Genomic DNA, 54357 nt, shown 5'->3' with positions numbered 1-54357 from the left:
TCGAGGTCGATCCCGTTCAGGGTCCGGCCGGCGTACGCGGATTCGGCGGCGACGGTCCCGCGGACGAGCGTCTCGACGCCCTCCGAGAGCGCGCCGCGCATCGCGTCGGGGAGGCCGATCTCCTCGGTGACGATCTTGGCGATGTCGCCCGCGGCGTCGGCTATCTTTTCGGCGGCGGAGATGACCCCGAGAACGGGGGCGAGCGTCTCCGCGTCCTTCGGGTTGCGCGCGGCGAGCATCAGGCTCATCCGGGCGCGCATCTGGAGCACGTCCATCCGGTGTTCGAGTTCGACGACCTCTTCGGCGACCGTCGGGCTCGCGTGTAGCACCGCCGAGTACGACAGGTCGATGAGCAGCTCCGACGTGTCCTTCATCTCGACGAGCAGGTCCTTGACGCTCGTCGGCTCGTAGCGGACCGTGCGCTCGTCGCCGCCGTTCATGTGCGTCCCTCTCCGGGCCCGAGTAAAAGGCTTGCTGCGGGGCCGACCCGGAGCCGCGACGGGGCGGCGGGAGCGGACCCTCGGCTCGGGGGCGTCAGGCGGCGTCGCCGGCGACGTATCCCGCGGGCTCGCCGCTGGGCTCCGAGTCACTGTCGGCCGGTTCGGAGTCCCCTCGGACCGGCACAGCGAGGTCGACGAGCGCGAGCCACTCCAGCAGTCGGGCCGCGCGGTCCCGCCACGCGGCCTCCCAGTCGGGGTCGCGAGCGCGGTCGTGTCGCGGCACGGCGTCGCGGGTGGCCGCGAAGAGGTCGGCGGCGGTCAGGGGGTCGGCGGGCGAGGCGTCCCGGAGCGCAGCGAGCGCCTCCGGGACGAGCAACACCCCGTCGCGGAGCCCGTCCCGGACGAGTTCCGGGGTCGGCTCGGCGTCGGCGCGGACGAACCCGCGCGGCGTCTCCTCGACGAGTCCGAGCGTGCGCAGGAAGGCGAGCCAGTCGTTGGCCGTCTGACGGTCCGCGAGGTCGCGGCGCCGCCGCAGCCGAGCGCAGCAGTCGTCCGTGTCGCCGGGGACGAGCGGGACCGCGCGCTGGAAGGCGCGGAGCGCGTCGAGTCCGGTCGGGGGGTCCGGGACGGGTTTGAGTCGCATCGGTGAGGCGTGGCAGTCGTCGGGTCGGGGTCGCGACGCGGCGGTCAGCGGTAGCCGAACGACTCGGCGAGCAGTTCCTCGTTCGTCTCGCCGACGGTGTAGACCGGACCGTCGACCACGTCGACGGTGACCTGCGCCGGGGCGAACACGCTCTCGGGCACGTCGTAGAAGTCCCAGTCGGCGTCCTCGAACACTTCGACGAAGGGGGTTCCGTACTCCTCGCTGGCGGTCGAGACGATCTCGTCGAACCGGTCGTCGTCGCGCGCGACTTGGAGGTGGACCTCGCCGCCGTACGCTAAGGCGTCGTTCGTCCGGCCCATCGCCTCGGTCTCGTCGCGCGTCGAGGGCGCGAGCGGCGCGGCGCCGGAGGCGTGAAGCACGTCCGTGGGCTCGTAGCCGACCTCCAGCAGGCGGAAGACGGCGAGTTCGGCGGCGCGGGCCGCGGTGGTGACGGAGCCGGCCGTCGAGCCGGTCGCGAAGGTCGGGAGGAAGACGCCCTCCGCGTCGACCTCGGCCAGTTCGGCGACCTGCTCCGCGACCTCCTCGTCAGGGAGCGTCGTGGACTCGATCGTCAGGGTGGCGAACTCCGATGAGTCGTAGTAGCCGACGCGCTCGAACTCGGTCTCGCGGCCGACGAGGGCGCGAGCCGGGCCGGAGCCGAGGCCCTCGAAGCCGCCCTCTGTCGTCAGTTCCCAGCCGGCCTTCTGCGAGCAGAGCAGCGCGACTGCGGGGTGGTCGGTCGACAGCTCGACGTACTGGCGGGGCGCGCCGGCGAGTTCGCCCATCCGGGTTCGCAGGTTCGCGAGCCCGGCGGTCTGGATCTCCGCGAGCAGCAGGCCGGCCTCGACGCCGCCGGCCGCGTCGACGCCGAAGTCGACGACGGTGGCGCCGTTGTCCAGTTCGTAGCCGACGACGTCCAGCTCGCCGGCGAAGTCGAGCGCCTCGTCGACCAGCTCGATCGCGGTCCGGTTGATACTCTCCATACGACGGCCTACTCGCTCACCGTTTAAGGGGTTTGGCTGTTCGACCGGTCACCAGAAGCCGTCGGAATCGCTCGGGCCGCCGGCCGCTCCGGGACCGCCCGGGCCGCCGGGACCGCTCGGCCGTGGATCCGGGTCGATCTCGACCAGTTCCGTCTCTGCGCGTGGGTCGATCTCCCGGCCCTCCTCGTACCGGACGAACGAGAGGTAGAACGGCTCGCCGCAGCCGTCCCCGTCGGCGTCCGGCTCGCGGGAGGGCTCGTCGCCGCCGACGTCGGTGCCGCGCACGCCGTCGTGGGGGTCCCAGTCGACGCCGTCGCTCTCGCCGCAGACGAACCGGACGCCGTCGGCGTCGACCGACTCGACATCGCCCTCGCCGCCGTCGCCCTCGTCCGCGTCGAACGGCTCGGTCGGCGCGACGTACGTCCATCCCTCCAGCGGGTACGGCGTCACCGACTTGTCCGCGAGGTACCCCTCGCGTTCGAGCGCGACGAGCGTCCCGCAGTGCGGACAGTAGTACGTGACCGGATAGCTCATGTCGGTGATTAGGGACCGAACGATAAACAGCCGTCGCCGCCGCGTCAGGTATTTGATCGATCGGCCCGTCGTGTTCGGTATCACACGGAATCCCTCCGCGGGCGACGCGGCCCCTCCTGACGACCGAGACGGATCGGACGAATCGGACGGCGCGGGCGACGCGGCCGAGGCGGACGACTCGACCGACGCGGCCGGGGCGACGAACGGCCCCGTCACGAGACGGCGGCTGCTCGGCGGGGCCGCGACCGGCGTTGCCCTCCTCGGCGGCGGCGGGCTCTACGTCGCGAACGAACTCGACGCCGGGTTCGCCGGCTACGAGGCCCCCGAGACGCAGCCGATAGTGAGCACCCGCGGGCGCCTCGACGAGAGCGACCCGACGGCGCGGTCGGGTTCGTGGGCGTTCGGCGACGCCGACGCCGTGGTGCTGTTCGTCCACGGGCTCGGCGCGGACGCCGAGTCGGCTCGCGATCAGGCGTACACCGCTCGGCTGGGACTCGCGGCGGCGACGGAGGGGTCGACCGAAGCGGACGCCCTCCCCGTGATCGGCTACTCGTGGGCGTCGGACGTCGACTGGGGACCGGCGAAGGCGACCGCCGACGAGAACGCGGCGCCGCTCGCGGACTGGCTGGTGCGGTGGGCCGACGAGGACGGACGACCGGTCCACCTGTTCGCGCACTCGCTCGGCGCCCGCGTGACGGGCGCGACGCTCGGCGAACTCGCCGACCGTGGCCGGACAGCCGTACTCGAATCGGTGTCGCTGTTCGGCGGGGCGATCCCGCACGACAGCGTCGCCGAAGGGGGGAGGTACGGGCCGGCGATCGACGCCCTCGACGCTCCCGTCTACAACTTCCACAGTCGGGAGGACCGAGTCCTCGGCTGGGTGTACCGGGCATCGGACCGGACCCGCGCGGTCGGCCACGGGGGAGTCTCGGACGCCGCGGCCACGCCACCCGACTACACCGACGTCGAGGTCACCGACCTGGTCGCGGACCACTACTCGTACTTCGAGCCGGAGACGGGCTGTCTGCCGCGAGCGGTCGGCCGGATCGGGCTCGACTGAGTCGGCGTCGGCGCGGGCGTGGTCGGCGTGGCCACGTCCGTCGCCGACCCCGGAACCCCTTTTACCGGCGCGGTCGACCCTTCAGGCATGATCGACGAGACCGTCGCCGAGATACGGGCGATGCGGACCCACAGCACGTCGGCGGTGGCCGTGAAGGCGACGCGCGCGCTGGGCGACCTGCTCGAACGGGAGTACGTCACCGTCGACGAGTTCGAGCGCGACCTCGAGCACAACGCGGGCGTGTTGCGCCGGTCGAACCCCTCCCACGCGGCGCTCCACAACGCAATGCGGGAGGTCGAGCGCTCCATCGTCGGCGAGGCGACGAGCGTCGAGAGCGCGAAACAGCTGTTGGAGGACGTGATTGCCCGCGTCACCGAAGACATCGAGACGGCGAAAGGCGAGGCGGCCGCCAACGCGGCCGAGCACATCGACGACGGCGACACGCTGCTCGTCCACGACTACTCGACGACGGTGCTGGAGGCCATCGAGAACGCGGCCCGCGACGGCGCGCACCTGACCGTCTACGTCACCGAGGCGCGCCCGCGGACCCTCGGCCGCAAGACCGCTCGCGCACTCGCCGGAATGTCGCGCGTCGACACGCGGATGGTCGTCGACAGCGCGATGGGGTACGCGCTCCGGGACTGTGACCGCGTCGTCCTCGGAATCACCTGTATCACGGGCGGCACCTACTACAACCGGATCGGCACGTTCCCCCTCGTGGTGACCGCGCACGAACTCGGCGTCCCCGTCACCGCCGTCGGCTCGGGCGCGAAGACCATCGAGGAGTTCCGGTTCGAAAACGAGTTCCGCGACGCAGTCGAGGTGATGCGCGAGCCCGTCGAGGACGTCGAGATCGAGAACCCCAGCTACGACGCGACGCCGATCGGCATGATCGACACCGTGATCACCGACGACGGCGTCCGAGACTGAGCCGCGACCGCTCGACCTCGACGGAACGTCCGTCGTTTGGTCGGCCGCGCTCGATGAAGGTGGTACTAAGCCGAAGGACCGAAATCCCGCCGGAAACCGGAGAAGCGCGCCCAAAGAGATTAGTGTATGAACCGTGTTAACGCACCTAATGACCATGTCACCGGGATCGACGGCGGTGTTCCAGATCCCCGATCAGGGGGTGACGGCGGCGGGCTGTTCGAGCGGCTGGTGCGAGGTGGCGGCGGCCGTGACGGAGCCGGGCGCGATCACGGCGGTCGCGCTCGTCGGTCTCCTCGCGCTGCTCGCGTTCACGTACGTCCGCGACGCGGAGGCGGCCTGTCGCCGCGAGCGGCGTCGCGTCCTCGACGAGCGAGACGCGTTCGAGACGTTCGCGGACCGGGTTGCCGAGATGGACACCGTCTCGGCCGCGACGGACTCGACTCCGGCCGGAGTGCCCGCGGGCGCGCTCCGCGGAATCGGCCGGGCCGAGGGCGGCGGTCATCCGGGCGGCACGTCCGGCGGCGGGGACGTCACGCTCCGCCGGGTGATGACCGCGTACGACGACACCGTGTTGTCGCTGCCACACTACCGTGAGGAGTACGACGAGACGGCGACGGAGAGCCTGGCGGCCGAACTCGGGCCGGACACGACGACCGCGCTGGCGACGGACGGCGGGCTGTCGAGCGGCGCGCAGTCGGCGCTCGTCGATCGGAGTCGCCGCGCGGCCGACGCGCGCACACGACTCGCCGAAGCCATCGAGGAGGAGATCGACGAACTGGCCGACCGCGAGACGACGCTCTCGGGGATCGACCGCAGCCGGCGCCGGCTGCTCGGCCACTTGGAGGGGATCCGGTCCGGGAACGAGGCCGACGCGGCGCTCGACGTCTGGAACCGACTGAGCGACCTCGAAGACGAGTGCGACCGGCTCGCCGCCGACCGGCAACGCTCGCTCGACGATCCGCCGATGAGCGCGGGAGCATCCATAGAAGAGACCGAAAAGGCGTTTTACGCGTATCTCTACGACCGCACCGACGGCCCGCGCTACCCGGTGCTGGCGCAGGCGGCAGAGCTCGCCGAGAGCGTCCGCGCGGACAAAGACCGCGTCGCGACGCGGATCGCCGGCGACCGCTGACGCCCCCGAACGCAGTTTTACCGGCAGGTTCGCGCAAACACGTCCGTTCCGAGAGGCGCTCTCGTCACCGTCTACGGCGAGGCGCTCTCGTCACCGTCTGCGGCGAGGCGCTCTCTGTGGAGTGACACTGAGGCGACCGTGACGATTTCCGCGACGACGGCCCGACGGGGAGAAACTCCAAACTACCGGATTGTTTATGAGGATAGGGCGGAACTGAGGGCGTATGAGTTGGCAGAAGGCGGAACGAGCGTTCACGGACGACGCGATCGCCCGAGAGACGCTCCCGCGCATGTTCGAGCGCACCGCGGAGCGACACGGGGGGCGCGTCGCCCAGCGGTACAAGGGGGGAGTCCACGACCGGTCGCTCGTCTCCGCGGGGGTCGTGCCGCCGGCGGCAGCGGGCGAGTACGCCGACCTGACGTACGACGAGATGCGCGAGATCGTCCGCAACCTCTCGGCCGGGTTCCGCGAGTTGGGCGTGGACGGCGACACGCGGCTGGCGCTGTACGCGCACACCCGCATGGAGTGGGCGCATACTGACTTCGCGGCGCTGTCGGCGGGCGCGGTCGTGACGACCGTGTACGCCTCCTCGTCGCCGAACCAGTTACGATACCTGCTGGAGGACCCGGGGGCGACCGCGGTCGTCGCCGAGAACCGAGCGATGCTCGACGACGTGCTGGCGGTGCGCGACGACCTCGAACACGAACTGGACGCGATCGTGACCTTCGACGACGTCGACGCGGCGGAAGTCGACGACGACGTGTACACCTTGGGAGAGGTCCACGAACTCGGCGCCGACGCGTTCGACGAGGCGACCTACGAGGGGTGGATCGACGCGCTCGACGTCGACGACCTCGCCAGCCTGATCTACACCTCGGGGACCACCGGGAAGCCGAAGGGCGTCCGGCTCACGCACGGCAACTTCCGCGACAACGTCTCGCAGTGTTACCGGCGGTTCGCCGACCGCCCGGACCGGGACCCGGAGGCGCCCGGCATCTCCGCGGAGACCACCACCCTATCCTTCCTCCCGCTCGCGCACGTCTTCGAGCGGATGTCCGGCCACTACATGATGTTCACGGCGGGCGCGACCGTCGCCTACGCGGAGAGCTCCGACACGCTCCGGGACGACTTCCAGCTCGTCCGACCGACGACGACCACGAGCGTCCCTCGCGTCTACGAGAAGCTCTACGACGCGATCCGCGAACAGGCGAGCGAGTCGCCGGTCAAAGAGCGGATCTTCGAGTGGGCCGTCGACGTCGGGCAGACGCACCACGAGACCGACGATCCGGGAGTCCTCCTCGACGCCAAGCGCGCGGTCGCCGACCGGCTCGTCTTCTCGTCGGTACGGGAGGCGATCGGCGGGAATTTCGACTTCTTCATCTCGGGCGGCGGCTCGCTGTCGGCCGAGCTGTGCTCGCTGTATCACGCGATGGACCTGCCGATACTGGAAGGGTACGGACTCACCGAGACCTCGCCGGTGATCAGCGTTAACCCGCCGGAGGAGCCGAAGGTGGGAACGATCGGCCCGCCGGTCGTCGACACGGAGATAGCCGTCGACGACGGCGTGGTGGGCGAGGAGGTCGCGGACGTCGACGGCGACGTGGGCGAACTTCTCGTCCGCGGCCCGCAGGTGACAGAAGGGTACTGGAACCGTCCGGACGCGACCGCGGAGGCGTTCACCGACGCGGAGGTTCTCGGCGACGACGTCGTGACGGCCGGGACGCCGCCGGACCAGCGGATCGGTCCCGGCAGTGGGGGAACGGACGAGACTGACCCGGCCGAGGAGCCGTGGTTCCGCACCGGCGACATCGTCCAGCTTCGCCCCGACGGCTACATCGCGTTCCGCGAGCGGGCGAAGCAACTGCTCGTGCTCTCGACGGGGAAGAACGTCGCCCCCGGGCCCATCGAGGACCGGTTCGCGGCCAACGAGTTCGTCGAGCAGTGCGTCGTCCTCGGGGACGGTCGGAAGTTCGTCTCCGCGCTCATCGTCCCGAACTTCGAACGGATCGAGAAGTGGGCGGAGAACCGCGGGCACGACGTCGCGGACGACCGCGCCTCGCTCTGTCGCGACGACCGCGTCCGCGAACGCATTCAAGAGGAGGTCGACCGCGTGAACGAGGAGTTCGAGTCATACGAGCGCATCAAGCGGTTCCGGCTCGTGGAAGAGGAGTTCTCCGAGGACAACGACCTGCTCACCCCGACGATGAAAAAGAAGCGTCGGAACATCCTCGACTGGTTCGCCGACGAGGTGAACCTGATCTACGAGGGCGAATAGCGCCTCTCGCGGTCGACGGAACTGACAACGGCTATACGGCGTGATTCGGTACATACTCGAACGGTGTCACCGATACCCCCTCAATACGGCTTCGCCGTTCTCGGCGGACTCTGTACCGGCCTGGGGGTCAGACACCTCGCGTTCGGCGGCGGTGGCGTGGGACGGCTCCTCGAGTCCGCGCTGATCCTCTCGCTGTCGGGAGCCGCGTTCTACACCGCTTACGACCTCCCGCGCTGGGACCTCTCCGAGTCGGGTCGGTGGCGCGCGGTGCGGATCAGCGCGCTGGCCGCCCTCTCGTTCGCCGCGCTCGCCGGGATCGTGTGGATCATCTGGCTGATCGACCACCACGCGTTCAAGCTGTCCTTCCTGCTGTCGTTCGCCGCGAGCCTCGGCGCCGCGGTCGGATCGCGGGCGAGCCTCTACGCGGTGAAATCCGAGGAGAAGCTCACCGAGGCACAGGAGCTGGCGACGCTCCTCTCGATCAACGACCGCGTGTTGCGACACAATATCCGGAACGAGCTCTCGGTCGGGCTCGGCTATCTCGACGGGATCGAGGAGACGGAAGACAGGGCGGAGATCGCAGAACGGGTGGGGATCGTTCGGAACCACCTGGAGGACCTCGTGGAGACGAGCGAACGAACGCGACGCATCGCGTCGATCTGGCGGACCGACACGCTCCACTCGATCGACCTCGTCGCGGTCGTGGAAGAGCGCGCGTCTCAGTTGACGGCGGAAGACGACGAGGCGACGATCCGGACCGAGCTTCCGGACGACTGCGTCGTTCGGGCACACCCGGCGCTCTCGCTCGCGATCGAGGAGGCACTCCGCAACGCCGTCGAGCACAACCCGGACGGCGTCGCGATCACGGTCCGCCTGTGGCGGGACGAAGACGGCGACGTTCGCGTCGACATCGCGGACACCGGACGGGGCATTCCCGAGAACGAACGCCGGACGCTCCGGAACGCCGAGGAGACCCCGCTCGAACACACCGAGGGACTCGGCCTCTGGATGATCTACTGGACCGTGACCCGGTCCGGCGGCACGGTCGAGTTCGAGGACAACGACCCGCAGGGAACAGTCGTTCGGATTCGGCTCCCGGGTCAGAGCGGTTCGAACGGACCGAGCGACGGCGAAACCGAGACGTGGAGCCCGAGCGAGACCGACGACCGGTGAACCCGGAACGGGGGGAACGGCTACGGTAGTCGCTACGCGGAGGAGACGGTCGACTCCGGGCGCTCGTCGCGCTCGGCGGAGTCGTCGTCGACCGCGTCGGGGTCGGCGGTCGCGTCCGCCGTCACCGGCTCACCGAACGCGTACACCGTGTTGTGGCCGGTCACTTCGACGCGGAGGAAGTCGCCGACCTCGATCCCGCGATCGCTCGCGCCCTGGACGATGATCTGACGGTACGCGCCGTCGCGACACTTCACCGAGTCGCCGGTTCCCTCCTCGACGACGAGCACGTCGTAGGTCTCGCCGACCATCGACTCGTACGCCTCGCCGACGACCTCCATCTTCAGCTCGGACATCGCCTTCGAGCGCTCCTTCTTCACGGTCCCGCCGAGCCCCTTCATGTCGGCGGCGTCGGTGCCGGGCCGCTTCGAGAAGCGGGTGACGTTGATCTTCTCCGGGCGGACCTCGGCGAGGAGGTCCATCGACAGCTCGTGGTCGGCGTCGTCCTCGGTGGGGAAGCCGACGATGAAGTCGGTCGAGAGCGTCCAGTGGTCGAGCCGGTCGTCGAACGTCGCGACGACCTCGCGGAACTTCTCGACGCGGTGCTGGCGGCGCATGTCGGCGAGCACGTCGTCGGAGCCGGACTGAACGGGGGCGTGGATGAAGTCGTACAGCTCCTCGTTTGCGGCGAACACGTCTGCCAGCTCCTCGTGGATGCCGTGGATCCCGCCGGGGTTCGCCATCCCGAGCCGGACGCGGAACTCGCCGTCGATGTCGCAGATCCGGTCGAGCAGTTCGGGGAGCTTCCGGTCCCCGTCGTCCCAGCCGTACACGCCGGTGTCCTGCCCGGTGACGCGGATCTCCTTGGCGCCGGCGTGGACCAAGGCCCGCGCCTTCTCGACGTTCTCCTCGACCGAGGGAGAGTCGACCCGCCCGGTGGCGAACTTGGTGATACAGTACGAGCAGTTGCTCATACAGCCGCGCGCGATGGGGAGGATGCCGACGACGCCGTCTAAGACCGGCTCGGCGTCGGGCGTGACAGTGGGACACTCGCCGTTGAGCACGTAGGTCGGCACCTCGTCCCAGTGGAGGATCTCGGCGTCGACGTCGGCCTCGGCGAACATGTCTCCCTGCGCGAGCGCCATACAGCCGGTGACGACGAGTTCGGCGGTCGTCTCCGACAGCTCCTCGGCGCGGCGGAGCATGTTCCGTTCCGTTTTCTCGACGACGGTACAGGTGTTGAGGATGGCGACGTCCGCGTCTTCGGGGCCGTCGGCCGGGCGGTGACCCCCGTCGCGGAGGGCGCGCTCGATCTCCCGGCTCTCTCCCCGGTTCGAGCTACAGCCGTACGTTTCGATGTGGTACGTCGCCATCGGAGTGCGTTTAGTACCGGTTCCGAGGGCAAAAACGCGACGGATCGGCGCGTCCCCGAGTCACAACGGAGGCCCACGGCCGGGACGGCAGACCGGAGACTGACGGGGGGACGCTGAAGGAGAAAACGTGAGTGACAGCGGTCGTCGGTGCGGACGACGGGCGTTCAGTCTTCGGCGACGGCCGCGGCGGTCGAGTCCGTCTCCGGCGCCGACGCCGACTCGGCGGGAGCTTCCGGCTCTTCGACGGCGTCGCGGTCCGCGGGCGGGACGGCCTGATAGACTGAGCGGCGGGCGTCGCGCGGACACAGCCCCTCCTCGACGAGGCCGACGTCGGTGAGCTTCTCGACCGCGAACCGGACGGTGCGGGTGGAGAGCCGAGTCTCCTCCGCGAGACCGGTCTGGTCGAACCGACCCTCCGCGTCGAGCACGTAGTAGACCAACTTGGCGCTCGGCGGGAGCGGTTCCAGCAGTTCGCGGGTGCCTTCGTCCATACGTTATCTACAGGAGAGAATCGCGCATAACCGTGGCCCGCCTGTGCGGCGTCCGCGCACGGCAACCGGGTTTTTATATATCAGTTTCCGGTGCGGAACTCGAACCGAGCGCCGGTGTCGGGGTCGCCGTCCGAGTCGTCTGCGGGTCCGCCGGCGTCGATCGACATCGACCACCCGTGTGCGGCCGCGATCTCGCGCACGATGGCGAGCCCGAAGCCGGTTCCGTCGGGAGAGCCCGAACGGCCGTACGTCGTCGCCTCGTCCGGATCGATGTCGAAGCCGGTCCCGTCGTCCGCGACGTAGAACCCGTTCGGAAGCGACCCCACGGAGACCGTGAGATCCGCCGTCGCGCCCGGCTCGTCTCGGCTACCGGCGGAGCCGTGCTCGACGCCGTCGTCGGGCGGAGCCCGACGTTCAGTGGAACCGTGTTCCACGCTATTCGTGAACAGGTTCTCCAAGAGGGTCCGGAGTCGCTCCGGGTCGGCGTCGACCGCGGACGTCGCCGCCGAGAGGTCGAGCGTCGCGTCCCCGGTGTCGACGGTGCGCCACGCGTTCTCGGCGGCCGCGTCGAGCGAGACCGACTCGATCTCGTCGACCGTCCGCCCCTGTCGCGCCAGCGCGAGAAGGTCGTCGATCAGTTGCGTCATCCGGTCGTGGGCGTCTTCGACCCGGTCCAGTTCGTCGAGGACGGCCGGGTCGTCGGTCAGCGACCGGGCGAGGTCGGTCCGGCCGGTGGCGACGTTGATCGGGTTCCGGAGGTCGTGTGAGACGAGTCCGGCGAACTTCTCCAGCCGGTCGATCTCCCGCTGGAGGGCGGCGTCGCGGTCGCGGAGCTGTTCGGTCCGTTCGGCGTGGTCGAGCGCGACCGTCACGTTCGCGGCGAGCACGCGGGCCAGTTGGAGGTCGGTGTCGTCGAAGAAGCCCGGCTCTCGCGAACCGAGGGGCATCACGCCGTGGTCGCCGAGCGGCACGACCAGGAGACCCCGGAGGTCGCCGTACCCGACCGCGGTGTCGACCGCGTCGAGGTCGTCGACGACGATCGGCTCGCCGGACTCGAACGCCTCCCAGACGCGACCGTCGGTGTCGCCGAACGCGGGCCTGTCGCCGAAGGCGGCGGTCGCCTCGTCACTTATGGCGGTCGGACGGAGGAGGTTCGCCTCGGGGTCGTACAGTCTGACGCCGCTGTTCGGGAACTCGAGGATGTCGATGGCGGCGCGGGCGGCCAGCGCGGCGATCTCCTCGCGGCTCTCGCCGCCGAACATCTCGCGGGTCGTCGCGTGGAGCTTCCGGAGCGTCCGTTCGACCCGCTTCTGCTCGTCGATGTCGGCGTAGACGGAGTAGACGACCGACTCCTCCGGCTGAACCACGGGGATGGCGTGGAGGATGAAGTTCCGGAGCCCCTCGGTCGTCCGCCGCTCGACCTCCAGTCTCGCGGGTTCGTCCTCGGCGATCAGTCGTTCGTGGTCGAACCCCGCCGCGTCGGGCGGGACGACCGCGTCGACCGTCGTCTCGTAGCTCGACTCGTCGGCGTCGTGTCCGAACGTCTCGACGAACGCGTCGTTCGTCTCGACGAGCGTTCGGTCACCGTCCTCGGCGACGGCGGTCCGCGCCATCGGGAGCGGGAGGTTGTCGAACAGCGCGGCGAGGCGGTCGCGCTCCCGCATGAGGGCGTCCTTCGCCTCGATCTGCTCGACGGCGTCGGCCGCGTGGGTGGCCAGCAGTTCCGCGAACTCGACGTCTCGCGCGTCGAACGCGGCGTAACCGTCCGAGACGGCCTGTAAGACGCCGTGAGGCCCGATCGGGACGCTGATCGCGGACCGCACGTCGTCGGCCACCGGATCGGCCACCTCGGCCCCGTCCCGCCTGTCTCCCCGAACGGACGGCCGGTTCGCGTTCGTCGGGTCCTCCATGTCGTCGGGGTCGGCGGGGTCGGCGGAGACGTTGTCGACCACCATCGTGCGTTCCTCGGCGATCGTGGTCCCCACGACGCCCTTGCCGACGTCGAACGACCGGACCTCGGCCTCGGTGACGCTCTCGGAGAGCGCCACCGGAACGACTCGATCGCCGCGGCGGCGGGCGACGACACAGCGGTCGAACGCGAGGATTTCCTCGGCCGCGTCGACGGTGCGATCGAACACGGTCGCCACGTCGGTGACCGACGCCAGCTCCGTCGCGAACTCGTGGATGGCCGTGACCTTCGCGTTCACCTCCCGGAGGTCACGCTCCGCCCGACGCCGGCCGAGCGCGTTCGCGACGCTGTTCGCGAGCATCTCGTAGCGGTCTCGACCCGCCCCCTTCTGGAGGTAGTCGGTGACGCCGGCGGTGATCGCCTCGCTCGCGATCTCCTCGCTCCCCTTCCCGGTGAACAGCACGAACGGGAGTCCGGGGTCGACCTCGCGGGCCGCGTCGAGGAACTCCAGCCCGTTCGAGCCCGGCATGTCGAAGTCGCTGACGACGCAGTCGACGCGCTCGCTCCGGACCACGTCGAGCGCCTCGTCCGGGGACACCCGCGTGACCGTCTCGATGCCGTCCACGAGTCGTTCGACGTGGGTCGCGGCGAGGTCCGCCGCGCCCGGTTCGTCGTCGACGAACAGCACCCGGCCCGGTCCGTCGCCGCTCCCTCCCGATCCGCCCGACGCGGCCGAGTCGACGTCCGTCGGCGGGTGACCGGAACCGGTGTTCATGTGGCCGATAGACTGGCCACTGGTAATTTTACCTTTCGCTCCGGCTACCGAAACTGAAAACGGGAAATCGGCGCGCGGGGAATAACGCCGGTCGACCGGCGAACGCCTACAGGAAGTCCTCGACGTGGTCGGCGACCTCCTCGGGGGTGTCGCCGACGGGGACGCCCGCGTCGTTGAGCGCGTCGATCTTCGACTGGGCGGTGCCCGTGCCGGAGCCGGAGACGATGGCGCCCGCGTGGCCCATCCGCTTGCCCGGCGGCGCCGTGCGGCCGGCGATGAAGCCGGCGACCGGCGTGTCCATGTTCTCGCCGATGAACCGCGCGGCCTGCTCTTCGTCCTCGCCGCCGATCTCGCCGCACATCACGACCGCGTCGGTGTCGGTGTCGGCCTCGAACGCCTCCAGCGCGTCGATGAACGAGGTGCCGATGATCGGGTCGCCGCCGATGCCGATGGCGGTCGACTGGCCGAGCCCGCGCTCGGTGAGGTTGTCGACGACCTGGTAGGTGAGCGTGCCCGACCGCGAGACCAGCCCGACGTTCCCCTCGGAGAAGATGTTGCCGGGGAGGATGCCGAGTTTCGCCTCGCCGGGCGTGATGATGCCCGGACAGTTGGGGCCGAGCAGGCGCGTGTCCGTCTCGCTCAGGCGCTTGTTCACCTTCGCCATGTCCTGGGTCGGGATCCCCTCGGTGATCGCCACCGCGAGGTCGAGGTCCGTGTCGAGCGCCTCGAAGACCGCGTCGCCGGCGAACGCCGGCGGCACGAAGATGACGGAGGCGTCCGCGTCCTCGGCCTCGACGGCCTCGTCGACGGTGTCGTACACCGGAACGCCGTCGACCTCCTGCCCGCCCTTGCCGGGCACCGCGCCGGCGACGACGTTGGTGCCGTACTCGATCATCTGGCCGGCGTGGAACTTGCCTTCCCCGCCGGTGATCCCCTGAACCACTACTCTGGTGTCGTCGTCGACGAAAATGCTCATTGGGTCACCTCCTCCGCGTTCTTCACCGCACGCTGGACCGCGTCCTCCAGCGTCTTCTCGACTTCCACGAGGTCCGTGTTCAGGATCTCCATTCCCTCCTCGGCGTTCGTGCCGGCGAGCCGGACGACGACCTTCTTGGGTATCTCGTCGAACTGCTCTAAGGCCGTATTGATCCCCTTGGCGACCTCGTCGCCCCGGGTGATCCCGCCGAAGATGTTGAACACGACGGCGTCGACGTTCTCGTCGGAGAACACCATGTCGAGCGCCTGCGTGACGCGCTCGGCCTTCGCGCCGCCGCCGATGTCGAGGAAGTTGGCGGGTTTGCCGCCGTAGTAGTCGACCAGATCGAGCGTCGTCATCACGAGTCCGGCGCCGTTGCCGATGATACCGACGTTACCCGACAGGCGAACGTAGTCGAAGCCGTACTCGCCGGCCTTGCGTTCGAGGTCGTCCTCGTAGGACGCCTCGGCCATCTCGGCCAGTTCGGGCTGGCGGAACAGCGCGTCCTCGTCGATGTTCATCACGGCGTCCGCGGCCACCACGTCGCGGTCGCCGGTGATCATCACGGGGTTGACCTCGATCTCCGAGGCGTCTTTCGACTCGTAGAGGTCGTACAGCGTCGAGAGGATCGACGCCACGTCGAGGGCCACGTCGCCGTCGACGCCGGCCTCGTAGACGACCTTCCGGGCCTGATACGGGTGGAGCCCGAAGGCGGGGTCGACGTGCTCGCGCGCGATGGCGTCCGGGTTCTCCTCGGCGACCTCCTCGATGTTCACGCCGCCCTCGGTCGAGACCATCAGGACGGGCTTCCCCTCGCCGCGGTCCATCGTGACGCCGACGTACAGCTCGTCGACGAAGTCGACGCCGGCCTCGACGAGCACCGAGTCGACCGTGTACCCCTTCAGGTCCATCCCGAGGATCTCCTCGGCGTACTGCTCGGCCTCCTCGCGGTCGGTCGCGATCTTGATCCCGCCGGCCTTGCCGCGGCCCCCCACGTGGACCTGCGCCTTGATCGCGGCCGGGTAGCCGATCTCGTCGACGGCGTCGAGCGCCTCGTCGACGGTCGTCGCCAGCCGGGACTCGGGGACGGGGATCCCGGCGTCGGCGAAGATAGTCTTCGCTTGATGTTCGTGTAGTTTCATCCGTGTTGGATCGGTAGCGACTGCGGCTTAAATGGTGCCGATCCGGCGCGAGCGACGGGGGCGATACCCCTTTTTGTACTCCGAACGGTTGCGGTCCGTATGGACCCAGCCGAGTTCCTCGACGGGGGAGCGGTGAGCGTGTCGGCAGAGACGTACGCGGTCTGCCGGACCGACCGAGACCACCCCGCCGCGTTCGCGACGGTCCGGGAGGCGGACGAGACGACGGTCGTCGTCGAGCAGGACGACCTCGACGCGGTCGAGGCCGGCGACGCGGAGCGCGACTGGAAGCGCCTGACCTTCGAGATGGACCTCCCCTTCGAACTCGTCGGGTTCCTCGCGGCGGTCGCGACGGCGCTCGCCGAGGCGGAGGTCTCGGTGTTCGTCGTCTCCTCGTACGCGACCGACCACGTGTTCGTCAAGGAGGGAGACCTCCCGGCCGCCGTTCGGCGACTGGAAGCGCTGGGCTGTGCGGTCAGCGACTGAGCGCGGCTGTCCGCGCCTCCGGGACAACGCTCCGGGCGGTCCGCGCCGTCGGAACTACGCTCCGACCGGGTCGGGCCGAACTACGCCGCTTCCCCCGGCACCCATTTGCCGCTCGGGCGGGTAGTGTACTCAGGAGTTCGATTCCGGTATGATGCCACCAATCGTTCGTCGATGTCCGGAGTGCGGTACCAGGGGCTGGAGCCGCCGCTTCGCGGTCGTCGGCGGCGAGGACGGCCGCCGGTCGGTCGAGTGCCCGTCCTGTGGCCACCGGTTCGAGCCGATCGACAACTCGCTTCTCAACTGACCCGGCAGCGGCCCGCCGTCGCGGTTCCCCCGGCAGCGACGACTCAGCGCCGTCGGACGCCCACGAAGTAGGCGGGGTTACTGCTCCAGCGCCGCTCGAAGGTGGTCCGGAACGCGAACGCGACCTCCCACCCGCCGGCGTTCCCGAATCGAGTCCGTATTTCGTCCGGGGTAAGGCCGTAAATTTCGCCGTTGCTCCGCCGCGCGTCGCCGAGGACGCAGTAGAGTCCGCCGGGGCGGACCACGTCGGCGAGGCCGTCGATGAACCGGTCGCGCTCGCGGTCGCCGAGGATGTGGAACATCGCGGAGTCGACGACGGTTCGGAACGAGAGGTCGGCCGCCCGGAGCCGAGAGATGTCCAGCGCGTCCCAGACGAGGAACTGCGCGGCGATACGCCGCCAGCGCGCCTTCTCGTCGGCCTGTCGTATCGCCAGCGGCGAGAGGTCGACGCCGAGGACGTCGCACCCGTGTCGGGCGAGAAACAGCGACAGCTCGCCCGTTCCGCAGCCGACGTCGAGGACCGGGCTCTCGACGAGTCCGGCGTCGAGAAGCTCCACGAAGGCGCGCTGCGGCCGACCGATGTCCCAGTTGGGGACGCCCGCGTACGCCGCGTCGTAGACGTGCGTGATCGGTCGCTCTCGCGCGGCGTTCCGGCGGCTCATCTGCCGGCCCGTCGACCGCTCGAATTCGCGGGCCCGGTGGCCGTGGGTCTCATACTACCGACCGATCCGCCCCGTGACAATCAGTGTACCGGGGGTCCGGGCGTGGCAGGCGGTCCCCGCAGGGACGGCGGCCTCGCCGCGTCCACTCGGTGACCGGTCCGCGGTCTCAGTCCTCGTCGCCGAGGATGACGCGGTGCGTCATCGCCTCGGGGTCGAGCACCTCGTCGGCCTCCTCCTCGGTGAGGTACCCCTCACTCACGGCGACCGCCTTGACGGACTTGTCCTCGGCCAGCGCCTTCTTCGCCACCTTGCTCGCCTTGTCGTAGCCGATCGCGGGGTTCAACGCGGTCGCGAGCGCCATCGACTGCTCGACGCGCGTCTCGCAGTGCTCCTCGTTGGCCTCCAGCTTGGCGACGAAGCGCTCGCCGAACGTCGCCGCGACGTTCGAGAGCAACTCGGCGGACTCGAGGAAGTTGTGCGCGATGACCGGCTTGTAGAGGTTCAAGTCGATCTCGCCGCGCGCCGCGCCCGCCGAGACCGCGGCGTCGTTGCCCACGACCTGCTTGTGGACCTGATTGACCGACTCGGCGACGACCGGGTTGATCTTGCCGGGCATGATCGAGGAGCCGGGCTGGTTCTCCGGCTGTTCGATCTCGCCGAGCCCGTTCCGCGGGCCGGAGGCGAGCAGCCGGAGGTCGTTCGCCATCTTGTTGAGGCTGCCGGCGACGGTTCGGAGCGCGCCGTGCCCCTCGGCCATCGCGTCGTGGGCCGCCTGCGCCTCGAAGTGGTTCTCGGCCTCGCGGAACTCCGTCCCGGTCTCGTCGGAGATGTACTCCGCGGCCAGCGCCGGGAAGTCGGGGTGCGTGTTGAGGCCGGTCCCGACGGCGGTGCCGCCCAAGGCGAGCTCGCGCAGGTTCGACTGGACGCGCTCGGCGCGTTCGATCCCCTTCGCGACCTGCGTCCGGTAGCCGCCGAACTCCTGTCCGAGACGGACGGGCGTCGCGTCCTGGAGGTGCGTCCGACCTGTCTTGACGACGCCGTCGAACTCTGCCTCCTTGGCCTCCAGCTCCGCGTGGAGCGTTTCGAGGGCGGGGACGAGGTCCTTCTCGACGGCTTCGAGCGAGGCGACGTGCATCGCGGTGGGGATCACGTCGTTGCTCGACTGGCCGTAGTTGACGTGGTCGTTCGGGTGGACGACGCGGTCGCCGATCTCGGCGCCGGCGATCTCGGCGGCGCGGTTGGCGATCACCTCGTTGGCGTTCATGTTCGAGGAGGTGCCCGAGCCGGTCTGGAACACGTCGACCGGGAACTGGTCGTCGTGTTCGCCGGCGATGACCTCGTCCGCGGCCGCGACGATCGCCTCCGCGGTGTCCTCGTCGAGCAGACCGAGGTCGCGGTTCGCCTGCGCGGCGCCCTTCTTCACGACCCCGAGCGCGCGGATGAACCGCCGGCTCATCGGGATCCCCGAGACGGGGAAGTTCTCGACGGCGCGCTGGGTCTGTGCCCCCCAGTAGGCGTCGGCCGGCACCTGCATCTCGCCGAGGCTGTCCTCCTCCGTGCGGTAGTCGTCACTCATGCGCGGAGGTACCGCGGAGCGCGTGTAAAAGGTATTGAATGCGGCGCGTCGCGGTCGGTTTCGGAGCTCGACCAAGCAACCGGCGAGACGGGGCTCGCGGGTTCAAACCGAGCAAATTCGACGAAAATCGGCGCATCCGTCTCGGAGGTATAACCCTCGGCGTCCCCTCGCCCCTCGCGCACATGAGTCCGAACGACACGGCGGCCGGCGACTCGGCGGACGGGTCGTCGGTCCGCGAGGCGTTCGACCGAGACACGGTCGAGTCGGCGAGTAGACTCCTGATCGGCGCGCTGGCGATCGTCGGCGCGCTCGCGGTCGTCACGCTCCTCCCGGGCGTCGACCGACTCGTCCCGTTCGCGCCCGTGACGTTCGCCGCGGTCGCGACGGGTATCGTCGCGGTCGCCGTGGCGGGTATCCTCCTGTACGCCGCGCCCAAGTTCGCGCTGCTGACGCGGGCGGCGCTGGGCGGCCGAGTCGCGGACGGCGACGCCCCGCCGGACCGGATCGCCGAGAACGCCGGCGGGATGGCCTACTGGCTCGTCGTCTTCGGCGCCGTCCTCGTCGCGTACCGGGGGCTCTCGGGCGCCGTCGTTCCCCTCTTGAACGACGCCGCGTGGGCCTACGACGCCGCCTTCCTGTTCGTCGCGCTCGTCCCCGTCGTGTTCCTCGTCGCCCGCCTGACGGTCACGGTCGACCCGCTGGCCGAGGCGGTCGCCGACCGGGTCGCCGGCGACGAGGAGACCGGGGACACCGACGGCAGCGGTGCCGGCGACGACAGTAACGGAGCGGCCGCGACGGAGGCCGGAAACGACTCCTGACCGACTGACGAGCGGATCGCTGTCGAATCAGGAAGAACCGAGTCGGTAGAGAGCGTCTGAGGCCGTGAAATTCGACGGAGACGGATCCGGATTCAGGCCTCGTCGACCGGGAGCAGCCCGGCGTCGCGGAGGGCCTCGTCGAGGCTCCCGTCGCCGTGTTCCGCGTAGGCTGCTGGCGTGTAGGTCTTGATCTCGAGGGCGTGGACGGACTGGGTCATGTGGTCGCCGACCGCGTCGTAGACGCGCTGGTGTTGGTCGACGAGCGAGTCGCCCTCGAAGACGGGGGAAACGACGACGGCCGCGAAGTGTGCGTCCTCGTCCTCGTCGTTGTGGATCCGGGGCGCGGTCACGCGGGCGACGGCGTCCGCGACGTTCGCCTCGATGAGGTCCGCGACCTCGTCGGGTTCGATTGACATGCCCCCGCTCGGTCGCGGACGGGCAAAAGTCGACCGGCCCGCCGCGACGCTTCGCACGCGGGAGAGACCCTCCGAGGACCGCGTCGAGCCCGACTACCGTTCGAAGACGAGCCCGTAGTGGAACGGCGGGAGGTCGACCTCGCGAACGAGCGTCAGGTCGCCGGGCGTGCCCTCGACGGCCTCGCGGGTCGCCGCGGGCGACAGCCGGAGGTCGGTGGGCGGCCCGCGCGGTTCCCCCGTGATCCGCGTTTCCGCGCGCGGTCCGTCGCGCCAGTTGACGACGACGAAGCGACCGCCGGAAGCGAGCGCCTCACAGATACCGGATACGAACGACTCCGGGTCCGGAATCCCGTGAAAGGCGTTCAACAGGAGGCCGACGTCGACCGGCTCCGGGAGGAGGGCGGCGAGGTCGCGCGCGTCGCCCTCGACGGCCGCGACGTTTGCGATCCCCTGTGCGTCCGCGAGGCGTTCGAGTTCGGTCAAAAGAGCCGCGTCGACGTCGACGGCGTAGACGGTCCCGGGGTCGGCGACGCGCGCGGCGGGGAGCGCGAAGTATCCGTTCCCGCTGCCGATCTCGGCGACGGTGTCCCCGGACTCGATGCCGAGTTCGCGAAGCGTCTCGCCCGGCGTCGGCCACACGCGGCCCCACCAGTCCCAGTCCGGCTGTCCCGTGTTCCGGAATCGCCCCATGCGATTCATAGCCGCCAGCCGACGCTTAGGCGTTGCGAGTGCGGCGACGCTGACCCGGGCCTCCGAGCCGGGCCCCGCCCGGCCCTCAGACGCGGTCGAGCCGCGAGAGCCCGCGCCAGATCGCGTCGACGAGCCGGGACTCGGGATCGCCCTCCGACTCGGCGGCGTTCCACCCGCGCGCGACGGCGTCCTCCAACGCCGCGAGCGAGTGGTTCTCGAAGTTGTTCATCCCGCGGAACGACTCCAGCGCGTCGCGGGCGTCGCCCCCGAACTCCGCGGTCGCCTCACCGTCGTAGAAGCCGAGGTCGGCGAGCGCCGACTGGACCGCGACGGCCGTCTCGCCGGTCAACTCTCGGGTGTTCTCCGGCGCCTCGCGTTCGAGCAGCGTCACGTCGTATATTTTGAAGACTCGCTCCAACTCGTCGATGGGGCGCTCGTGGTCGTCGACGCGCACGTCGACCCAGCGGTCGTTTCTCCCGTCGTAGCCGCCCTCGGGCTTGGCGACGTACAGCGCCGCGGACTGCTCGCCCCGCTTGTCGCCGCCGGCCTCGTTGCCCGCGTGGAGCGCGGCGATCAGCCGCTCCGGCAGGCCGGCGTCGGTCTCCTCGAACGCCGCGGCCATCGCGTCGAGCGTCTCGGCGTTCTCCAGGATGTTCCCCTGAACGGCGTAGTGGTCGCCCTGCCGGTCGCCGGCGTGGTCGTGGCACTCCTCGCCCGTGAACGCCGCCGGGTCGTCGTCCGGGTCGACGCCGACGATCCCGACCTGTCGCGAGGGGGACTCGTCGTCGTCGGCCGTGAGTCGGTCTATCGCTTCGGCCGGGTCGTGGCCCTCCCTGAGCAGGTCGAGGCCGTCGGGACCGTAGGCGACGTTCGCGAAGCTCTGCGTGGCGACCGCGCCGGCGTCGGCGCTCACGAAGGGCACGACGGCGCCGACGCTGACGAACTTCGACTGGACGGCGACGCCGACCGCGCCCGTCTCCGGGTCGCGGGCGGCGATCGAGAAGGTCGAGGGACGCGGACTCATGCGAACGTACTGTCGGTCGCCGCGATCATAAATCCGGGCGTCGCCGCGCTCGACCGGTCGGGTCGCCGGCTTCGTCTCGGTCCGAGGTGAACCGCCACGAGACCATCGCGGGGCGCTCAGCGTCGCGCTTCTGAACGCTTATGCCGGCCGACCCACTTCCTTCGGGTATGAGCGACGACGACGCCGTCGATGTCGAGTCCCCCGACGACGCCGACGCGGCGAAGGCGAACGGCACGGCGGAGGCGACCGCCGAGGGCGACGAGTCGCCCGCATTGGCCGCGGCTGTCGCCGAACACGACGAGGCGCTGGCTCGCGAGGTCGCGGCGCTGGAGGCCGACCTGGCCGAGGCCCGCGAGGAGCTCCGCGAGCGCGACGAGGAGGTCGAAGAGCTAACGAGCAAGCTCGCCCGGGTCCGCGCCGACTTCAGCAACTACAAGGAGCGCGCGAAACGGAAACAGGAGGACATCCGCGAGCGCGCCTCGGAGGGGCTCGTCGAGCGGCTCACCCCGGTACGCAACGACCTCCTCCGCGCGCTCGACCAAGACGAGGGGAGCGACCTCCGGCCGGGCGTCGAGTCGACGCTGGAGAAGTTCGACGAGGTGCTCGCCGAGGAGGGCGTCGAAGCGATCGAACCCGAGCCCGGCGAGTCGGTCGACCCCGCCAGGCATCAGGTGATGCTCCGCGTCGACAGCGACCGTCCTGAGGGTTCGATCCACGAGGTGTACGAGCCCGGCTACGAGATGGGCGACCGCGTGCTCAGCGAGGCGAAGGTGACCGTGAGCACCGGCGACGAGGCGTAAGGCGCGACGGGTACCGCGGACCGCGTTTCACGACCGAACCGTCGCCTCGTAGGCTTCCGCCAGTTCGTCGAGCCCCGCGTCCGGCTCGGCCGTGTGCGGCACTGACAGCGGCGAGACCGACACCTCGCCGTCGACGACGGCCCGGCGGTCGGTCCCCACGGGGTCGGGTACGTCGCCCTCGTTCATGCGGCCCCAGATCGGGTCGCTGAACCCGACGCGACCGTCGCCGTTCCGTTCCGCGCGCATCCCGTACCACGTCGAGGGGGTCGTGACGCGGAGCGGCGCGCGGTCGTCGTCCGCGATGGGCGCGTTGATGTTGAGGTAGTCCGCGCGGTCGAACACGCCGGCGTCGGCCGCCTCGTCGAGGAGGAAGCGAGTCGCGCGGGCCGCGTGGGCGAAGTCGGGGCCCTCGAACGAGCGTTTCCACCAGTCGTCGCCGCCGGGGACGTACATCGAGGTCGCGACCGCGGGCACGTCGAAGAACGACGCCTCGACGGCGGCCGAGACGGTCCCCGACCGGCCGAGCGTGTAGGCGCCGAGGTTGGCTCCCTCGTTACAGCCGGCGACCACGTAGTCGGCGTCGGGGACGAGCTCGTCGAGTCCGGCGACGACGCAGTCGACGGGCGTGCCGTCGACCACGTAGCCAAGCTCGTGGTCGTCGACGGCGACGTCGGCGGAGAGGAGCCGACCGACGGACGACTGGTCGTCGGCCGGCGCGACGACGGTCACGTCGTACTCGCCAGAGAGGGCGTCGTAGAGGGCGCGAAGCCCGGCGGCGTCGATGCCGTCGTCGTTGGTCAACAGGATCCGGTCGACGCTCATACCATTGTCACGGGCGGTTCGGGCAAAAGTCCACCGTCGGCGGCGCGCGACGGGGCCGACGCGTGACTGCCACGGACGCGTGACGGGGCCGACGCGGTGGGCAATCGCGTACCGAACGGAAAAGCACACGTACCGCCGGGCCGACCGCCCGATATGGGATTCGGGGACACCGCAAAGAAGATCCAGACGCTCGCCGACCGCGCCGAGCGGACGTACAAGAAGATCAGCGAGCTCCGCGACGAGGTCGACGAGACGCAGGAGACGGTGATAGACACCTCCGAGCGCGTCAAGACGCTCGAAAACGAGATGGCCGAACAGCGGGCCGTCCTCGACGCCGTCGCGGAGGAGGTCGGGGTCGACCTCGACCGCGTGAGCACCGAGGCGCACATCACGGACGCGGAGGAGACGGCGGCGGACGGCGACGACGCCGACTCAGTCGCCGACGGCGCGTAGGGTTCGAGTCCGGAGGCGTCGGCGCTTACTCGTCGCTCGCGTCGCCGTCCGCGTCCGCCCGCGACACCACTTCGGCGGGGACGCCCGCGACGGTCGCCTCCGCCGGCACGTCGTCCGCGACGAGGGAGTTCGCGGCGACGCGCGCGCCCTCGCCGATAGTAACGCCGGGGAGCACGACCGCCCCCGCGCCGATCATCGCGTCCTCCTCGACGACCACGTCGCCGAGCCGGTACTCCTCGGTGAGGAACTCGTGGCACAACAGCGTGGCGTCGTAGCCGATGATCGCGTCGTCGGCCACGGTGATCCGTTCGGGCCAGAACACGTCCGGCGTCGACTCTAACCCCCACGCGACGCCCGTCCCGACCGTGACGCCGATCCGGCGCAGGAGCCAGTTCTTCAGCCGGAGGCTCGGACAGATCCGCGCGAGGACGATGACGACGTAGTTGCGGACGACCGCGAGCGGCGACTTCGCGTCCGGCCACGACCAGAGGGAGTTGCGGGGTCCCGGCGTCGGGACCCGGTCGAGTTCGTCGCTGCGAGGCGGGTCCGCGTCGTCGCGCGTCGCGTCCGCGTCGTCGGTTGTCACGTCGCCCCGTTCGGACGGCGGGGATAAAAGGGTCGCTGGTGGTCGGGCGTCGGACGGGCCCTCAGTCGCGGAGTTCGTCCATGTGGTCGATCCGGCGCTGAACGAGGTCGGCGGTCCCGATGTCGTGGCGGATTCGGACCCGGTCCCCGGCCGCCGCCAGCGCGTCCTCGGCCTGCGCCTCGGCGGCCGCGATGGAACCGCCGCGCCCGACGACCGCGAACGCCCGCGACGTGGTGGTGTAGAGCCGGCCGTCGCGCTCGTCGACGCTCGCGTAGTAGAGGAGCGCGTCGCCCGCGCTCTCCTCGTCGACGGCGATCTCGGCGCCCGCGTCGGGGTCGGTCGGGTAGCCGTCCGGCACCGCGTACTTACAGACGGTCGCCTCGCCCGAGAACGTCAGTTCGGGCAGAGGGTCGCCGTCGCGCGCGGCGGCCAGCACGTCGACGAACGGCGTGTCGAGGACGGGCAGCGTGTTCATCGCCTCGGGGTCGCCGAAGCGGGCGTTGAACTCGACCACTCGCGGGCCGGTCTCGGTGAGCATGAACTGGCCGTAGAGGACGCCCTTGTAGTCGGGGAGCGCGTCGACGACGGCCTCCAGCACGTCGACGGCGGCGTCGTAGTCGCCCTCGCCCATGAACGGCAGCGAGAGCCCGGTGTCGGAGTACGAGCCCATCCCGCCGGTGTTGGGCCCCTCGTCGCCCTCGTAGGCGCGCTTGTGGTCTTGGACCGCGGGCGTCGTGCGGAGGTCGCCGTTCGCGACGAACGCCTGGATCGTGAACTCCTCGCCGACGAGACGCTCCTCCAAGACGACCCGGTCGTAGTCGGAGTCGCGCAGGTACGCCTTGGCCTCCTCGCTCGTCACCTGGTCGCCGATCACCTTCACGCCCTTGCCGCCGGTGAGTCCGGCGGGCTTGACCGCGAGGTCGCCGTCGTACGCGTCGATGTACTCGCAGGCCGCCTCGGTGTCCTCGAACACCTCGAAGTCCGGGCAGCCGGGGATCGACGCCTCCTCCATGAACCGGCGCTGGTACGCCTTGTCGGTCTCCAGTCGGGCCTCCTCGGCCCGCGGACCGAACGCGTAGACGCCGGCGTCGTCGAGCGCGTCCGCGACGCCCGACTCCAGCGCCGACTCCGGGCCGATGACCGCGACGTCGGCGTCGACCGCGGTCGCGTACTCGGCGACCGCCGCGGCGTCGGTCTCGTCTATCGTCTCGAACCCGTCCGCGAGCCGGCGGATCCCCGGGTTGCGGACGCTCGCACAGGCGTACAGCGCGCAGTCGTCGGCCACCGCGCGGGCGATCGCGTGTTCGCGGCCGCCACCCCCCACCAAGAGAACGGTCTCCGTCATGCCCGACGGGTGTCCGCACGGTAGTGTAAGTGTTACTCTCTATTCGCCGCGAGATGTACACGTCCGTGGACAGAAGCGGCCGCGACACCGCTCCTCGGCGCGGTGCGGTCGGCTTTTGCCCCGCCGGGCCGAATCGGGCGTATGTCACAGCCGACCGAGCGGAACCGCCTCGACGGGGAGGCGAGTCCCTACCTCCGACAGCACGCGGACAACCCCGTGAACTGGCAGCCGTGGGGCGACGAGGCGTTCGAGCGCGCCCGCGAGCACGACGTGCCGGTGTTCGTCTCCATCGGGTACTCCTCGTGTCACTGGTGTCACGTCATGGCCGAGGAGAGCTTCGAGGACGAGTCGGTCGCCGCGCTGCTCAACGAGGAGTTCGTCTCGATAAAGGTGGACCGCGAGGAGCGACCCGACGTCGACAGCACGTTCATGACGGTCTGCCAGCTCGTCACCGGCGGCGGCGGGTGGCCGCTCTCGGCGTGGTGTACGCCCGAGGGCAAGCCGTTCTACGTCGGGACCTACTTCCCGCCCGACGCGCGCCGGAACCAGCCCGGATTCACCGACCTCTGTGAGCGGATCGCCGACTCCTGGAGCGACCCCGAGCAGCGCGAGGAGATGAGGCGACGCGCCGATCAGTGGGCCGAGAGCGCGCGCGACGAGTTGGAGTCCGTCCCGGCGCCCGACGTCGACGGCGACGCTGATCCGCCCGGTTCGGACCTACTCGAATCGGCCGCCGCGAGCGCGTTGCGAGGCTACGACGAGGAGTACGGCGGCTTCGGGAGCGGCGGCGCGAAGTTCCCGATGCCGGGGCGGCTCGACCTGCTGATGCGAGCGTACGCGCGGAGCGGCCGCGACGCCGTCCTGTCGGCCGCGACGGGCACCCTCGACGGGATGGCCCGCGGCGGGATGTACGACCAGATCGGCGGCGGATTCCACCGCTACGCGGTCGACCGGCAGTGGACCGTCCCGCACTTCGAGAAGATGCTGTACGACAACGCCGAACTCCCGATGGCCTACCTCGACGGCTACCGGCTCACCGGCGACCCCTCGTACGCCCGCGTCGCGGGCGAGTCGCTGGCGTTCCTCGACCGCGAGCTCCGCCACGACGACGGCGGGTTCTTCAGCACGCTCGACGCGCGCAGCCGACCGCCGGCGGGCCGGAGCGGAGGCGGTTCGGACGAGGGCGACGAGCCGGAAGCCGTCGAGGGCGCGTTCTACGTCTGGACTCCCGACGAGGTCGACGCGGTCCTCGACGAGCCCGCGGCGTCGCTCGCGAAGGAACGCTACGGGATCCGGTCGGGCGGCAACTTCGAGCGGGGCACGACGGTCCCGACGGTCGCCGCGTCGGTTGCGGAGCTCGCCGCCGACCGCGATCTCTCGCCCGAGGAAGTCCGAGAGGCGCTGACCGAGGCGCGCACCGCGCTGTTCGACGCCCGGGAGTCGCGCCCGCGACCCGCCCGCGACGAGAAGGTGTTGGCCTCGTGGAACGGGCGGGCGATCTCCGCGTTCGCGAGCGCCGGCGGGGCCCTCGACGAACCCCACGCGGACATCGCCCGGGAGGCGCTCGACTTCTGCCGCGACCGACTGTACGACGCCGACGCGGAGACCGGCGCGCTCGCCCGGCGCTGGCTCGACGACGACGTGCGGGGACCGGGGTACCTCGACGACTACGCGTTCCTCGCGCGGGGCGCGCTCGACACCTACGCCGCCACCGGCGACCCGGAACCGCTCGGGTTCGCGCTCGAACTGGCCGAGGCGCTCGTCGAGGAGTTCTACGACGACGACGGGACGATATACTTCACCCGGGACCCGGACGGGGAGAACGCGGAAACCGGCGATTCCGGCCCGCTCATCGCGCGGCCGCAGGAGTTCACCGACCGCTCGACGCCGTCGAGCCTCGGCGTCGCGGCCGAGACGCTCGCGGCCCTCGACGGGTTCCGGACCGACGGGGAGTTCCGCGAGATCGCGGAGCGCGTCGTGACGACCCACGCGGACCGGGTCCGCGGGAGCCCGCTCGAACACGCCTCCCTCGTGCGGGCGGCCGATCTGGTCGAGACGGGCGGGATCGAGGTGACGATCGCCGCCGACGAGGTGCCGACCGCGTGGCGCGAGACCCTCGGCGAACGCTACCTCCCGGGGGCCGTGATCGCGCCGCGGCCCGCCACCGAGGCCGGACTCGACGAGTGGCTCGACCGGCTCGGGATGGCGGAGGCGCCGCCGATCTGGGCGGGCCGCGAGGCGACCGACGGCGAGCCGACGGCGTACGTCTGTCAGGACTTCACCTGTTCGCCGCCCCGGACGGACCTCGACTCGGCGCTGGAGTGGTTGGGGACGCGTGACCGGTCGGAGTAGCGACGACGTTCCGGACCGCACCCGTCCGCAACCCGCCGGATCGAGTCGATAAGTCACGTCGTAATTAAATATCCCCGTCACCACGCTCACTCCATGTACGATTTCGTCGTCGTCGGCGCCGGACCGCCTGGCTCCCGGTTCGCTCGGCGCGCGGCCGAGAGCGGCCACGACGTGATCGCCTTCGAGAAGGGATCGGTCGGCGAGCCGCTCGCCTGCTCCGGACACGTCTCCGACGACGTGTGGGAGTACGTCCCGGACGGCGCCCGCGACGAACTCCACCAGAACCGGGTGTACGGAGCGCGCTTCCACGTCGGCGGTCCCGGCTCGCGGTCGTACCCCTTCTACAAGCACGACCCCGTCTCGAACGTGATCGACCGCGTCGGACTCGACCGCACCCTCGCGGACTGCGCTCGGGAGGCCGGCGCCGACCTCCGGGAGAACCACGCGGTCGTCGGCGTCGAGGAGCGCTCCGACCGGGTCGTCGTCGAGGTCCGGACGCCCGCGGGCGACGTGGAACGGGTCGAAGCCCGGATGGTCGCCGGCTGCGACGGTCCCACGTCGCGCGTCCGGCGGGCGCTCGACCTACCGGAGCCGGGCGAACTGCTCCACGGCGTCCTCGGGTTCGACGAGACGCCCGACGACGGCGACCTCGTCGACGTTCACCTCACCGCGCCGACCTTCTTCGCGTGGCGGATCCCCCGCGGCGACGCGGGCGTCGAGTACGGGCTGGCGGCGCCGCCGAGCGAAGACGTATCGACGCGTTTCGACAACCTCACCGACGCGTACGGCGCGACGACGGACCGCCGCTGTTCGGGAGCGATCCCCGTGGGGCCGCCGGCGGAGACGACGAGCGACCGGGGCTTTTTGATCGGCGACGCCGCGGCGCAGACGAAGCCGTTCACCGGCGGCGGCATCCTCTACGGGATGCGCGCGGCCGACGTGGCGGCGTCGGTGATCGACCCCCGCGACCCGGGGACGCTCGCCGACTACGAGTCCGGCTGGCGCGACGAACTGGCGACAGAGATTCGGCTCGGAAAGGCGATCCGGCGGTGTTACTCGCTCCCGGAGCCGGTCCAGCGCGTCGGACTACGGGCGCTGTCGGGCGAGATCGGGGTCCACATGGACGAGCCGTCCTCGTTCTTCTCGCCGTCGAACCTCCGGGCGTTGTTCTCGCGGAGCGACCCGCCGAAGTGACGCGCGTCCGGGCCCCTCTGACACTAGCCGCGCCGCCTCACGGTCGGTAGTCACGGCACCGACGGGCCCAGTCCCGCGAGGTCGAGCGCCCACCGCACGGCGGCGATGCCGACGAGTAGCGCTCCCTCGGGACGGGTGAGTTCGCCCTCGCTCCACAGCATCGCGAGCGCGACCAGAACGAGCGCGGTCACCCAGAGTAACCCCTGTATGGCCGTCGACGCGACGGTCGGCGGCCGGATGATCGCCGCCAGACCGAGGACGCCGAGCAGGTTGAACAGGTCGCTCCCGATGAGGTTCCCCACGGTGACGCCGGCCGACCCCCTACGGGCGGCCACGACCGACGTCGCCAGCTCCGGGGTCGACGTCCCGGCGGCGACGACGGTGACGCCGATGACCCACTCGGAGAGGCCGGCCGCGCGGGCGAGGTCCGCCGCCGACCCCACTAGCAGTCGGCCGCCTCCGACGACGAGTCCGAGACCGACGAGCAGGAGCGCGACGTCCCTGCGCCGAAACTCGCGGCGGTCCCTCGTCTCCTGTTTCAGGGACTGCTCCGAGACGAAGAGGTAGACGAGGTACGCGACGAGCAGGCCGACGAGCACGGCCCCCTCCCAGCGGGCGAGCTCGAGGTCACGGAGGAAGCCGAGAACGAGGAGGCTCCCGCCGACGAGAACGGTTCCGTCGCGGCGGATCACCTCGGGAGCGGCCGCGACGGTGACGCTCGTCATCGCGACGCCGCCGAGGATGAACCCCAGGTTGAACAGGTTCGACCCGACCACGTTCCCGACGGCGATGTCGGCCCGGCCCGTCAACGCGGCGTCGACGGTCACCGCGAACTCGGGGGCCGACGTCCCGATAGCGACGACGGAGAGACCGATCACCAGGTCCGAAACCCCGAGTCGCTGAGCGATCCGCGTCGCGCTACCGACGAGGCGTTCGGCGCCGAGCCAGAGGGCGGCGACGCTCCCCGAGATCAACGCGAGGTCGACTGCGACGGCCGTCGTCGATGCCATCGAACGCAAGCTGACGCGACGGCGTGTTAAAACCACACACCGACCACGAGACGGGCCCGCGACCGCGCGGCGTACCCGGCCGAAGAACGGCTCGAAGCCGCTACCGAATTCGCGCGCTGCGTCGCCGGGAGTCCGGGAATTTCGACAGATCCCGATTCCGGCACGGCAGCGAACGCGCGGAGCGGCGACGAACGGGAGTGCCGCGCCGCTCGGACGCTACTCGTCGACGATGTTCGCGAAGGAAACGTTCTCGCGGACGCTCGTGATCTCGACGGTCGGCTCCTCGCCGGGTTCGGCGTCGGGGACGATGACGACGTAGCCGCGTTCGATCTTCGCGATGCCGTCGCCTTTGTCGCCGAGCGTCTCTATCGTCACGTCTCGGACTTCCCCCTCGGACACCGGCGGGTCGGGCTGAACGGCGCCGGCGGCCCCGCGGGAGGTGGGACGCTGTTCTCCGTCGGACGGGCTCGCGGCGTCGTCGCCGGCGGAAGCGGACCGAGTGCCGCCGTCGCTCGCCTCCGTCGCCGCCTCGGAGCTCGCTCCGGCGCGGTCCAGTACGGCGATCCGATACGTTTCGCCGACGCTGACGCTGCCGTGTTCGATCTCCGAGGCGGGAACGGTGACGACGTAGTCGTCGCCGCGGGACTCCACCTGACCGGTGTACAGACACGCGAGAGAATCAGTGATTTCGACCATATCCCTTTTCTAGCGCACGGGGATGAAAAGCCACCTGTTCAGGCCGTGCTGCGGACGAAGGTAAACGTTTACCCTGTTCCGAATTAATCAGCGCTCATGAGCCGAGACTACGAGTCGCTCCACGACCCGAACGCGGAGTACACGATGCGAGAGCTCTCCGCCGAGACGATGGGGACCACGGGGACGCGCGGGGGCGGCCGCGACGTCGAGATCACGGACGTTCAGACGACGATGGTCGACGGGAACTTCCCGTGGACGCTCGTCCGCGTCTACACCGACGCGGGCGTCGTCGGCACCGGCGAGGCGTACTGGGGCGCGGGCGTCCCGGAGCTGATCGAGCGCATGAAGCCGTTCGTCGTCGGCGAGAACCCGCTCGACATCGACCGCCTCTACGAGCACCTGATCCAGAAGATGTCCGGCGAGGGGTCGATCGAGGGCGTCACCGTCACGGCCATCTCCGGCATCGAGGTCGCGCTCCACGACCTCGCGGGCAAGATCCTCGACGTGCCCGCCTACCAGCTGCTCGGCGGGAAGTACCGCGACGAGATGCGCGTCTACTGCGACTGTCACACCGAGGAGGAGGCCGACCCCGAGGCCTGCGCGGACGAGGCCGAGCGCGTCGTCGACGAGCTCGGCTACGACGCCCTGAAGTTCGACCTCGACGTTCCGAGCGGCTTCGAGAAGGACCGCGCGAACCGCCACCTCCGTCCCGGCGAGATCCGCCACAAGGCGGAGATCGTCGAGACGGTCACCGAGCGCGTGAAGGACAAGGCCGACGTCTCCTTCGACTGCCACTGGACGTTCTCGGGCGGCTCTGCGAAGCGCCTCGCGGACGCCATCGAGGAGTACGACGTCTGGTGGCTCGAAGACCCCGTGCCGCCGGAGAACCTCGAAGTGCAAGAGGAGGTGACGAAGAACACGGTCACGCCCATCGCGGTCGGGGAGAACCGCTACCGCGTCACCGAGCTCCGCCGCCTCATCGAGAACCAGGCGGTCGACATCGTCGCGCCCGACCTGCCGAAGGTCGGCGGCATGCGCGAGACCCGCAAGATCGCGGACGTGGCGAACCAGTACTACGTCCCGGTCGCGATGCACAACGTCGCCTCGCCGATCGCGACGATGGCCGCGACGCACGTCGGCGCCGCCATCCCGAACTCGCTCGCGATCGAGTACCACTCCTACGAGCTGGGCTGGTGGGAGGACCTCGTCGAGGAGGACGTCATCGAGGACGGCTACATCGAGGTGCCGGAGAAGCCCGGCCTCGGCCTCACGCTCGACATGGACACCGTCGAAGAGCACATGGTCGAGGGCGAGACGTTGTTCGACTGAGCGAAGCGAAGTCGGATTCGAGAGACGAGCGGAGCGAGTCTCTCGGCGTTTGACGAGGCGTAAGCCGAAGTCAAGCGCGAAGGCTTCCTTTTCCAGTCGGCTCGGACGCCTCACGCGTTCTCGACGATTTCGTCGAGAACGACCGCGTCGAGCCCCCGTCTGTCGAGTTCTCCTTCGACCTCGCCGGCCCGAGGCGCGATCTCGTCCGGCTCGTGGCTGTCGGTCCCGACGGTGACGCGAACGTCGGCCTCGACGAGCCGGTCGAGGAACGCCGGCGCGGGGTGGAACTGGCCGTAGTCGCTGAGTCGGCATCCGGCGTTTATCTCCGGAACGGTCCGGGAGTCTCGGAAGGCGTCGGCGACCGCGGCGTAGTGGTCCTCGGTCGCGAACCCGCGGAGGTGGGCGTTGCGCTCGATCAAGTCGGGATGCGCGGCGACCGCGAACAGCTCCGAGTCGATCAGCGCGGTCAGCTTCTCGAAGTAGCGGTCGACGAGCGCGCGCCGCTCCGACTCGGGCTTCCCGGCGAAATGCGCCTCTGCGTGGACGTTCGTCCCGTCGAGGTCGTGGACGCTGCCGACCGCGTAGTCGAACCCGGCCTCGTCGAGGAAGTCGCCGATGGCCGCCTCGTGGTCCGGGTCGTAATCCATCTCGACGGCGTCGAACACGTCGATCGCGGCGTCCTCGCGGACCGCGTCGATCGCCCGACGCCGGCGCTCGTAGGTCAGATCGAGGTTGAACCCGAACGCGCGCCGGTGTCGCCGCGCGCCCGGATCCGGCGAGACGGTACAGTGGTCGGCGAACCCGATCCCGTCGAGTCCGGCGTCCGCGGCCGCGTCGACCATCCAACGGAGGAACGCCCCGTCCGAGTAGTTCGTGTGGGCGTGGAAGTCGTACACGGAGGGCATTCGCGCCGGGGCGACTCGAAGGTTCGGGTCGCGGTCGGAGCGCGACGGTGTGCCGACGGCTACCGCCGCTGGCCGAGGAGCGCGTTCGCGGCGATCACGAGGAACGCGACCCCCGCCATGCCGGCGATGACGAGAAAGGAGGTCCCCCATCCGAACAGGTCCGCGACGAGGCCGACGCCGACGGAGCCGGCCGAGCCGATCACGGTGTAGACGGTCCGGATCAGGCCGAAGCCGGCGCCCCGCTCCGCGTCACCGAGGGCGTCCATGAAGCGGGGGTCGATGGCCGAGAAGAAGCTGGAGCCGAGGCCCGCGAGCACCACGGCGATCCCGAGGGCGGCGAGCTCGGGAAGGGCCGGCAGCCCGACCGCGAGCGGGAGCCGGACCAGCTCGGGGAGCGCGACCAGCGCGCCGAGGCCGAGCGCGCCGCCGAGGAGCGACCCGCCGATGCTCGCGTCGCGTCCGAGCCCGTCGGAGAGCCGCCCGATCCCGACCTGCGCCCCGGCTCGGACGACGAAGAACGCGGAGAAGACCCCGCCGGCGAACGCGGGCGAGTACCCCCTGAACTCGACGAGGAACGTCGGGAGAAAGGAGATGACGCCCTGTGCGACGTACGTCCCGAGCGTCGCCACCGCGAGCGGCACGAGGATCTCGCGCCGCCCGATCAGTTCGAGCAGCGGGCCGACCCGGAGCCGCTCCGCCATCGGCTGGTCCGGGCGCCGCGGCTCGGTGGGTCGGACTCGGCGGGCGAACAGGGCGAAGATCGGAACGCCGACGAGCGCGGCAAGGGCGACCCCCGGCCGCCACCCGAATCGGAAGCCGACCCAGGTCGCGGCGACGGGCGCGACGAGCCCGGCGAGCGGCCCGCCCAGCGAGTGGATCCCGACCGCGGTGCCGAGGTCGTCGAACGTCCGGGAAAGCAGCGTGGTCGCCACCGCGTAGTGGAGCCCCGCGGCGAGCCCGAGGAGCACCGCCGCCAGCACGAACGCCGGGAACACGGGGACAGCGGCGAGCAGGAGGCTCATCGCCGTCGTCCCGCCGACCGCGACGAGGATCACGCGGCGCTCGCCGAATCGGTCCGCGAGGACGCCGCTCGGGAACTGCGAGAGGCCGTAGGCGAACCACATGCCGGAGAGGGCGACCCCGACCGCCGTGTTCGAGACCCCGAAGTCGTCGATGATCAGCGGGACGACCGGGCTGATCGCCAGCCGGGCGAAGTAGGTCACGAAGAAGGCGAGCATACACAGCGTCAACACCGTGTGGCGGTAGCGCCAGTTCACGCCGATCGCGGCCTCCGAACCGCACCTGTTCGTCCCGCCGCCGACGTTTGCGACCGCAGAGGGTCCACTGTCCGGTTCACGTCTCGTGTCCGGCGTCGCCCGCGACGGGTATAAACCGTCCTCTATCGGAAACCGGGCCGGTCGCTCTCACCCACGCGCCCGCCGGCCGGTCAGTGGTGTTCCGGCTTCGACCCGTCGTTCTCCGGATTTGGCCCTTCGTTCGCCCCCGACCGGTCCGCGAGTCGCTCAGCGATGGCCGCTCCCGCGGTCCGGGGGTCCGCCTCGCGAACGGTCACCGGATCGCCGACCGCGACGTGCCCCGGCTCCAGCACGTCACAGCAGAGGCCGCCGCGGTTCCGCAGCGCGGACGACAGCCCGCCTTCCCCGGCGAGTTCCTCGACGCGTGCGCAGGGCGGCCGACGCCGCGTCGGTCGCAGGAGCGCGCCGCCGACCGCGACGGTCGCGTCGAGGAGGTCGTCCATCTCGGCCCCGAACCCGTCGACGACGACGTTCCGGCGATGCCGACCGTCGGTCACGTCGATCCCGGTCTCCTCGCGGACCGCGGTGAGCGCCTCCGCGGCGACGAGGGTGACGGCGCAGCCGTCGAGTTGGAAGTGACCGTCGCCGCTTCGGTAGCGGTCGCCCTCGACGCCGCCCGGTCGGATTTCGACCGCGTCGCGGCGGACCGGCGTGGCGCCGGCCTCGGGTGCCGTGACGAGTGCGTCGACCGCACCGGAAGGCGAGCCGGAGTCAGGGGCCGACCCGTCGAGTGTCACGGCGGGCCTCCGAGGAGCTCCCGGTCGTCGGGCTTCAGCCACTCGCGGTGCGCGTAGTAGATAGCGGCGACCGGCGGCGCGGGGAGCGCGGCGAGCGCGTACACCCACTTGAAGAGCCCGAGGTCGACGACGCGTCGCTCGGCGAGCGAGAGTGCGTCGAGCAGCAGCGTCGCGGTCGCCAGCGGCGCGAGGAGGTATCCGTGCGCGAAGGCGACGGTCGCACCGATCGGCGTGCCTGGCGAGAGGAACGCCCAGTCGACCGCGTACAGCAGCGTCCAGAGGGCGACGGTCGCCGCGAGCACGGCGAGCCACGGGCCGTCGAAGCGTCGGTCCGAGGCGTTCGGCGAGTCTGCGGAGCCGCCGTCAGTCCCCTCGGTGGCCGGTTCTGCGCGCGTGTTCACGAGCCTATTGAGCGCCGGACGCTAATCAACGTCCGGGTGGTGCGGTCGCGGACGATCGCGGTTCGACCGATCACTCGTCGAACGTGCCGGCCGTCAGGTAGCGCTCCCCGCTGTCCCAGAAGACGGTGACGACGAGGGGCTCCTCGCCGGCGAACTCGCCGGTCTCGCGGAGCTCGGCGGCCACGTCCTTCGCGGCGAGGTTCGAGGCGCCGGACGACTGCCCGACCAGAATCCCCTCCTCGCGGGCGAGTCGTCGGCACTCGAGTTCGGCGTCTCCGAGTTCGACCGTGTGAATTTCGTCGATCAGGTCGACGTCGAGGTTCGGTGCGACGAAGCCCGGACCCATCCCCTGAAAGGAGTCGTTCCCGGGCTCTCCGCCCGACAGCACGGCGTTGTCGGCGGGCTCGACGGCGTCGATTCGGACGTCGGGGAACGCCTCGCGCAGGCGCCGACCGATGCCGGAGAGCGTGCCCCCGGTGCCGACGCCGGCGACGAGCGCGTCGGCCGTGCGGTCGCCGATCTGGTCGAGGATCTCCGGGCCCGTCGTCTCGTAGTGGGCGCGGGGGTTGGCTGGGTTCTCGAACTGGCGGAGTTGGACCGTGTTCGGCTCTCGTTCGAGTTCGTCGGCGCGGTCCTTGGCGTCCGAGATGGTGCCGTCGACGAGTTCGACGGTGGCGCCGTACGCCTTCATCAGCCGGCGGCGCTCGATCGATTTCCCCTCGGGGATGACGAGGGTCACGTCGTAGCCGCGCGTCGCGCCGACCATCGCGAGGCCGATGCCGGTGTTGCCCGAGGTCGGCTCCACGATGCGGTCGCCCGGCTCGATCTCGCCCGCCTCCTCCGCGGCCTCGACCATGTACAGCGCGGGGCGGTCCTTCGCCGAGCCGCCCGGGTTGCGGGACTCGACTTTCGCCGCCACCGTGGTTCCCGCGGGCGCGTCGACCCGCACCAGCGGCGAGCCGAGCGTCGACAGGATGTCGTCGTCCATTAGTCGACACGAGGCGGCCGCGACCCAAAGGCCCCCCGGACTCCGGCAATCGAGGTCGGTAGCCGGGAAAGTCGCAACCGGGCGGCGCAAGCGCGACGACGGCGGTCGCGAGTGAGCTACTTAGTAGTGCCCGTAAATCCCATTTTAGGCGTCGACAGAGACGTAGCCGTCGCTATCAAACTATCTCACAAAACCCATTTTGGCCGTTTTACGACACTTAGAGACGAATAATAACAGCACTTATTTGCCGTCACCCGTCCAATAATATTGTGTCTAATACACAAAACAGTTCAGCGAGGCAGGCCGGATCGCTCGGTCGACTCCAGTGGCTCGCAGTGGCGTTGGTCGTCGTCACCGGTGTTCTCCACTTGTACGCCGGCATCGTCGAGGGACGAGCTCCCGTCGCGCTCGCAGGCGTAGGTTACGCCGGGGCGCTCGTGCTCTTCTTCCGCGGCTACCGGCGGCGACTGCTCTACCTGATCGGCGTTCCGTACACCGCCGTCCAATTCCCCATCTGGATCGTGGCGAAGACGGAATACGGGGTGGTCGACTACGTCGACAAGGCGGCGCAGGTCGCCCTGATCCTCGTGTTGGTCTACCTCTATCTCAACACGATGTCCGAGCCCGACCGAGGGACCGCGACGGCGGCAGACTGAGCACGGATTCGTGGGTCGCGAACGCGCGCGCTCGGACCCGCTGACGGCGTCTACCTTCCCGCGGCCGTCGTGCGTCCCCGCGGTTGCCACCGACGCGCCGTTTACGTGTCCCGACGACGTAACGTGGGCATGACGCTCGAAACACTCGTGCCCGCGACGGACCTCGACGCGGACGCGTTCGACGATGCGGTCGTGGCGGCGCTCGCGGCCGACGACTACGTCTTCAAGGTGTGGGGCGGCGACTGGTGTGGCGACTGCCAGCGCCAGCTCCCCGAGTTCGGCGCCGCGCTCGCCGCCGCCGAGGTCCCCGACGACCGCATCGAGGCGTTCCCGGTGACGAAGGGGCCGAACGGGAAGGAGGGAGAGGGGGTCGACGCGTACGGCGTCGAGCTGATCCCGACGGTCGTCGTCGAGTCCCCCGACGGCGAGGAGCTCGCCCGCTTCGTCGAGGAGGCGGACGTCTCCATCGCGGAGTCGCTGGCGCGCCAGCTCGCCGACGTCGAAGCGACCGCCTGAGACGGCCCTCCGGAGTCAGTCGTCTGCCGCGTTCGCGTCGGTCGCGTAGTAGACGACGGCCATCGTCACGCCCATCGTGACCGCGTAGACCGTCGTCGAGGTGTCGAGGACGACGCCGACACCGAGGACCGACGCGGACGCCACGATTCCGGTGAGGAGGGCGTACCGAACTCTGGAGAGCCCGCGCGCCCAGTCGTCGGCGCGGCGGTACAGTTGGCGGGGACTTGTCATGTCTCGTCATGTCGCGCGACCGACGACTATCTTCCGGTCGATCCGCGACCGCAGTAGCGAGCGCTCAAGTCCCTCCGGCCTCCACGCGGCGTATGGCACGCGTCACAGTCTGGAACGAGTACCGACACGAGCGCGAGAGCGACGTGGTCGCCGATGTCTACCCCGACGGGATCCACGCCGTCATCGCGGACGCGCTCCGGACGGCGGGTCACGACGTGCGCACCGCGACCCTCGACGAGGGCCCCGATCACGGGCTCACGGAGGCCGTCTTGGACGACACCGACGTGCTCACGTGGTGGGGTCACGCGGCCCACGACGAGGTGCGCGACGCGGTCGTCGACCGGGTCCGCGAGCGCGTCCTCGACGGGATGGGCCTGCTCGTCCTCCACTCCGCGCACTACTCGAAGATATTCAAGCGCCTGATGGGGACCAGCTGTTCGCTGAAGTGGCGCGAGGCCGCCGAGCGCGAGCGGCTGTGGACGATCGAACCAGGGCACCCGATCGCGGACGGGATCGGTGAGACCATCGAACTGCCGGAGACCGAGATGTACGGCGAGCGATTCGACGTCCCGGCGCCGGACACCTTGGTGTTCAACTCCTGGTTCGAGGGCGGCGAGACGTTCCGCTCCGGCTGCTGTTACCGACGCGGGAGCGGGAAGGTGTTCTACTTCCGACCGGGCCACGAGACGTACCCGATCTATCACGACGAGGACGTCCGGCAGGTCCTCCGGAACGCGGTCGACTGGGCCGAACCGGGCGGCGGCCCGACCCCCGAGTTCGGCAACGCCGACCCGATCGAGGACATCGACACGAGCGACGACCGGACGGTCCACTAGCGCGGGACCGTCGTTCTCGGTCTCAAGCCACGTCGCGTAGCTCGATGAACGCGGACATCATCGCCGACTCGGCCTTCCGGAGGTGTTCCGAGGCGGTGCTCGGAGCGGCGTCGATCCGCTCGGCGACCTCCTCGACGGTCCCCGACCGCGGGAACTCGTAGTACCCGCTCTCGACGGCGGCCGCGAGCGCGTCGAACTGTCGGTCGGTCAGCCCCGGGTCGAAGAGGTCCTGTCGCCAATCGTACTCCCCGATCCGGAGGACGTCGCTCCCGATCCGGTCCGGTAGCTCGGCGAGCGCGTCTCCGAGCGGGCCGCGTTCCCCGATCAGCGTCAGGCGCACGGTCCCGCTCGGGCGGAAGTCGACCGGCGGGACGACGACGATGCCGGTCCGCTGAAACGGGTCGAACATGGCCTCGTCGACCGCGTCGCGCCGCTGCGTGAGGAAGACGTAGTAGCCGTCGTCGTCGATCCGAGTGACCTCGAACTCCCGGATCCGGTCGACCGCCCGCAGCGCGTCGGTGTAGACGTTGATGTCCCCCTCGACGTAGAACAGGAACGTGTCCGCCGTCTCGTCGAGAACGGTGCCCTGTAGCAGGACGTCCCGCTCCACGGCGTCGGACTCGTCGACGAGCCGGTGCATGGGATGCATGAGGTCCGGCGGATAGCGGAGTTCGAGCCGGAGGTATCTCACGCCGCGCAATCGCGCCGGCGCGATTATAAATGCCCGTGCTGAGCCGGCAGAAGATTCGGGGGTCGCGGCCGCCTCCGTCCGTGTATGTCGACCGAGCTGCTGCGCGACGCCGACGAGGGCGACGGAACGGCGGACCCCTTCTCGCCGATCCGCGAGTTGGTGACGGGGCGCGAGGAGCACGTGAACGCGCCCGCCGCCCGAATTCGACCGGACGCGGTACAGGAGGCCCTCTCCGCCCTGCGAGCCGAGGGCGACTACGACCACCTCGCCTGCGTCACCGCACAGGAGTACGAGGGCCGCTACGAATCGATCTACCACCTGCGCTCGTACGACGACCCGACGCGGGAGGTCAGCGTCGTCGTTCCCGCCGACAGAGAGGACCCCGTCTCGGAGTCCGCGGCGCCCGTGTTCCACACGGCCGACTGGCACGAGCGCGAGGCGTACGACCTCGTCGGGATCGAGTACGATGACCACCCCGACCTCCGACGGATACTGCTCCCCGAGACGTGGCAGGGGCACCCGCTGTCGACGGACTACGACAAAGACCGGCCGCAGATCGCCGCGCTCTCCGAGAACGAGCCGGTCGAGCCGGGGGCCTCGGCGTCGGTCGAGAGCGACACCATGCTGCTCAACATCGGGCCGCACCACCCGGCCACCCACGGCGTCCTCCACCTTCAGGTGACCCTCGACGGCGAGGACGTGATCGGCGTCGAGCCCGACATCGGCTACATCCACCGCTGCGAGGAGCAGATGGCCCAGTCCGGCACGTACCGCCACCAGATCATGCCGTACCCCGACCGGTGGGACTGGGGCGGTGGCGGGCTGCTCAACGAGTGGGCCTACGCGCGCGTCGCCGAGGACCTCGCGGACGTCGAGGTGCCCGAGTACGCGCGGGTGATCCGGACGATGAGCGCCGAGCTGAGCCGGATCCTCTCGCACATGCTGGCGATGGGCGCGTACGCGCTCGACGTGATCGGCGACTTCACCGCGACGTTCATGTACGCAATCCAGGAGCGCGAGCGCGTTCAGGACATATTAGAGGACCTGACCGGCCAGCGGCTGATGTTCAACTACTTCCGGCTCGGCGGCGTGGCGTGGGACCTCCCGGAGCCCCGTGAGGAGTTCCTGGGCGGAATCCGCGAGTTCCTCGACGGCCTCCCGCGTCGCATCGAGGAGTACCACGACCTGCTGACGCGGAACGAGATACTACAGCTCCGAACGATAGACACCGGGACGCTCCCGCCGTCGGTCGCGAAGGAGTACGGGACGACCGGCCCGGTACTCAGGGGCTCCGGGGTCGACTACGACCTGCGCCGCGACGACCCGTACGGGTACTACGACGAACTCGACTGGGACGTCGTCACCGAGGACGGGTGTGACAACTACAGTCGGCTGCTCGTCCGGATGCGCGAGGTCGAGGAGTCCGCGAGGATCGTCGGGCAGTGCGTCGACCTGCTCGACGACTGGCCCGAGGACGACCGAACCGTTCAGGCGAACGTCCCCAGAACGATCCGCCCGGACGACGACGCGGAGATCTACCGCGCCGTCGAGGCCGCGAAGGGAGAGCTCGGCATCTACGTCCGTGCCGACGGGACGGACAAACCCGCCCGGTTCAAGATCCGCGGTCCGTCGTTTTCGAACCTCCAAGCGCTCCCCGAGATGGCCGAGGGCGAGTCGATTCCGGACCTGGTCGCGGCGCTGGGGAGCCTCGACACGATCATGGGCGAGGTCGACCGCTGACCCGGTCGCTCCCCGACGAGCCCGCGGCTCACGAGCGTAGAGCGACCGCCGCTACGGCGCGGACGTTGAAAGGCGGCCGCCCCACGCGAACGCGAGACGACCGGTTTGTGTCGCACGCCGGCGGCCGGTCACGTGAACGTGGTCCGCCCGAGGGTATAAACCCTCCTTCACGTCGCCGCGAGCGTCACGCGACGGCGCCGCCGCGTGCCGGCGGAGCGACTCAGTCCGGTCGGTGGACCTCGCCGTCGCGCTCGTCGGCCCCTTTCCGGCGGACCGCGGCGGCCGCGTTGTTCGCGTCGTAGCCGAAGAACACGTCCTTCGCGTACGCCTCGGCCACCTCGGTCGCGTGGATCAGGTCGTCGACGTCGACGTCGACCGCGTACAGCTCCAGCGAGAACGGCGTCTCCGGCGGCGCGCCGTGGACGTCGTAGTCGCCGCCGAGCCGGGAGCGGAACCCCCGTGCGATCGTCTCCAGCCAGTAGGTCGTCGCGTACTCGGTGTCGTACAGCGGGACGACGAACTCGTCGACGTGGTCGGCGAGCCGGTCGAGGTCGAGGCCGGCGCGCTCGTAGAGGTGGTCGGGATACGGGTCGGGATACAGCGTGAGCAGCAGGCGTCCGGGGACTAACTCGGCCGCGTCCGCGACGAACTCGGTGATGACGTCGGCGCGCCAGTCGCCGAAGTCGTCGCGGTCGCTCTCGGTGAACAGGCGTTCACAGCGGTCGCAGTGGCAGAATCCCTCGCGGGGGAAGCCGACGTCGTCGAGGCGGACGTCGCCGTTCTCCGCGGCGCAGTCGGAGATTATCTCCATGAGCCCCTCGCGGTACTCCGGGTGCGTCGGGCAGATGTACGCCCAGTCGAAGTAGTCGCGGTCGCGGGTCGCCGGCTCGCCGCGCTCGTCGACCGGGACGAGCTCCGGGTTCTCGCCGGCGGCGGCGTTGTCGCCGAAACACGACACCATGTTCACGGCGTTCGGCAGCGGCTCGGCGGCCCGCCCCGTGACGTCTTTCACCTCGTAGAAGCCGAGGTCGAACGGCTCCATCGCGACCTCGTCGGCGTTCCGCGTGACGACCCCGTACATGGGGCTTGCTAGGCGGTAGGTCGGTAAAAACGGCGGGTCTCGTGACGGTCGGCGCGGGGAAGCGGACCGGCGTAGCGACGTAACTCAGCGGGTACTGCGACCCCGTGAGGGGGCTATTCAGCGGTCGGCCGGATCGCGGAGGGCGGGTCCGACGACTACTCGACTTCGACCGGCTGCTTGTCGCCGGCGAAGAGGAAGTACGCGAGCGCGACGAGCGACAGCACGAGGACGAGCTTGGCTTTCTTGCTCATGGACCGACGTTCGCACGGCGGGCGCTAAAACTTACCGGAGGGCCGGCGACCGCGCGGCGGGTCGGTCGTCGAACGGCGGCGGCTCAAACGTCGATGTGGTCGGCGATGTCGGCGCGCAGGATCGTCGCGCAGTAGTCGCAGCGCACGCCGTCGGCGACGACGTCGAAGCGGGTCTCGACCGGTTCGCCGGCGTTCGTGATACAGTTGCGGTTCGGACACGAGAGGACGCCGGTGACCCCGTCGGGCCGGGTGACGCGGTTCTTCTCGACGACCTCGAAGTCGCGGACGATGTTGATCGTGGCCTCGGGCGCGATGAGCGACAGCACGTCGACCTCGGACTGCGAGAGCTCGCGGTCCTCGACCTTCACGATGTCCTTGCGGCCCAGCCGGTCGGAGGGGACGTTCATCCCGACGGAGACGCCGAAGCCCTCCCGACCGTCGATGCCCAAGATCGCGAGGACGTTCAGCGCTTGGCCGGCCTCGACGTGGTCGATGACCGTGCCGTCTCGGATCTTCGAGACGCGGAGCTCGTGTTCGCTCATCGGTCCACCTCCGTCCCCTCGTCGCCGTCGGGATTCGCGTTCTCCAACAGGGTGTCGAGCAGCGCCATGCGCACCGGGATCCCGTTGTGCGCCTGTTCGAAATAGCGCGCGTGGTCGGTCTCGTCGACGTCGGGCGCGATCTCGTCGACCCGGGGAAGCGGGTGCATCACCGTCAGGTCGTCCGCCGCGGCCTCGAGCGTGTCGGCGTCGATCTGGTACTCGCCCGCGACGCGGTGGTACTCGTTCTCGTCGGGGAACCGCTCCTTCTGGATCCGGGTGACGTAGAGCACGTCGAGGTCGCCGATGACCGGCTCCAACTCCTCGTGTTCGCGCACCTGGGCGCCCGTCTCGTGGAGGTCGAACCGCACCGACCGCGGGAGCCGCAGCGACTCGGGGCTGATGAAGTGCTGGTTGGCGTCGAACTCGGTGAGCGCGGCCGCCAGCGAGTGGACGGTCCGCCCGTACTTCAGGTCGCCCATGATCCCGATCGTGAGGTCGTCGAGCCCGTGGTCCTCGCGGATCGTGTGGAGGTCGAGGAGGGTCTGGGACGGGTGCTGGCCCGCGCCGTCGCCCGCGTTGACGACCGGAACGTCGACGCGTTCGCCGGCCAGCGTCGCGGCGCCCTCGCTCGGGTGACGGAGGACGAGGGCGTCCGCGTACCCCTCGATGACGCGGACGGTGTCCGACAGCGACTCCCCCTTCGAGACGGACGAGGAGTCGACGTCGCCCATGCCGATGGTGTCCATCCCGAGGCGCTTCCCCGCGCTGTCGAAGCTCATGCGGGTCCGCGTGCTGGGCTCGAAAAAGCAGAGCGCGAGCACGCGGCCGGCGTGTCGGTCCGCGTAGGCGGCGGGGTCGTCGGCGACCGCTCGGGCCCGGTCGAGCACGGCCTCGATGTCATCCCGCGAGAGCTGGGTCGCGGTGATGAGGTGATCCTGACGCATCATCCGAGAAGGGTATCGGCAGTATCTTGAATCCCTCGGCTCGGGCCGCAGAACCGATGTTCACGGACGTGAACAGTCGTCGAGAGGTGCTTTCGAAATCCGTAACGCGGGGAGAATCCGTCCGCGCCTCGCGACGGCCACACGGCTCCCGCCGCCGCGCATAAGCCGCCGCGGACCGAAACGGGTCTATGAGCGAAAACGACCCGGCCGACCTGCTCCCGAACGACCGCGTGAAACAGGCCGCCCTCGACGGCGACGTGACACAGCTCCACCGCGGGAATCAGTACGGCGAGCCGGGCGACACCTTCGAGATAGACGGCGTCGCCTTCGAACTGACCGAGGTCGCGGAGCGGACGCTGGGCGACATGACCGACGAGGACGCGAAACGCGAGGGGTCGCCGTCGCTGGAGGCGTACAAGGAGCGCATGGTCCGCGCACACGGCGGGAACTTCGACTGGGACGACGACGCGGACGTGGTGCGACACCGCTTCGAGCGAGTCGAGTAGGCGTTCGTCGCCGGCCCGACACGGTCGGGCGATGTGTCAGGCGTCGCGACCGTACCCCATTATTTATACTGTAAGATATTGGATGTAGAGAGTATGGCAGCCAGCGACGAGGCCGGCGTCGTCGAACGTATCGGATTTCGAATGTCGGAGGCCGTCGAGCGGTGGATGCCGAGCCCGTTCGTCTTCGCCATTCTGTTGACGTATATCGTCTTCGTGGCCGGATTGGTGACCACCGATTCGGGACCGACAGAACTGTTGGAGTTCTGGTACGGCGGGTTCTGGGCGTTCCTCGGATTCTCGATGCAGATGGTGCTCATCCTGATGACCGGGTTCGTCATCGCGTACCACCCGAGAGTCAACGCGATCTTACAGCGGCTCGCCGAGATTCCGAACACCGGCGCGCAGGCGGCCGCGTTCGTCGGGTTCATCTCGATGTCGCTGGCGTGGGTCCACTGGGGGTTCAGCCTCATCATGGGCGCCATCTTCGCCCGCGAGATGGGGAAAGTCGCCCACCGCAAGGGGATTAACGCGCACTACCCGCTGCTCGCGGTCGCCGGCTACATGGGGCTCGGCCTGACGTGGCACTGGGGCATCTCCGGGTCCGCGCCGCTCCAGTTGACCGACGCGAACAACATCGGCGAGGGGACCGGGTTCGAGTTCCTCTCGTCGACTATCCCCGCCGCCGAGACCATCTTCCACCCGTACGCGCTCACGCTCACCGTCCTCTCAATCCTGTTCGCGAGCGCCGTGCTTTACGTCCTCGCGCCTTCGGGCGACCGCACGAAGGGGATCACTGAGTACGTCGACGAGGCCGAGCTGTTCGACTCGGCGGCGGACGGGGGGCGCGCAGCGGACGACGCGGCCACCGACGGAGGCACCGACGCCGCCGACGCGTCCGACCCGGTCGACGAGCCGCCCGCGGCGGTCGACGACGTGCCAGCCGAGCGGCTGAACAACAGCCGGATCCTCGGGGGCCTGATCGCGCTGTCGGGCATCGCCATCCTCGCGGTCCAGTTCGCCGGACAGGGACTCGGCGCGTTCACGCTGAACGCGGTCAACTTCGGGTTCCTCTTCGCCGGGCTGCTGATCTACCAGCGCCCGGCGTACTACCGCGACCGGTTCAACGAGGCGGCGGGCGCCGCGGCCGGTATCGTCCTGCTTTTCCCCTTCTTCGCGGGTATTCAGGGGATCATGGCCGACTCCGGGCTCGCGCTGCTACTCGCCGAGGCGCTGCTCAGCGTGTCCACGGAGGCGACGTACCCCGTGGTCGCGTGGATCGTCGGCTCCGTCGCGAACCTGTTCGTCCCCTCGGGCGGCGGCGAGTGGCTCGTCGTCGGGCCGTCGGTCCTCCAGGCCGCACAGGAACTCGGCGTGCCGTACGGACAGGCCACCATCGCGTACGCGGTCGGCGACGCGCACACGAACCTGCTGAACCCGTTCTGGGCGCTGCCGCTGCTGGCGATCACGAACGTCAAGGCGCGCGAGATGTTCGGCTACGCCATCGCGATGCTGCTCGCGTTGATCCCGTTCCTGGCGGTAGCGCTGTACGCGGTGCCGTACTGAGGTCGAACCCGATTTTTCGTCCCGAGAGCAGACCAGACGTAGCCCGATCGCTACGTCGGCCGGAACACTGGCGCGCCGAAACTGCGCAGAATACCGTGGCGGCGGGGCCGCTCCGATCGGCGTCAGAAGCGCAACGGGCGAACTGTCGCAACGAAACCGAACAGGTATCAAAAGTTATGTGTCTAGGGACGGAGAGGTATCGCTACGGCCTTCGACGCCTACCATGGATTTCGAAACGGAAGCACACGTCGACGAATACGTCATCGATAGCGACGACACGGCGGTATTCGCCGCGTCCGACGGCGAACTCACGTACACCCGACCGGGTGAGGAGGGCATGGTTTCGATTCCCGTTAGCGACGCGAACAGCGTCGAGTTCGACCGGAACACCGGCTTTCACCGGCACACGTTCCTCGGCCTGTTCTTTCTCGTCCTCTCGCTCATCCTCACCGTCGGCACGGCCCTCCTCGTCTATCAGGGACACGCCGAAACCCGAACGGAAGTCGCGCTCGCGGCGTTCCTGTCTCTTTTCGCGATAGGCGGCTGGAACACCACGTACGACTTCCTGTCTCACTCGAACCGCGACGTGATCGACGTGTACATCACCACCGAGGCGAAGACGCACGTTCTCTGTGGCGAGATCGGAGACGCCGAATTCGTCAACGCGTGTCAACAGCTCAGTGATTCCGACATTCCCACCTCGAACCGTAACCGGAAGCTCGAAGCCACACTCAACTGACGCCCGCGACATCTCGCACGGCGAAGGCGAATCGAGAACGAGGAGAGCCGACGGGCGCGGATCGGCCCTTCAGTCGTCGTCCGCGGCCGCGCCCTCGTCCGCGGCGGTCGCCGCGTCGTCCTCGATGCTCGGCGGGTACTTCCCGCGGTCCAGTACCAGGTCGGACTGCGGGCGGGCCATACAGGTGAGCGCGTACTCGTCGGCCTCCTCGTCGGTGAGGCCGCGGGCCGCGGGCTGGGTCACCTCGCCCTCGACGATTTCGGCGGAGCAGGCGAGACACATTCCGACGCGGCAGGAGTACTCCTGAGCGATCCCCTCCTCGATACAGGGCTGAAGGATCGTCTCCGTGTCGGCCACCTCTATCGTCTCGCCGGTGCCGACGAACTCGACGGTGTACTCTGTCATGACGCCGAATACCCGCTGACCGGTCAAAAAGGGTTCCCCTCGAACGCGTCGCCGTCGCGGGGACGGAAGACGAACGAAGAGCGGCCGGCGGGGGGAGGAAGCGGTGTCGGTTGCTCGACCCATTCCAAGGGAGCCTCAGCGGACGGTGTCGGACGACCGCTACATGAACTAGGGCCTGACGAGCATAAGTTGCTGTAGTACAGTCCTCGAAAAATGGAACAGCGGTGGACCTCTTTGGCGAGCTGCGTCGACACTGAGACGTATGAACCCGACCGCGCTTGTTCCCGCTGTTAACGCGGGGTGGATCACAGCCTTGTCCCCCGAACTCGCGAGCCGGGCACAGTTCGGGTGGACGATTTCCGTCCACATCATCTTCGCGTCGCTCTCGATCGGTCTCGCGCCGTTCATCGTCTACTTCACGTACAAGAGCGTGCGAACCGACGAGGAGCGATTCGAACGGCTTCGATCGTTCTGGCTGCGGGTGTTCGCGGCCGGCTTCGTCATGGGGACGGTCACCGGAATTCCGATGAGTTTCCAGTTCGGGACGAACTTCCCGCAGTTCTCGGAGGTCGCCGGCGAACTGATCGGTGGCCCGCTGGCGTTCGAAGCGAAGATGGCGTTCTTCCTCGAAGCGGTGTTCCTCGGGGTGTTGCTGTACGGTCGTGAGCGGGTGAGTGACCGGAGCTACGTCCTGTCGTCCGTACTCGTGGGGGTCGGGGCGTGGCTGTCGGGATTTTGGATCCTCGTGGTCAACGCATGGATGCAGACGCCGCGGGGCTACGAGATGATCACCCGCAACGGGATGGAGGTCGCCAAGCTCACCGACCCCGTTGCCGCGTTCTTCACCCCTCGGATGACGTGGATGTACGTTCACATGATCAACGCGTCTGTCATCTCGGTCGCCCTGTTGGTCGCCGGCGTCTCGGCGTACATCATCTGGAAGAAGCGCACTGCGACGGCGTGGAACACCGCATTGAAACTGGCGGTGGTGGTCCTGCTCGTCTCCGCGCCGCTACAGGCCGTTCACGGCGACGCGTACGGTCGCCACGTCGCGGATACACAGCCGCAGAAGTTCGCGGCTATGGAGGCCCACTACGAGACCGGCACGGCCGACCTCCACCTCCTCGCGTTCCCGAAGAGCGTCGACGCGTTCACCGACCCGAAAGCGGAGAACCTCTTCACGGTAAGTCTCCCCGGGATCGGGTCGTTCCTAGCCAGCGGTGGTGATTTCGACGCCGAGGTGCTCGGACTGAACGAGTACGAGTCGAACCCGCCCGTCGCCATCGTGTTCTGGTCGTTCCGCATGATGGTCGGGCTCGGCTTCCTCTTTATCGGGCTGGCCCTGTGGGGCGGTGGTCTCATGTTCCGCGGCCGGCTCTCCGACAGCGATCGGTATCTGAAGGCGATGATACTCGCGTCGCCGCTCGGCTACGCCGCGCTCCTCACGGGGTGGTACGTCACAGAGGTTGGACGCCAACCGTGGGTCATCCAGGGCGAACTCAAGACCAGTGAGGCGGTCTCCTCGACGCTGACCGGTACCGAGGCCACGCTGACGCTGGTCGGGTTCGTCGTCGTGTACGTCGGACTCGTGGCGACCGCGCTCTACGTACTGAAGTGGCTGATCCGCGAGGAACTCCGGACGCTGGGGAGGGAGGGGTCGAGTAACGACCACTGGCACGGTCCACTACCGGGGATGATCGACGATGACTGACCCGATGATCCCCGTCGACGCGTACCTCGTCGACTCGCTACCGGAGATTTGGTTCGGCGTTGTGCTGTTCGCACTGGGAATGTATCTCGTGCTCGACGGGTTCGACTTCGGGATCGGACTGCTGTATGCGACCCGCGAGACGGAACACGAGCGTGAGAAACTCCTGTCGGCGTTCGGGCCGGTGTGGGACGCCAACGAGGTCTGGTTGGTCGCCTTCGGAACGATGCTGTTGGCGGCGTTTCCCCGGGCGTACTCGCGACTGCTGGCGGACCACTACCTGCTCGCGATCGGGTTCGTGCTCGCGCTGTTGTTCCGCGGACTGGGACCGGAGTTGCGTGAACAGCGTCACGACAGGCAGTGGCAACGGTACTGCGACTACTTGTTCGTCGTCGGCAGCTTCTTCGCCCCCCTGCTGTTCGGGACGCTCGCCGGCCGATGGGTGTTCGACGCGGCAACGCTGTCGCTTCCGGCGCTGCTCACCGGTATCGGCTTGGTAGCGGTCTCCGTCGCGACGGGCGCGGCGTTCATCGCGGCCAAGGGAGGACCGGTTCTCGCGTCGGACCTGCGCCCGTACGGGGTCGGCGCGACGATCGTGTACCTCGGTGGCGTCGTCGCCCTGCTGGCGACCGTCGTCCTGACGGACGCCGGTGGCGCCGCCGACACCGTCCGTTCGCTGCCCGCCGCTGTGGTCGTGGGACTGTCGGTCGGTGCGGGTCTGGGTGGGATTCTCCTCGCCAGACGCGGTTCGTATCGCGCGTGGGTGGCGAGCGCGTTCGCGCTTCCGGCGCTGTTGACAGTGTTACTCGCGCTCTTTCTGTACCCGACGATCTATCCGCCGACCGGTCTGACCCTCAGGGCGGCGGTCGTCTCGCCGCTCGCGCTGAATCTCGTGACGGTCCTCGGGCTGCCCGTGTTGGTCATCGTGTTGTGGTATTTCACCTACCTCTATCGCGTGTTTAGCGGTCCGATCGACGCCGAGGGGTACGGGAGCTGAACGCCGAAACACCGCTCTCGCTCCGAGCCATCACGGAGCGAAGGTAATTGGTTCACCGGGCGCGTCACGTAGACGGGCCGAGCGGTTCGACCGCCGTGTCGGGCCACCGCGGCCCGGATGTGCGAGCGGTCCCGCGCATCGCAACGACTAATCCCCCGCCGAACGCTTCCCGATGTATGACCGGCAAGGCCACCGCGCGAGCCCACCCGATTCAGGGGCTCGTCAAGTATCACGGGATGCGCGACGAGGAACTGCGGCTCCCGTACCACGACAGCATCAGCCTCTGTACCGCGCCGACCGCCACGACGACCACCGTCGAGTGGCAGCCGGACGCGAGCGAGGACGCGTACGTCATCGGCGGCGAGGAGGTCGACGGCCGCGCGGCCGAGCGCATCGACATGGTCGTCGACCACGTCCGCGACCTGGCCGGCGTCGACGCCGCGGTCCGACTGGAAAGCGAGAACTCCTTCCCGTCGAACATCGGCTTCGGCTCCTCGTCGTCCGGGTTCGCGGCCGCCGCGCTCGCCTTAGTCGAGGCCGCCGGCCTCGACCGCACCCTCCCGGAGGTCTCCACGATCGCTCGGCGCGGCTCCTCCTCGGCGGCGCGGGCGGTCACCGGCGCGTACTCCCGGCTCGACGCCGGGCTCAACGACGAGGACTGCCGCTCCCGTCGGCTCAACGTGGGCGTGAGCGAGGACGGGTTCGACCCGGAAGAGGACCTCCGGATCGTCGCCGCGCACGTCCCGGCGTACAAGGAGACGGAGGAGGCCCACCGCGAGGCGGCCGCGAGCCACATGATGCAGGCGCGGACCGCGCACGTTCAGGACCAACTGGTCGAGATGACCGACGCGCTGCGCGAGGGCGACTTCGACCGCATCTTCGAGACGGCCGAACACGACTCGCTGTCGCTTACCGCCACGACGATGACCGGCCCGTCGGGCTGGGTGTACTGGCAGCCCGAGACGATCGCCGTGTTCAACGCGGTCCGCGAACTCCGCGAGTCGGGCGTTCCCGTCTACTTCTCGACGGACACGGGCGCGTCGGTGTACGTGAACACCCTCGCCGACCACGCAGACGAGGTGGAGTCGCGGATCGCCGAGATCGGCATCGACACCGACGTCTGGGAGGTCGGCGGTCCCGCGCACGTCCTCGACGAGAGCGACGCGCTGTTCTGACGGTCGCCCGCGGCGTCGCCCCGTCCCCGGCGAGGTGATTTATCAGTCCGGCGGGTGAACCGTGCCGTCATGTCGACGATCTCCGAGGCGATCGTAGCGTTCGACGGGGCGACGCCCCGCGTCGTCGCCGACCTCCGGAGCGTCGCGTTCGAGATCGAACACGTCCGCGACGACGTGGAGGACCGGTACTCGAACGCCGACTTGGAGAAGGCGTACCAGCTAGTGATGTCGAATCAGATCACGGGCGACGAGTTCAAGAACCTCGTCGGTCGGACCCAGTACCGGGCACAGACGTTGTTCTTCGACGACCTCGTGGTGTTTCTGTTCCCCTCCGACCGGTACGACGCGGTGTTCGCGTCCTTCGACTACGACGAGGCGTTCCCGGTGACCGAACTGGTGAGCGCCGTCAGCGAAGCACGCTCGGACTGACTCCGTCTCGGACGGCCGCCGGGCTACTCGTCCGGGTCCTCGCCGCGCGCCCGCTTGTACATCGCCAGCGCGTCCTCACGCCGCTCGGAGTGGTCGACGATCGGAGCGGGGTAGTCTGGCGCGGCGTTCGCGCGCTGAGTCGGCGACAGCTCGTGCCAGCCGTGAACGACCTCGGGATCGACGCCGCGTAGCTCGGGGACGTACTCGGCGATGTACTCCGCGTCCGGGTCGTACCGCTCGCCCTGCGTCATCGGATTGAAGATGCGGAAGTAGGGCTGCGCGTCGGTCCCCGTCGAGGCCGCCCACTGCCAGCCGCCGTTGTCGTTGGCGGTGTCGTGGTCGGCCAGCCGCTCGCGGAAGTGCTCGTAGCCGTGGCGCCAGTCGACGAGGAGGTCCTTCGTGAGGAAGGAGGCGACGATCATCCGCACGCGGTTGTGCATGAACGCCTCCTCGCGGAGCTGCCGCATCCCGGCGTCGACGATGGGGTACCCCGTCTCGCCGCGCTTCCACGCGGCTATCTCCTCGGGGTCGTCGCGCCACTCGATCCCCTCCTCGTACTCCTTGTAGTCCTCCGTCACTACCTCCGGGTTGTGGAAGAGGACCTGCGTGTAGAACTCCCGCCACGCCAACTGCTGTTGGAACTCCTCGACCTGTCCGGGCGCGTCGTCGGGACGCGCGTCCGAAGTCGCCTCGCTCATCGCCTCGGCGGTCGCCGCGTACGCCTCCCTGACACCGATCTCGCCGTACTTCAGGAACGCCGAGAGCCGGGAGGTCGCGTCCTTCGCCGGGTAGTCGCGCTCGGCCTCGTAGGCGAACACCGCCTCGTCGAGGAAGTCGGCGAGCCGCTCGCGGGCCGCCTCGGTCCCCGCGGGGCCCACCGCGGCGTCCGGCTCCGCGAAGCCGAGGTCGGAGGGAGCGGGCAGGTCGCCGACCGCGGCGACCGGCGGCTCGTCGACGCCGCCGTCGGCGAGCGTGGGGTCGCTCTCGTCGACCGCGCCGACGACTTCGACCGCCTCCGCGAGCCGATCGGGGTCGACGAGCGCGTCCGCGTCGGGCGCCGGCGCCGGCTCGTCTTTCGCGCGGTCGGTCCACTTCTTCCAGTAGTAGCTGTACACCGAGTACGGGTCGCCGGCGTTCGTCCGGATCGCGTCGGGGTCGTGGAGAACCGCGTCGTGGTGGGCCTCGCGTGACACGTCGACCGCGTCGAGCGCCCGTCTGACGCCGGCGTCGCGCTCCCGAGCGAGCCCGGAGTAGTCGCGGTTCCAGACGACGCGCTCGGCGTCGAGCGCCTCGGCGAGACGCGGCAAGACGGTCTCCGGGTCGCCGCGCGCGACGAGCAGGTCGCCCCCGCGCTCCCGGTAGTCGTCGCGCAGCGCGGCGAGCCCGTCGAGCAGGCGGCGCACCCGCACGTCGCTCGCGTGGTCGAGGACGTCCGGATCGAAGACGAAGACGGGCGCGGCCGGCCCCCGGTCGGCGTTGTCGATGCCGGCGCCGGCCGCGACCGCCAGCCCGACGTTGTCCGCGACTCTGAGGTCCCGTCGGTGCCAGAACAGCTCCATGGGATCCCCACGGGCGCGTCCACCGTGAAACCACCGGGACGAACGGCGGGAGGCCGGAGACCGCGGACCGCGTCAGCGACCGGCGTCCGTTCCGGTGAGCGATTCGAGGAGGCGGACGGCCGGAGCCTTCGCGAGGGGATCGTTCCCGTTGCCGCAGTGGGGCGACTGGACGCAGGCGGGACAGCCGCCCTCGCAGTCGCAGGTGTCGATGAGCCGCGCCGTCCGGGTCATCAGCTCCTCGATTCGGCCGTGACCGCGGCGCGTGAGCCCGACGCCGCCCGGGTAGCCGTCGTAGACGAACACCGCCGGCCCCTCGGTGTGAGGGTGGTGCGGCGTCGAGATGCCGCCCACGTCGGCGCGGTCACAGAGCAGGTGGAACGGGAACAGCGAGATGATCCCGTGTTCGGCGGCGTGGATCCCGCCGTTGAACGCGTAGTCGCCGCCTGGAACGTCCGCGCCGCCGTCGGGGCCCTCCCCCTCTGTCGGAGCCTCGTCACCGCCGTCCGGCGCGACTTCCGGGGACCCGTCGCCGGGGAGCGCGTCTCCGAGGCGTCGCATCTCGCGTTCGACGTCGGTCGGGACCGGGAAGTACAGCGACTTCGTGCGCAGCGTCGTCTCCGGGAGGTCGAGCGTCGACTCGCCCAGCGACTCCCCCGTCGCCGCGTCCTTCCTGACGAACCCCGTGATCTGCTCCGTCACCGTCACGTCCGCGAAGCGGACCGGCACGTCCGGCCGGGCCGAGAGCGTCCGCTCGTCGAGGTCGGCGTTCACGACGATGTCCTTCTCCGAGCGCACCTGCGTGTAGTAGTCCGCCCACGACTGCTGGAGCTCGGCGACGTCGCGGTCCAGATCCAGTTCGACCACCTCGTACGTGCGGCCCTGCTGGTGGTAGATGGCGCCGGGGTGGGCGTCGCGGAGCGCGTCGGCGAAGCCGAGCGTGGCGACCGTCTCCCCGCTCGACCGCTCGATCAGCGATATCTCGCGCTCCTCGGCTGTCCGGAGGTTCACCGACTGCTGCGGGCTCGACGAACCGGCGTGGACCCAGCGCG

The 54357-nt window shown here is 69.6% G+C and carries 55 protein-coding genes (2 of these 55 only partly in view); 23 read left to right on the top strand and 32 right to left on the bottom strand.

Annotated features, from left to right (window positions below; translation table 11 throughout):
- The 4 genes from ACZ5KW_RS11540 to ACZ5KW_RS11525 form a co-directional block, all read right to left on the bottom strand.
- Nucleotides 1-440 carry the beginning of a potassium channel family protein gene (locus ACZ5KW_RS11540; RefSeq protein ID WP_343776523.1) on the bottom strand. It extends 754 nt beyond the left edge of the window, so only the first 440 of its 1194 coding nucleotides appear in the window; its start codon is at nt 438-440; its stop codon lies off the left edge, out of view.
- 94 nt (nt 441-534) lie between these two features.
- Nucleotides 535-1083 (bottom strand): hypothetical protein, encoded by a 549-nt coding sequence (locus tag ACZ5KW_RS11535; RefSeq protein ID WP_343776521.1) that lies wholly within the window; start codon nt 1081-1083, stop codon nt 535-537.
- A 44-nt stretch (nt 1084-1127) separates the two neighbouring features.
- Complete coding sequence (mch, locus tag ACZ5KW_RS11530; protein WP_343776519.1) at nt 1128-2066, bottom strand: methenyltetrahydromethanopterin cyclohydrolase; 939 nt, start codon at nt 2064-2066, stop codon at nt 1128-1130.
- Nucleotides 2067-2114: 48 nt separating this feature from the next.
- Complete coding sequence (locus ACZ5KW_RS11525) at nt 2115-2600, bottom strand: hypothetical protein (RefSeq protein ID WP_343776517.1); 486 nt, start codon at nt 2598-2600, stop codon at nt 2115-2117.
- 226 nt (nt 2601-2826) lie between these two features.
- Between ACZ5KW_RS11525 and ACZ5KW_RS11520 the strand changes: the two genes are divergently transcribed.
- The 5 genes from ACZ5KW_RS11520 (at nt 2827) to ACZ5KW_RS11500 (ending at nt 9170) form a co-directional block, all read left to right on the top strand.
- Nucleotides 2827-3660, top strand: a complete 834-nt coding sequence (locus ACZ5KW_RS11520) for a DUF726 domain-containing protein (protein ID WP_343776982.1) — start codon at nt 2827-2829, stop codon at nt 3658-3660.
- 87 nt (nt 3661-3747) lie between these two features.
- Complete coding sequence (locus ACZ5KW_RS11515; RefSeq protein ID WP_343776515.1) at nt 3748-4590, top strand: eIF2B alpha/beta/delta subunit family protein; 843 nt, start codon at nt 3748-3750, stop codon at nt 4588-4590.
- Between the two features lie 148 nt (nt 4591-4738).
- Nucleotides 4739-5722, top strand: coding sequence for a DUF7260 family protein (locus tag ACZ5KW_RS11510; RefSeq protein ID WP_343776513.1), 984 nt, complete (start codon nt 4739-4741; stop codon nt 5720-5722).
- 223 nt (nt 5723-5945) lie between these two features.
- The gene (locus tag ACZ5KW_RS11505) at nt 5946-7997 is read left to right on the top strand and encodes an AMP-dependent synthetase/ligase (RefSeq protein ID WP_343776511.1); all 2052 of its coding nucleotides are present in this window, start codon (nt 5946-5948) and stop codon (nt 7995-7997) included.
- Nucleotides 7998-8060: 63 nt separating this feature from the next.
- Nucleotides 8061-9170, top strand: coding sequence for a sensor histidine kinase (locus ACZ5KW_RS11500; RefSeq protein WP_343776510.1), 1110 nt, complete (start codon nt 8061-8063; stop codon nt 9168-9170).
- Nucleotides 9171-9202: 32 nt separating this feature from the next.
- Here the strand turns inward: ACZ5KW_RS11500 and ACZ5KW_RS11495 are convergent, their stop codons facing one another.
- The 5 genes from ACZ5KW_RS11495 to sucC all read right to left on the bottom strand — a co-directional run bounded on the left by ACZ5KW_RS11495 (nt 9203) and on the right by sucC (nt 15833).
- Nucleotides 9203-10540 (bottom strand): tRNA (N(6)-L-threonylcarbamoyladenosine(37)-C(2))-methylthiotransferase, encoded by a 1338-nt coding sequence (locus tag ACZ5KW_RS11495; protein ID WP_343776509.1) that lies wholly within the window; start codon nt 10538-10540, stop codon nt 9203-9205.
- Nucleotides 10541-10704: 164 nt separating this feature from the next.
- Complete coding sequence (locus tag ACZ5KW_RS11490; RefSeq protein ID WP_343776507.1) at nt 10705-11031, bottom strand: ArsR family transcriptional regulator; 327 nt, start codon at nt 11029-11031, stop codon at nt 10705-10707.
- An 80-nt stretch (nt 11032-11111) separates the two neighbouring features.
- Nucleotides 11112-13715 carry a hybrid sensor histidine kinase/response regulator gene (locus ACZ5KW_RS11485; protein ID WP_343776505.1) on the bottom strand — a complete coding sequence of 868 codons (2604 nt, stop codon included), beginning with the start codon at nt 13713-13715 and terminating at the stop codon, nt 11112-11114.
- A 106-nt stretch (nt 13716-13821) separates the two neighbouring features.
- Nucleotides 13822-14691, bottom strand: coding sequence for a succinate--CoA ligase subunit alpha (gene sucD / locus ACZ5KW_RS11480; RefSeq protein ID WP_343776504.1), 870 nt, complete (start codon nt 14689-14691; stop codon nt 13822-13824).
- Nucleotides 14688-15833 (bottom strand): ADP-forming succinate--CoA ligase subunit beta, encoded by a 1146-nt coding sequence (gene sucC, locus ACZ5KW_RS11475; protein WP_343776502.1) that lies wholly within the window; start codon nt 15831-15833, stop codon nt 14688-14690. Before sucC ends, sucD begins: the two co-directional genes overlap by 4 nt.
- Before the next feature lie 99 nt (nt 15834-15932).
- Here sucC and ACZ5KW_RS11470 point away from each other — a divergent pair, with 99 nt between their 5' ends.
- Nucleotides 15933-16316 (top strand): ACT domain-containing protein, encoded by a 384-nt coding sequence (locus ACZ5KW_RS11470; RefSeq protein ID WP_343776500.1) that lies wholly within the window; start codon nt 15933-15935, stop codon nt 16314-16316.
- A gap of 347 nt (nt 16317-16663) precedes the next feature.
- Here ACZ5KW_RS11470 and ACZ5KW_RS11465 read toward each other — a convergent pair whose 3' ends face one another.
- Both ACZ5KW_RS11465 and ACZ5KW_RS11460 read right to left on the bottom strand, forming a co-directional pair.
- A complete protein-coding gene (locus ACZ5KW_RS11465; RefSeq protein WP_343776496.1) occupies nt 16664-17281 on the bottom strand; it encodes a class I SAM-dependent methyltransferase in 618 nt (205 codons plus the stop codon).
- Nucleotides 17282-17447: 166 nt separating this feature from the next.
- Nucleotides 17448-18857, bottom strand: coding sequence for a class II fumarate hydratase (locus ACZ5KW_RS11460; protein ID WP_343776494.1), 1410 nt, complete (start codon nt 18855-18857; stop codon nt 17448-17450).
- Between the two features lie 182 nt (nt 18858-19039).
- Here ACZ5KW_RS11460 and ACZ5KW_RS11455 point away from each other — a divergent pair, with 182 nt between their 5' ends.
- Nucleotides 19040-19675, top strand: coding sequence for a hypothetical protein (locus ACZ5KW_RS11455; RefSeq protein WP_343776492.1), 636 nt, complete (start codon nt 19040-19042; stop codon nt 19673-19675).
- A 92-nt stretch (nt 19676-19767) separates the two neighbouring features.
- On the opposite strand, the gene ACZ5KW_RS11450 is transcribed toward ACZ5KW_RS11455, so the two are convergent.
- The 3 genes from ACZ5KW_RS11450 to ACZ5KW_RS11440 all read right to left on the bottom strand — a co-directional run bounded on the left by ACZ5KW_RS11450 (nt 19768) and on the right by ACZ5KW_RS11440 (nt 21805).
- On the bottom strand, nt 19768-20091 hold the full coding sequence (locus ACZ5KW_RS11450) for a BolA family protein (protein WP_343776490.1): 324 nt from the start codon (nt 20089-20091) through the stop codon (nt 19768-19770).
- Nucleotides 20092-20184: 93 nt separating this feature from the next.
- The gene (locus ACZ5KW_RS11445) at nt 20185-20781 is read right to left on the bottom strand and encodes a class I SAM-dependent methyltransferase (RefSeq protein ID WP_343776488.1); all 597 of its coding nucleotides are present in this window, start codon (nt 20779-20781) and stop codon (nt 20185-20187) included.
- A gap of 85 nt (nt 20782-20866) precedes the next feature.
- Nucleotides 20867-21805 carry a DUF1028 domain-containing protein gene (locus ACZ5KW_RS11440; protein WP_343776486.1) on the bottom strand — a complete coding sequence of 313 codons (939 nt, stop codon included), beginning with the start codon at nt 21803-21805 and terminating at the stop codon, nt 20867-20869.
- 167 nt (nt 21806-21972) lie between these two features.
- Here ACZ5KW_RS11440 and ACZ5KW_RS11435 point away from each other — a divergent pair, with 167 nt between their 5' ends.
- Nucleotides 21973-22605, top strand: coding sequence for a nucleotide exchange factor GrpE (locus ACZ5KW_RS11435; protein WP_343776484.1), 633 nt, complete (start codon nt 21973-21975; stop codon nt 22603-22605).
- 27 nt (nt 22606-22632) lie between these two features.
- Here the strand turns inward: ACZ5KW_RS11435 and surE are convergent, their stop codons facing one another.
- Nucleotides 22633-23427, bottom strand: a complete 795-nt coding sequence (surE, locus tag ACZ5KW_RS11430) for a 5'/3'-nucleotidase SurE (RefSeq protein WP_343776482.1) — start codon at nt 23425-23427, stop codon at nt 22633-22635.
- A gap of 153 nt (nt 23428-23580) precedes the next feature.
- Between surE and ACZ5KW_RS11425 the strand changes: the two genes are divergently transcribed.
- Entirely contained in the window at nt 23581-23880 is a 300-nt protein-coding gene (locus ACZ5KW_RS11425; protein ID WP_343776480.1) for a DUF5798 family protein, read from the top strand.
- Between the two features lie 25 nt (nt 23881-23905).
- On the opposite strand, the gene ACZ5KW_RS11420 is transcribed toward ACZ5KW_RS11425, so the two are convergent.
- Together ACZ5KW_RS11420 and purD are read right to left on the bottom strand one after the other, a co-directional pair.
- A complete protein-coding gene (locus ACZ5KW_RS11420) occupies nt 23906-24466 on the bottom strand; it encodes an acyltransferase (RefSeq protein WP_343776478.1) in 561 nt (186 codons plus the stop codon).
- Between the two features lie 61 nt (nt 24467-24527).
- On the bottom strand, nt 24528-25811 hold the full coding sequence (gene purD / locus ACZ5KW_RS11415; RefSeq protein WP_343776476.1) for a phosphoribosylamine--glycine ligase: 1284 nt from the start codon (nt 25809-25811) through the stop codon (nt 24528-24530).
- Nucleotides 25812-25952: 141 nt separating this feature from the next.
- On the opposite strand from purD, the gene ACZ5KW_RS11410 reads away from it, so the two are divergent.
- Nucleotides 25953-28163 (top strand): thioredoxin domain-containing protein, encoded by a 2211-nt coding sequence (locus ACZ5KW_RS11410; protein WP_343776474.1) that lies wholly within the window; start codon nt 25953-25955, stop codon nt 28161-28163.
- Between the two features lie 93 nt (nt 28164-28256).
- Nucleotides 28257-29357 carry a geranylgeranyl reductase family protein gene (locus ACZ5KW_RS11405; protein WP_343776472.1) on the top strand — a complete coding sequence of 367 codons (1101 nt, stop codon included), beginning with the start codon at nt 28257-28259 and terminating at the stop codon, nt 29355-29357.
- A 50-nt stretch (nt 29358-29407) separates the two neighbouring features.
- Here the strand turns inward: ACZ5KW_RS11405 and ACZ5KW_RS11400 are convergent, their stop codons facing one another.
- Together ACZ5KW_RS11400 and ACZ5KW_RS11395 are read right to left on the bottom strand one after the other, a co-directional pair.
- Nucleotides 29408-30367, bottom strand: a complete 960-nt coding sequence (locus ACZ5KW_RS11400; protein ID WP_343776470.1) for a calcium/sodium antiporter — start codon at nt 30365-30367, stop codon at nt 29408-29410.
- A gap of 216 nt (nt 30368-30583) precedes the next feature.
- Complete coding sequence (locus tag ACZ5KW_RS11395; RefSeq protein WP_343776468.1) at nt 30584-31063, bottom strand: TRAM domain-containing protein; 480 nt, start codon at nt 31061-31063, stop codon at nt 30584-30586.
- Between the two features lie 96 nt (nt 31064-31159).
- Between ACZ5KW_RS11395 and ACZ5KW_RS11390 the strand changes: the two genes are divergently transcribed.
- Nucleotides 31160-32392: a mandelate racemase/muconate lactonizing enzyme family protein gene (locus ACZ5KW_RS11390; protein WP_343776466.1), complete on the top strand. Its 1233-nt coding sequence runs from the start codon at nt 31160-31162 to the stop codon at nt 32390-32392.
- A gap of 110 nt (nt 32393-32502) precedes the next feature.
- Here the strand turns inward: ACZ5KW_RS11390 and ACZ5KW_RS11385 are convergent, their stop codons facing one another.
- From ACZ5KW_RS11385 to ACZ5KW_RS11365, 5 genes are all read right to left on the bottom strand, one after another.
- Nucleotides 32503-33288: a PHP domain-containing protein gene (locus tag ACZ5KW_RS11385; RefSeq protein WP_343776465.1), complete on the bottom strand. Its 786-nt coding sequence runs from the start codon at nt 33286-33288 to the stop codon at nt 32503-32505.
- A gap of 68 nt (nt 33289-33356) precedes the next feature.
- Nucleotides 33357-34574: an MFS transporter gene (locus ACZ5KW_RS11380; RefSeq protein WP_343776463.1), complete on the bottom strand. Its 1218-nt coding sequence runs from the start codon at nt 34572-34574 to the stop codon at nt 33357-33359.
- Nucleotides 34575-34744: 170 nt separating this feature from the next.
- Complete coding sequence (locus ACZ5KW_RS11375; protein ID WP_343776461.1) at nt 34745-35350, bottom strand: MOSC domain-containing protein; 606 nt, start codon at nt 35348-35350, stop codon at nt 34745-34747.
- Nucleotides 35347-35751, bottom strand: a complete 405-nt coding sequence (locus ACZ5KW_RS11370) for a hypothetical protein (RefSeq protein ID WP_343776459.1) — start codon at nt 35749-35751, stop codon at nt 35347-35349. The genes ACZ5KW_RS11375 and ACZ5KW_RS11370 overlap by 4 nt, the downstream gene beginning before the upstream one ends.
- 70 nt (nt 35752-35821) lie before the next feature.
- A complete protein-coding gene (locus tag ACZ5KW_RS11365; RefSeq protein ID WP_343776458.1) occupies nt 35822-36739 on the bottom strand; it encodes a PLP-dependent cysteine synthase family protein in 918 nt (305 codons plus the stop codon).
- A gap of 269 nt (nt 36740-37008) precedes the next feature.
- Between ACZ5KW_RS11365 and ACZ5KW_RS11360 the strand changes: the two genes are divergently transcribed.
- Both ACZ5KW_RS11360 and ACZ5KW_RS11355 read left to right on the top strand, forming a co-directional pair.
- Nucleotides 37009-37395, top strand: a complete 387-nt coding sequence (locus ACZ5KW_RS11360; protein ID WP_343776457.1) for a DUF7475 family protein — start codon at nt 37009-37011, stop codon at nt 37393-37395.
- A gap of 129 nt (nt 37396-37524) precedes the next feature.
- Nucleotides 37525-37911 carry a TlpA family protein disulfide reductase gene (locus tag ACZ5KW_RS11355; RefSeq protein ID WP_343776455.1) on the top strand — a complete coding sequence of 129 codons (387 nt, stop codon included), beginning with the start codon at nt 37525-37527 and terminating at the stop codon, nt 37909-37911.
- Between the two features lie 15 nt (nt 37912-37926).
- On the opposite strand, the gene ACZ5KW_RS11350 is transcribed toward ACZ5KW_RS11355, so the two are convergent.
- A complete protein-coding gene (locus tag ACZ5KW_RS11350) occupies nt 37927-38142 on the bottom strand; it encodes a hypothetical protein (protein WP_343776454.1) in 216 nt (71 codons plus the stop codon).
- Nucleotides 38143-38234: 92 nt separating this feature from the next.
- Here ACZ5KW_RS11350 and ACZ5KW_RS11345 point away from each other — a divergent pair, with 92 nt between their 5' ends.
- Nucleotides 38235-38978: a ThuA domain-containing protein gene (locus ACZ5KW_RS11345; protein ID WP_343776452.1), complete on the top strand. Its 744-nt coding sequence runs from the start codon at nt 38235-38237 to the stop codon at nt 38976-38978.
- A 22-nt stretch (nt 38979-39000) separates the two neighbouring features.
- Here ACZ5KW_RS11345 and ACZ5KW_RS11340 read toward each other — a convergent pair whose 3' ends face one another.
- Nucleotides 39001-39669: a helix-turn-helix domain-containing protein gene (locus tag ACZ5KW_RS11340; RefSeq protein WP_343776451.1), complete on the bottom strand. Its 669-nt coding sequence runs from the start codon at nt 39667-39669 to the stop codon at nt 39001-39003.
- Nucleotides 39670-39753: 84 nt separating this feature from the next.
- Between ACZ5KW_RS11340 and ACZ5KW_RS11335 the strand changes: the two genes are divergently transcribed.
- Nucleotides 39754-41409 (top strand): NADH-quinone oxidoreductase subunit D-related protein, encoded by a 1656-nt coding sequence (locus ACZ5KW_RS11335; RefSeq protein WP_343776450.1) that lies wholly within the window; start codon nt 39754-39756, stop codon nt 41407-41409.
- A gap of 220 nt (nt 41410-41629) precedes the next feature.
- Here the strand turns inward: ACZ5KW_RS11335 and ACZ5KW_RS11330 are convergent, their stop codons facing one another.
- From ACZ5KW_RS11330 to pyrB, 3 genes are all read right to left on the bottom strand, one after another.
- Nucleotides 41630-42490: a hypothetical protein gene (locus ACZ5KW_RS11330; RefSeq protein ID WP_343776449.1), complete on the bottom strand. Its 861-nt coding sequence runs from the start codon at nt 42488-42490 to the stop codon at nt 41630-41632.
- Nucleotides 42491-42824: 334 nt separating this feature from the next.
- A complete protein-coding gene (gene pyrI, locus ACZ5KW_RS11325; RefSeq protein ID WP_343776447.1) occupies nt 42825-43283 on the bottom strand; it encodes an aspartate carbamoyltransferase regulatory subunit in 459 nt (152 codons plus the stop codon).
- Nucleotides 43280-44227, bottom strand: a complete 948-nt coding sequence (pyrB, locus tag ACZ5KW_RS11320; protein WP_343776446.1) for an aspartate carbamoyltransferase — start codon at nt 44225-44227, stop codon at nt 43280-43282. Before pyrB ends, pyrI begins: the two co-directional genes overlap by 4 nt.
- A gap of 188 nt (nt 44228-44415) precedes the next feature.
- On the opposite strand from pyrB, the gene ACZ5KW_RS11315 reads away from it, so the two are divergent.
- From ACZ5KW_RS11315 to ACZ5KW_RS11305, 3 genes are all read left to right on the top strand, one after another.
- Nucleotides 44416-44733: an ASCH domain-containing protein gene (locus tag ACZ5KW_RS11315; protein WP_343776445.1), complete on the top strand. Its 318-nt coding sequence runs from the start codon at nt 44416-44418 to the stop codon at nt 44731-44733.
- Between the two features lie 141 nt (nt 44734-44874).
- A complete protein-coding gene (locus ACZ5KW_RS11310) occupies nt 44875-46296 on the top strand; it encodes a short-chain fatty acid transporter (RefSeq protein ID WP_371153008.1) in 1422 nt (473 codons plus the stop codon).
- A 223-nt stretch (nt 46297-46519) separates the two neighbouring features.
- On the top strand, nt 46520-47035 hold the full coding sequence (locus tag ACZ5KW_RS11305; protein WP_343776442.1) for a hypothetical protein: 516 nt from the start codon (nt 46520-46522) through the stop codon (nt 47033-47035).
- 69 nt (nt 47036-47104) lie between these two features.
- On the opposite strand, the gene ACZ5KW_RS11300 is transcribed toward ACZ5KW_RS11305, so the two are convergent.
- A complete protein-coding gene (locus ACZ5KW_RS11300; RefSeq protein ID WP_343776441.1) occupies nt 47105-47440 on the bottom strand; it encodes a 2Fe-2S iron-sulfur cluster-binding protein in 336 nt (111 codons plus the stop codon).
- Nucleotides 47441-47702: 262 nt separating this feature from the next.
- Between ACZ5KW_RS11300 and ACZ5KW_RS11295 the strand changes: the two genes are divergently transcribed.
- The 4 genes from ACZ5KW_RS11295 to ACZ5KW_RS11280 all read left to right on the top strand — a co-directional run bounded on the left by ACZ5KW_RS11295 (nt 47703) and on the right by ACZ5KW_RS11280 (nt 51749).
- Nucleotides 47703-49151, top strand: coding sequence for a cytochrome ubiquinol oxidase subunit I (locus ACZ5KW_RS11295; RefSeq protein WP_343776440.1), 1449 nt, complete (start codon nt 47703-47705; stop codon nt 49149-49151).
- Nucleotides 49144-50145 (top strand): cytochrome d ubiquinol oxidase subunit II, encoded by a 1002-nt coding sequence (locus ACZ5KW_RS11290; RefSeq protein WP_343776439.1) that lies wholly within the window; start codon nt 49144-49146, stop codon nt 50143-50145. Before ACZ5KW_RS11295 ends, ACZ5KW_RS11290 begins: the two co-directional genes overlap by 8 nt.
- 176 nt (nt 50146-50321) lie before the next feature.
- Complete coding sequence (gene mvaD, locus ACZ5KW_RS11285) at nt 50322-51320, top strand: phosphomevalonate decarboxylase MvaD (RefSeq protein WP_343776437.1); 999 nt, start codon at nt 50322-50324, stop codon at nt 51318-51320.
- 69 nt (nt 51321-51389) lie between these two features.
- Complete coding sequence (locus ACZ5KW_RS11280; RefSeq protein WP_343776435.1) at nt 51390-51749, top strand: DUF7522 family protein; 360 nt, start codon at nt 51390-51392, stop codon at nt 51747-51749.
- Between the two features lie 23 nt (nt 51750-51772).
- Here the strand turns inward: ACZ5KW_RS11280 and ACZ5KW_RS11275 are convergent, their stop codons facing one another.
- Together ACZ5KW_RS11275 and ACZ5KW_RS11270 are read right to left on the bottom strand one after the other, a co-directional pair.
- Entirely contained in the window at nt 51773-53308 is a 1536-nt protein-coding gene (locus ACZ5KW_RS11275; RefSeq protein WP_343776434.1) for a cryptochrome/photolyase family protein, read from the bottom strand.
- Nucleotides 53309-53380: 72 nt separating this feature from the next.
- A protein-coding gene (locus ACZ5KW_RS11270; protein ID WP_343776433.1) for a DEAD/DEAH box helicase crosses the window boundary here: on the bottom strand, nt 53381-54357 show its 3' end. 1468 nt of this gene lie beyond the right edge of the window; the window shows 977 of its 2445 coding nt (coding positions 1469-2445); the start codon falls outside the window, past its right edge — the gene reads right to left on this strand; the stop codon is at nt 53381-53383.

The organism is Halorubrum ejinorense, from assembly GCF_055389685.1.
Note: the sequence above shows the minus strand (reverse complement) of the source record. Positions and strands in the feature narration are given on the sequence as shown.

What these genes read in the sequence shown, in the direction of transcription:
- ACZ5KW_RS11535 (WP_343776521.1), bottom strand. Translation starts at nt 1,083, where the DNA reads ATGCGACTCAAACCCGTCCCGGACCCCCCGACCGGACTCGACGCGCTC.
- mch (WP_343776519.1), bottom strand. Translation starts at nt 2,066, where the DNA reads ATGGAGAGTATCAACCGGACCGCGATCGAGCTGGTCGACGAGGCGCTC.
- ACZ5KW_RS11525 (WP_343776517.1), bottom strand. Translation starts at nt 2,600, where the DNA reads ATGAGCTATCCGGTCACGTACTACTGTCCGCACTGCGGGACGCTCGTC.
- ACZ5KW_RS11515 (WP_343776515.1), top strand. Translation starts at nt 3,748, where the DNA reads ATGATCGACGAGACCGTCGCCGAGATACGGGCGATGCGGACCCACAGC.
- ACZ5KW_RS11510 (WP_343776513.1), top strand. Translation starts at nt 4,739, where the DNA reads ATGACCATGTCACCGGGATCGACGGCGGTGTTCCAGATCCCCGATCAG.
- ACZ5KW_RS11505 (WP_343776511.1), top strand. Translation starts at nt 5,946, where the DNA reads ATGAGTTGGCAGAAGGCGGAACGAGCGTTCACGGACGACGCGATCGCC.
- ACZ5KW_RS11495 (WP_343776509.1), bottom strand. Translation starts at nt 10,540, where the DNA reads ATGGCGACGTACCACATCGAAACGTACGGCTGTAGCTCGAACCGGGGA.
- ACZ5KW_RS11490 (WP_343776507.1), bottom strand. Translation starts at nt 11,031, where the DNA reads ATGGACGAAGGCACCCGCGAACTGCTGGAACCGCTCCCGCCGAGCGCC.
- ACZ5KW_RS11485 (WP_343776505.1), bottom strand. Translation starts at nt 13,715, where the DNA reads ATGAACACCGGTTCCGGTCACCCGCCGACGGACGTCGACTCGGCCGCG.
- sucD (WP_343776504.1), bottom strand. Translation starts at nt 14,691, where the DNA reads ATGAGCATTTTCGTCGACGACGACACCAGAGTAGTGGTTCAGGGGATC.
- sucC (WP_343776502.1), bottom strand. Translation starts at nt 15,833, where the DNA reads ATGAAACTACACGAACATCAAGCGAAGACTATCTTCGCCGACGCCGGG.
- ACZ5KW_RS11470 (WP_343776500.1), top strand. Translation starts at nt 15,933, where the DNA reads ATGGACCCAGCCGAGTTCCTCGACGGGGGAGCGGTGAGCGTGTCGGCA.
- ACZ5KW_RS11465 (WP_343776496.1), bottom strand. Translation starts at nt 17,281, where the DNA reads ATGAGCCGCCGGAACGCCGCGCGAGAGCGACCGATCACGCACGTCTAC.
- ACZ5KW_RS11460 (WP_343776494.1), bottom strand. Translation starts at nt 18,857, where the DNA reads ATGAGTGACGACTACCGCACGGAGGAGGACAGCCTCGGCGAGATGCAG.
- ACZ5KW_RS11455 (WP_343776492.1), top strand. Translation starts at nt 19,040, where the DNA reads ATGAGTCCGAACGACACGGCGGCCGGCGACTCGGCGGACGGGTCGTCG.
- ACZ5KW_RS11450 (WP_343776490.1), bottom strand. Translation starts at nt 20,091, where the DNA reads ATGTCAATCGAACCCGACGAGGTCGCGGACCTCATCGAGGCGAACGTC.
- ACZ5KW_RS11445 (WP_343776488.1), bottom strand. Translation starts at nt 20,781, where the DNA reads ATGGGGCGATTCCGGAACACGGGACAGCCGGACTGGGACTGGTGGGGC.
- ACZ5KW_RS11440 (WP_343776486.1), bottom strand. Translation starts at nt 21,805, where the DNA reads ATGAGTCCGCGTCCCTCGACCTTCTCGATCGCCGCCCGCGACCCGGAG.
- ACZ5KW_RS11435 (WP_343776484.1), top strand. Translation starts at nt 21,973, where the DNA reads ATGAGCGACGACGACGCCGTCGATGTCGAGTCCCCCGACGACGCCGAC.
- surE (WP_343776482.1), bottom strand. Translation starts at nt 23,427, where the DNA reads ATGAGCGTCGACCGGATCCTGTTGACCAACGACGACGGCATCGACGCC.
- ACZ5KW_RS11425 (WP_343776480.1), top strand. Translation starts at nt 23,581, where the DNA reads ATGGGATTCGGGGACACCGCAAAGAAGATCCAGACGCTCGCCGACCGC.
- purD (WP_343776476.1), bottom strand. Translation starts at nt 25,811, where the DNA reads ATGACGGAGACCGTTCTCTTGGTGGGGGGTGGCGGCCGCGAACACGCG.
- ACZ5KW_RS11410 (WP_343776474.1), top strand. Translation starts at nt 25,953, where the DNA reads ATGTCACAGCCGACCGAGCGGAACCGCCTCGACGGGGAGGCGAGTCCC.
- ACZ5KW_RS11405 (WP_343776472.1), top strand. Translation starts at nt 28,257, where the DNA reads ATGTACGATTTCGTCGTCGTCGGCGCCGGACCGCCTGGCTCCCGGTTC.
- ACZ5KW_RS11400 (WP_343776470.1), bottom strand. Translation starts at nt 30,367, where the DNA reads ATGGCATCGACGACGGCCGTCGCAGTCGACCTCGCGTTGATCTCGGGG.
- ACZ5KW_RS11395 (WP_343776468.1), bottom strand. Translation starts at nt 31,063, where the DNA reads ATGGTCGAAATCACTGATTCTCTCGCGTGTCTGTACACCGGTCAGGTG.
- ACZ5KW_RS11390 (WP_343776466.1), top strand. Translation starts at nt 31,160, where the DNA reads ATGAGCCGAGACTACGAGTCGCTCCACGACCCGAACGCGGAGTACACG.
- ACZ5KW_RS11365 (WP_343776458.1), bottom strand. Translation starts at nt 36,739, where the DNA reads ATGGACGACGACATCCTGTCGACGCTCGGCTCGCCGCTGGTGCGGGTC.
- ACZ5KW_RS11355 (WP_343776455.1), top strand. Translation starts at nt 37,525, where the DNA reads ATGACGCTCGAAACACTCGTGCCCGCGACGGACCTCGACGCGGACGCG.
- ACZ5KW_RS11350 (WP_343776454.1), bottom strand. Translation starts at nt 38,142, where the DNA reads ATGACAAGTCCCCGCCAACTGTACCGCCGCGCCGACGACTGGGCGCGC.
- ACZ5KW_RS11345 (WP_343776452.1), top strand. Translation starts at nt 38,235, where the DNA reads ATGGCACGCGTCACAGTCTGGAACGAGTACCGACACGAGCGCGAGAGC.
- ACZ5KW_RS11335 (WP_343776450.1), top strand. Translation starts at nt 39,754, where the DNA reads ATGTCGACCGAGCTGCTGCGCGACGCCGACGAGGGCGACGGAACGGCG.
- ACZ5KW_RS11330 (WP_343776449.1), bottom strand. Translation starts at nt 42,490, where the DNA reads ATGTACGGGGTCGTCACGCGGAACGCCGACGAGGTCGCGATGGAGCCG.
- pyrI (WP_343776447.1), bottom strand. Translation starts at nt 43,283, where the DNA reads ATGAGCGAACACGAGCTCCGCGTCTCGAAGATCCGAGACGGCACGGTC.
- pyrB (WP_343776446.1), bottom strand. Translation starts at nt 44,227, where the DNA reads ATGCGTCAGGATCACCTCATCACCGCGACCCAGCTCTCGCGGGATGAC.
- ACZ5KW_RS11315 (WP_343776445.1), top strand. Translation starts at nt 44,416, where the DNA reads ATGAGCGAAAACGACCCGGCCGACCTGCTCCCGAACGACCGCGTGAAA.
- ACZ5KW_RS11310 (WP_371153008.1), top strand. Translation starts at nt 44,875, where the DNA reads ATGTCGGAGGCCGTCGAGCGGTGGATGCCGAGCCCGTTCGTCTTCGCC.
- ACZ5KW_RS11305 (WP_343776442.1), top strand. Translation starts at nt 46,520, where the DNA reads ATGGATTTCGAAACGGAAGCACACGTCGACGAATACGTCATCGATAGC.
- ACZ5KW_RS11300 (WP_343776441.1), bottom strand. Translation starts at nt 47,440, where the DNA reads ATGACAGAGTACACCGTCGAGTTCGTCGGCACCGGCGAGACGATAGAG.
- ACZ5KW_RS11295 (WP_343776440.1), top strand. Translation starts at nt 47,703, where the DNA reads ATGAACCCGACCGCGCTTGTTCCCGCTGTTAACGCGGGGTGGATCACA.
- ACZ5KW_RS11290 (WP_343776439.1), top strand. Translation starts at nt 49,144, where the DNA reads ATGACTGACCCGATGATCCCCGTCGACGCGTACCTCGTCGACTCGCTA.
- mvaD (WP_343776437.1), top strand. Translation starts at nt 50,322, where the DNA reads ATGACCGGCAAGGCCACCGCGCGAGCCCACCCGATTCAGGGGCTCGTC.
- ACZ5KW_RS11280 (WP_343776435.1), top strand. Translation starts at nt 51,390, where the DNA reads ATGTCGACGATCTCCGAGGCGATCGTAGCGTTCGACGGGGCGACGCCC.
- ACZ5KW_RS11275 (WP_343776434.1), bottom strand. Translation starts at nt 53,308, where the DNA reads ATGGAGCTGTTCTGGCACCGACGGGACCTCAGAGTCGCGGACAACGTC.